The following is a 57,671-nucleotide window of genomic DNA, read 5'->3' as shown; positions in this document are numbered from 1 at the left end:
GAAGGAACAGAAGTAATCTTCGCATGCGGCGGTGCAGTTGGAAACTCTGTTATGAAAGCAGCAGAGACTTCTGGCGGCAAAGTGATCGGTGTAGACGTTGACCAGTCTTCCGAGTCTGATACAGTTATTACATCTGCTATGAAGAACCTTGGCGATTCTGTATACAATACTGTAAAATCTTGTTATGATGGAACCTTTGAAGGCGGAAAATCTGTAACTCTTACAGCTGCTGACAATGGTATCTTACTGCCGATGGAAACATCTAAATTTGAGAAATTTGACCAGGCTACATATGATAAACTTTTCCAGGGTCTTGTTGACGGAAGCATCAAAGTAGAAAATGATACAGTTGCAGCAAGCGCAACAGATGTTCCGGCAGACAATGTAAAAGTAGAACTGATCCAGTAATGGAATCAGCAGAACGGAGCAACTATTGATTCAATAACAAAAAGGCTGTCGCACAAGTAAGTGGGACAGCCTGTTTTCCTAAATGAGGTGAAAGATCATGAGTGACTACCTGTATAATGCCATATCTGTTCTGGGAGAAATAGAACATGAAAAATATGAGGAACTGAAAGCATATTTTGCCGGCGCTCCCAGGTGGCTCATTGATTCTTTCCAGATCATTAAGATGGAAAAGGACTATACATTTATCAGAGAAAACGAACCGGTCAAATATATTTATCTGATCATTAAAGGAATCATACGGGCAGCAGATTACAGGATCTATGGAATCGTATATGATTTTATGAGAGTAAATACACTGGAAGCAATGGGCGGTATGGAATTAGTCCTGGATCTTCCTGTATATAATGCAACCATAGAAACAGTGACGCCCTGTATTGCGATCAAGATTCCGAAACACAGTTATGAAAAATGGTTAAATACAGACATCAATGCATTGAAACGGGAAGCGAAAACCGTAGGACGTTATTTATTGGAAACAGATAGGAAAAGCAGAGCTTATTTATTTCTGCAGGGTGCCGACAGGCTGGCTCTTTACCTGGTGGACACCTATAAGAAAAATGAAAAAGACGGAAGATTCTTTGTGAATTCCTCCAGAGCGGAGCTTTCTGAGATGACAGGGCTTTGTGTCCGGACAGTCAACCGCGCGGTCAAAAAGTTCCATGAAAACGGATGGATCACAAAAGAAGGAAATAAATTCAGTATCAATAAAGAGCAGTACATGAAGATGAATGAAATGGTATCAGCATTAATAGAGAGGTGATGATATGGAAAATAGAATTTATGAAAAACTTATCACATGCACCAATGCAGTGAAAAGTCGTATTTCATTTAAACCGGAGGTGGCATTGATCCTGGGCTCTGGACTGGGAGATTATGCCAAAGAAATGGATGTTGTGGAAGTTCTGGAATATTCTGAGATTGAAGGATTTCCGGTATCTACAGTGACAGGGCATCAGGGAAGATTTTTGTTTGGTTATGTACAGGGAGTTCCGATTGTAGCCATGCAGGGACGTGTTCATTACTATGAAGGATATGAAATGTCAGACGTTGTGCTTCCTACCAGATTAATGGGATTGCTGGGGGCAAAAACGATTATCCTTACAAATGCAGCCGGAGGCGTTAATTATAATTTCTGCCCGGGAGATCTGATGATGATCACAGATCATATTACAACGGCTGTTCCAAGTCCTTTGATCGGACAAAATCTGGAGGAACTGGGACCAAGATTTCCTGATATGAGTGAAGTTTATAAAAAAGAACTGAGAGAAATCATCAAAAAGGCTGCCAGAAATATGCAGGTAAGCATCCAGCAGGGAGTATACATGCAGTTTACAGGTCCGAATTATGAAACACCGGCAGAAATCCGTATGTGCAGAGCTATGGGCGGAGATGCGGCAGGAATGAGCACTGCCTGTGAGGCAATGGCTGCCAATCACATGGGAATGGATGTATGCGGAATATCCTGTATCACAAATATGGCATCAGGAATGTCCGCACAGCCGCTGGATCATAAAGAGGTACAGGAGACAGCAGACCGTGCAGCGGCAGATTTTAAGAAGCTGGTGACAGAGACCATACGTCTGATCGGAGAAAGAAAGAATGGATGAAAAAGTTCTGGACAGTGGAAGCTTAAATGAAAAAAAACTGATTGAACTGGCTCATGAGGCCAGAAAACGGGCTTATACTCCTTATTCTCACTTCCAGGTAGGCGCGGCGCTTGTTACAAAACAGGGAAAAGTATATCTGGGATGCAATATAGAAAACGCATCCTATACTCCCAGCAACTGTGCAGAGAGAACCGCATTTTTTAAGGCGGTATCGGAAGGAGAGAGAGAATTTGCAGCCATAGCGGTTGTAGGCGACGCGGAAGGAACAGAGGGAAAAGAAACGTGTTCGCCATGTGGAGTATGCCGTCAGGTCATGCGTGAATTTTGTGCTCCGGAAGAATTCCGGATTCTTCTGGAGGATGGAAAAGGTGGAATTTTGAACTACAGTCTGGCAGAATTGCTGCCGCTGGGATTCGGACCGGAAAATCTGGCCCGCTAAAAGGAGGAAGATAAAATGCAGAATTATTCAGGTGAAGTGGGATTGCAGTATCATTTACAGATCCGGAAAGGTGATGTAGGACGTTATGTGATTCTTCCGGGAGATCCGAAACGCTGTGAAAAGATCGCCAGATTTTTTGATGATGCGAAGCTGGTGGCAGACAGTCGTGAGTATGTGACTTATACCGGCTATCTGGACGGCGAAAAAGTCAGTGTGACCTCAACTGGAATTGGAGGACCTTCTGCTTCAATCGCTATGGAAGAGCTTGTGCTTTGCGGAGCGGATACTTTTATCCGTGTGGGAACCTGTGGCGGTATTGAGATGGATGTAAAAGGCGGAGATATTGTTGTAGCAACCGGAGCGATCCGCATGGAGGGAACCAGCAGAGAATATGCTCCTATTGAGTTTCCGGCAGTTGCAGATCTGGACGTTACAAATGCTCTGGTATCAGCGGCAAAAGAGCTGGGTTACACTTATCATGCAGGCGTTGTTCAGTGTAAGGATGCTTTTTATGGACAGCATGAGCCGGAGAGAATGCCGGTCAGCTACGAACTTCTGAACAAGTGGGAAGCATGGAAACGTCTGGGCTGCAAAGCATCGGAAATGGAATCAGCTGCATTGTTTGTGGCGGCAAGTCATTTGAGAGTACGCTGCGGATCTGATTTTCTTGTAGTGGGAAATCAGGAGAGAAATGCAGCAGGATTGGACAATCCTATTGTTCATGATACAGAGTCAGCAATTAAGGTTGCTGTAGAAGCTATCCGCAAACTGATCCGGGCAGACAGAGAAAAATAAGCTATCACGATTCTTATATACATGATCAATAATAGGAAGGAAGGCATTTCATTGAGTAAATTTAAACGTGTTTTTACCATTGTTGTAGACTCTATGGGAATTGGTGCCCTGCCGGATGCTGCAGAATATGGAGATGCAGGAACCGATACGCTGGGGCACATTGCGGAAAGAACAGAAAACTTTCAGATTCCTAATTTTCAAAAGCTGGGGATTGCCAATCTTCATCCGCTGAAAGGCGTTCCGGCAGCAGAAAAGCCTCTTGGCTATTATATGGAAATGGCAGAAGCCAGTGTGGGAAAGGATACTATGACCGGCCATTGGGAAATGATGGGACTTCATATTACCACACCGTTTAAAACCTTTACGGAAACAGGATTTCCCAAAGAGCTTCTGGATGAACTGTCAGCAAGGACGGGGCGTGTGATTATTGGAAACAAAAGCGCCAGCGGAACTGAAATCCTGGACGAACTGGCAGAAGAAGAAATTGCAACCGGTCATATGATCGTGTACACGTCTGCAGATTCTGTTCTCCAGATCTGTGGAAATGAAGAAACCTTTGGGCTTCAGGAACTTTATCGCTGCTGCGAGATTGCCAGAGAGCTGACTATGAAGGATGAATGGAAGGTTGGAAGAGTCATTGCAAGACCTTATGTAGGAAAAAAGAAGGGGGAATTCAAGCGTACTGCCAACCGTCATGATTATGCACTGAAACCTTATGGGAAAACAGCGCTGGATGCCTTAAAGGAGGCAGGATATGAGGTGATCTCTGTTGGAAAGATTTTTGATATTTTTGACGGAGAAGGCCTGACGGAATCCAATAAATCCAAGAGCTCTGTTCATGGAATGGAACAGACCATTGAAATTGCGAGAAAAGATTTTGAAGGATTGTGCTTTACCAACCTGGTAGACTTCGACGCCTTGTGGGGACACCGCCGCAATGTAGAAGGTTATGCGCAGGAGCTGGAAAAATTTGACCAAAAACTGGGCGAACTTCTTCAGGTACTTCGTGAGGACGATCTTTTAATCATTACGGCAGATCACGGAAATGATCCAACCCATACAGGAACGGATCACACCAGAGAACATGTGCCTTTTGTAGCTTATTCTCCTTCTATGAAAGGAAATGGAAAACTGGAGGACACGGATACCTTTGCAGTGATTGGGGCAACTATTGCAGATAATTTCGGTGTAAAAATGCCGGAAGGAACCATTGGACATTCAATTTTAGATAAACTGAAATAAGTTATCAGAAAGGACAGTTATGGATAAAAAAGAAATCTTAAGCAAAGTAGACCATACCTTATTGACACAGACTGCAACATGGGAGGAAATCCGCCAGATTCTGGACGATTCTATTAAATATGGAGCAGCATCCGCATGCATTCCGGCTTCCTATGTAAAGCAAAGCGCTGATTATGTAGAGGGAAAGCTTCCCATTTGTACAGTGATCGGTTTTCCAAACGGATACAGCACTACGGCCACAAAAGTTTTTGAGACCAGGGACGCTATTGCCAACGGAGCTTCAGAGATAGACATGGTGATCAATATCGGCTTACTGAAAGATAAGAAATATCAGGAGCTGGAAGATGAGATCCGCAGCATTCACGAAGCTTGTGACGGAAAGATCCTTAAAGTAATCATTGAAACCTGTCTGCTTACAGATGAAGAAAAAATAAAAATGTGCGAAATCGTTACAAAGGCAGGAGCAGAGTTTATTAAAACCTCTACAGGATTTTCAAAATCCGGAGCAACCTTTGCAGATGTGGAGCTGATGAGGAAACATGTGGGACCGGAAGTGAAGGTAAAAGCAGCCGGCGGTATTTCTTCTCTGGAGGACGCAGAAGAATTTATCCGTCTTGGGGCTGATCGTCTGGGAACAAGTCGAATTGTCAAAATTATAAAGAATACCGATGATGGTACTGGATATTAAATAATAGATAAAAGAGCGGCTAATATTGTCTTTTAGCTTTATGGTCTTTTAAAATAAGAATCTCCTGTAGAAATCAGTGTTTTTATACCTGATTTGATACAGGAGATTTTTTTCTGCAATCTAAAGTTTCAGACAACAACATATTTATGAGATGAAAGTAGAATAGAAGATTGTTTATGCATGAAAATGACAAATAACATACAGGAAAATTGTGAAAAACATACAATTTACGAAACAAAATTACGTAAATATAATGTGAATTAAAGAAACAGAAACGCAAAAATAAAAAAAGAAAGGCGGTAAATTATGAGAGTAGGATATACAGGATGGACATGGATTCAGAATGAAAGAGATAATTGGAATCCAATTAATGACAGGCATAAGGAGAACTTTGAGCAGTTTTTAAGAGAAGTTTCCGATCTTGGATATGAAACTGTAGAAAATTTTAACTGGATTGCCGATTACTATGCAGATGACATTGAGGGATTTAAAAATGTGGTAAGCAAATATAACCTTAAATTTGAAAATCTTTATTTTTATTTTAGTAATAATCCAGAAAAAGATTATGAAGAAGCTGAAAAATATGTAAAGTTTATGAAAACAACAGATGTTCATTATATGAATATGCAAGGTGTAATGTGGTCTGATAAACCATATCAAAGACCAACAAATGAAGAAACAATTTTAAGCTATGCAGCATTAGCTAATAAAATTGGAAAACTTTGTAAAGAAAATGGAATTAAAGCTTGTATGCATCCTCATGCAAATACTGCAGTTTTCACAAAAGAACAGATTGATATGTTTATGGAAAATACAGATCCGGAATATGTATATTTGTGTGTGGATACAGCTCATACAACGCTTGCGGGTATGTATGCACCATCCTTGATCAAGGAATATGGAAAACGTATTGGTTATATGCATTTAAAGGATATTGATCCAGATGAATCTTTAAATCCAGAATGGCCGATGAAACGTTTTAGACCGCTGGGATATGGATGCATAGATTTTAAAGCAGTTGTAAAAGAACTGAGGAATGCAGGATATGATGATATCTTGTGTGTCGAGTTGGATTATCAGCCAGTATGTAATTATAGATCAGCACAGATTAGCAGAGAATATATTCACAATGTACTAGGATTATAAGGTAAAAAGGAGAAAGCAATGTCTGGACGATTAACCATGGAAGAAATAGCAAGACTAGCAGGTGTTTCTAAAGCTACGGTCTCCCGGGTTGTAAATGGAAAAGATGGGGTGGGAGAAAAGAAGCGTAGGCAAATTCAAAATCTTTTAGATGAGTTAAAATATGATACAGATTCTAATTTACCTACAATGGCTGCAAGAATGCGTCTAAAAACTATTGGGTTAATTATTCCAGACATTACGAATCCCTTTTTTGGGGAAATGGCTAGAGTGATTGGCACCAGACTAAATGAAAAAGGGTATTCTCTTATTTTAGGTGATAGTCTTTTCTCGGTTAGAACAGAAGGAAAATGGATACAGGATTTTGTTTCTAAAAAAGTGGATGGAATAATAATTGCACCTGTTGGGGATCATCCTTCAGAAGATTTTTCGTTAATGGAAAAATTTCATGTTCCATGCATATTTCTTGATAACTATTTAGAAGATGTACCAAATTGTGGAATTGTAACAACAGATAATGAGTTGGCTGTGTATATGGCGTGTGAATATTTTGTTAATAGTGGTGTTGATAAAATTGCTTTTATTGGTGGAAAAGGTAAAAGTAAGGTTGCAGCAGATAGATTAAAGGGCTATCATACAGCATTAACACAATTTGGAATTCCTTTTGAAAAAGAACTTGTTAGGTCAGGTGACTATACAGTGGATAGTGGATATAGAGCTATTTTAGAAATGGAAAGCGCAGGAATTCAGTATTCAGCAGTTATTTGTGCTAACGATTTAATGGCACTTGGTGTAATGAATGCCCTAAAAGAGTTGTCTTATAGAATCCCGGATGATGTACAAGTAATGGGGTACGATAATATATTTTTCTCTCAGTATATGGCTCCTGCATTAAGTACAATACAACATCCTATTATAGAAATGGGAAGAACGGCAGCTGATCTTATGCTGCAGGCTGTAGAAGAAAAAGCAGAAATATATCCGTTTGTAAAATTGAAAACAAGGCTACTACTTAGACAAACAACAAGATAAAGGAGAGTAAGATTGTGAGAAAGATTGGAATATTAAATTCAGAAATAGTGAAAGAAATTTCAGCAATTGGGCATACTCAGTTTCTTATTATTGGAGATGCTGGATTACCTATTCCTAAAGGTATAAAAGTAATTGATTTAGCTTTGAAATCAGGTATTCCATCATTTCTGGAGACCCTGGAAGCAGTATTAGATGAAATGGTGGTAGAAAACTATTATTTAGCAGATGAGATTAAGAGCAAAAATTTTGCTTTACATGACAAAGTAAAAAAAATAGCAGAAAATTTACCACATGCCTATATCTCTCATGAAGAATTAAAGAAAATGTCAGAACAGGCACAGGTGATTATTCGAACCGGAGAAACATCTCCTTATGCGAATATTGTCCTTGTTGCAGGTGTAAATTTTTAATATTGTGGTAGATAGGAGAATGAGTTATGGGGTTATCACAGACAAGTGCTGTACTAGTACTGTTATTCGTAACTTTTTTATGGGGATCATGGTTTCAGGCTGTTAAGCATACAGGAGACTATCCAATATATGTGTTTTTAAATTGGATGTATTTATTTTCCATTGTGATTGTATGGGGCGCAATCTTTATATTTGAAGATAAAATGATTCCTGATGGTGTTTTTCATGAGATTGGCTCTGATTTAGGTCGTGCAGCAATTGTGTTCATATGTGGAGCTGTCTATGCAATTGGAATGCAGGTTCAATTATCAGCAGTAAGTAGAGTTGGATTAATATTATCCAGTTCAATAACCTCCACTTGTTCTATATTAAGTGGTGTGATTGTATCAGCAGTTCTTGGCGGAGTTCCGGAGGGTGCATCAATTATCATGATCATGATGTCAGCTGTATTGTTAATTGGAGGAACGATTGTTTGCCAGGTATCTGGTACTATGAGAGACAGAGATATAAGTCAAGAAAAAAACATATCAGGCCAGGTGAAAGCTAAAAAGAAAGATATTGTATTATTAATATTCGCATCAGGTATTTTACAACCTTTCTTTTCTGTTGCTTCTTCAATTGGTCTTAGAACAGAATTGAGACCAAATGGTTTTTCTTCTTTTACATGTATGGGAATTCTTTGCATAGGAGCTTTTTTGGGGACTACTATTTTTTCAGGAATTATGATAACAAAGAATAAGATGTGGGACAAAGTGATTCACCCAAATGTAAAAATGTGGCTTATTGTGGCAATGGCTGTTATATCTGCGTTTTGTCATTTTGGAGGAAATCTTCTGAATGCTGTAGCTGCACCTGTTGTAAGCGTAGTAATTGCTACGGGAATTGGTTATTCATTTGGCATTTGGTCATATCTTTGGGGGATTGTATATGGCGAATTTGCTGGAGCAAAAAGAAAAACATTAGGTGTACTTGTATGTGGACTGGGATTTTTTATTGCCGGAATTGTTATATTAACTTTAAATATTACATAACAAAATTTTAAATAATATGGGAAGGAGGTTAAAACTGGGGGTATAGTGTAATGAAATTTTGTTTTATGTAACCGATAAACACGAGAAAATTAATTAAAGGAGAAGGTAAATATGAAGAAAAAAGTTTTAGGTATTTTGGGATTAGCAGCTTTAACAATTACATCAATGCTCGCACCAGTAAACAGTGTGTATGCAAAAGAATCGGAAGATCATTTAAAAGTAGGATTAAGCTTTGCAACATTAAATTTTCCATATTTTGTAAGGATGTATGATTCATTTATAGAAGAAGCTGAAAAAAATAATTGGGAAGTTTCTTTTGTAGATGGAAATCTTGATGCGGCAACTCAGTTAAATGGTATTCAGGACTTGATAAACGATGATGTAGACGTAATGGTAGTATCCACATGGTTTATGGATGCAATGGAAGATGTTCTTAGTCAGTGTAAAGAAAAGGATATTCCAGTATTTGTAATAGGAAATACGGATTACCCAGATAATATAAATGAGCTTATTACCTATGCCTGTGGTACAGAACATTATGATGCTGGTCATATAGGCGGAACATATATGTCCAAGTATATTAAAGATCAGGGAAAAGATTCTGTAAAAATGGCAACGATGGTTGGTTCTACAGAGCAAATGAAAGCCAGAGCGCAGGGATTTGTTGATGCAATGGAAGAACATGGAATTTCTGTTGAAGTTTTGAATGAATATGATGTAACAACAAGAGAAGAAGCAATGGCAAGTGGTGAAGATGCGCTTACAACTTATCCAGATATTGAATTAATTTATGGAGTGAGTGCTCAGGGAGCACTTGGTGCTTATGATGCAACAGTTGGTGCAAACAGAACAGAGGTTATGGTATTCGGCTATGATGGAGAAGATGAGGAACTGGAGGTTATTGATGGCGATAATAATTATGTAGGTACAGTAACCCAGGCTCCTGATGTAGAAGCAGTTACTACAGTAGAATATATTAATAAATACTTAGCAGGAGAAGAATTTGATAAAGTAGTTCCAATTTCTGCCGGAGTATATTGTGATGAAGGTCAGTTGTCGGCAGAAGAAGTAGAGGAGGCTGCAAAATAAAATCTGCATTTTGTGATGCAGAAAGGTGGGTTTTATGGGATCAACGACAAAAACTATATTAGAGTTAAAAAAGATAAATAAGGCATTTCCGGGTGTAAAAGCATTAACGGATGTGGATCTGATGTTAAATAAAGGTGAAGTATTGGCGCTTGTGGGGGAAAATGGTGCTGGAAAATCCACCTTAATGAAAATACTGTCTGGTGCATATAAAAAAGACAGCGGTTCTATTATTTTTGATGGAAATGAGGTGGAAATACAGTCTCCTATCCATTCGGAAGAACTGGGAATTGCTATCATATATCAGGAATTAAATCTTATTCAAAGAATAACTGTAGCAGAAAATATCTTTTTAGGAAGATATCCCAAACAAAATGGAGTTATACAGTGGAATCAAATGTATGAAGATTCCCAAAAGCTGATTAATGAATTGGGCATCCATATTGATGTACATAAGATGTTGAGAGAACTTAGCTTGGCAGAACAGCAGCTGATAGAAATTGTAAAAGCAGTTAGTATAAATGCAAAGGTTGTGATTATGGATGAACCGACATCCTCTTTATCTCAAAATGAAACCGAAATTCTTTTTGAAATAATCCGAAAATTAAAAGACAAAGGAACTGCTATCATTTTCATAACACATAGACTAGATGAAATATATGCTGTTTGTGATCGTATGACTATCTTACGAGATGGATGTTATATTGGATCAAAAGCAGTAAAAGATGTCACTAAAAATGAAATGATAGAAATGATGATTGGACGAAAGCTTACAAATCAGTACCCTGAAAGAGATACTCACATAGGGGAAACTGTACTAGAAGTAAAAAACCTTTCTGATGGAGGATTAAGAGTAAAGAATGTGTCCTTTCAGGCTCATGCTGGTGAAGTGTTAGGATTTGCCGGTTTGGTGGGAGCTGGACGAACAGAAACAATGAGAATGATTTTTGGTGCAGATAAGAGAGTTTCTGGTGAGATATTTATCCGGGGAAGAGAAGTGGATATTTGTAGTCCTAGAGATGCGATACGAAATGGAATTGGATTTGTAACAGAAAACAGGAAAGAAGAGGGATTGTTTCTACGGTCATCAATAAAAGTTAATACAGTAATGGTTGCATTGAAGAAAATATTGAAAGCAGGTTTGTATTTTGATTTTAAAAAAGAAAAAGCCTATGCAGAGGAATATGTAAAAAAACTTCATACAGCAACTTCTTCTGTAAATAAAAGAGTAATGTTTCTTAGTGGAGGAAATCAACAAAAAGTAGTTTTGGCAAAGTGGCTGCTTTCCGATGCAGATATTATTATTCTTGATGAACCGACTCGAGGAATTGATGTAGGAGCAAAAAGAGAAATTTATGAGATTATCAATGAACTTGTAGCAGAGCAAAAGGTTGTAATAGTGGTATCTTCAGACATGGAGGAAGTTATTGGAATCTGTGATCGGATTATTGTTATGCACGAGGGTGTAATCTCAGGAGAAGTTTCGAAAGAGAACTTTACACAAAGTACAATAGGACAACTTTCTGTAGGAGGCTGAGGATGAGTAAGACAAATAAAAATATCAAGGAAAAGCTTGGAACAATTGCTAATGGAATGGGAGCATGGCTAATCATCTTGGTTTTGATTGTAGTAATGTCTTTGATTAACGATAAGTTCCTGACTGTAAACAATTTTATAAACGTATTTAGACAGGTGTGTGTAGTTGGCATTTGTGCATTAGGCGTTTCGTTTGTTGTTTTAGGCGGCGAAATTGATCTTAGTAGTGGAATGAGTGCTACTTTTGCCGGATGTAATGCAGCATTGTTAATTACAAAATGTAATATGCCAGTATGGTTAGCCATTTTGATTGCAATTGCGATTGGATCACTGGTAGGAATGGCATCAGGATTTATTGTTACATATTGGAAAATTCCCTCTTTTATTGGAACATTAGGTATGCAGTACATTGTACAGGGATTTGTTCTGATTACAACAAATAGTATGCCTGTTACAGGTTTGCCAGATGAATTCCTTTATCTTGGCAGAGGCTATATTGCAAATGTAATCCCGGTTCCAGTTGTAATTATGCTTATTTTCTTTATCATTGGTGCATTTTTATTAAAATATACACCATTTGGAAGATCCGTAATTGCTGTTGGTGAAAATCCAGAGGCTGCAGCTCTCTCAGGATTGAAAGTAAAACTGACAAAGATGTTGATGTTTACATTGGGTGGCTTTTGTGCAGCATGTGCAGGAATTGTAATGACAGCTCGTTTGTCTTCTGGGCAGCCGAGTTCGGGAAGTGACCTTTCTCTTCAGGCTCTGGCAGCGGTATATATTGGTGGAACTTTCAATGGAAGTATGTTTAACACCTTAGCAGGAGCACTTGTATGGGGATTTATCAATAATAGTTTAAATCTTTTGGGAGTAAGTGCTTATTGGCAGAAGGTCGTACTTGGTGGAATTATTATTTTAGCAGTTTTATTAGATACAATTAGAGCTAAAGTATCTGTAAAAAAATAATGAAAAACAACAGGAGGTATTTTAAATGAAAGTAAATGGTGTTTACGTAAAAGACTATATGAAACTGGATGTTTTACAGCATGAAATTCCGGATGAACCAGGACCAAATGAAGTATTAGTAAAAACAATGTCATGTGGCGTATGCTGTTGGGACTCTTGGTTGTATAGAGGTGTTAATGCACCAGGACCATATCCATATGTTATTGGACATGAAGGTGCTGGTATTATTGAAAAAGTTGGATCTGAAGTAAAAAATTTGAAACCAGGAGATAAAGTATTTGCGGCATATGGTGGAAGCGATATGATGAGCGAGTATTTTATAAATCGTAAAGATGGAGTAATCAAGCTTCCTGATGATGTTACTGACTGGGCTTCTGTTATCTATGAACCGGCTTGCTGCGTAATCAACGTTGTGAATACTTTGGATATTCAATTAGGAGACCATGTGGTTTTGGTTGGAGCTGGTTATATGGGACTGCAGACTTTACAGGTTTTAACTAAGGGAAGTCAGGCAGGTAGAATCACTGTATTTGAATTAAGAGAAGATCGTCGAAAAATGGCACAAGAATTACATCCGACAGAAGTTTTAGATCCTGACAGTGAAGATGGAAAGAGAGTTATTAAAGAAATTCAAAATGCTGGTGGTGCAGATGTGGTAATTGATTTTGGTGCATCAGCTTCTGGATTTGAGCTGGCAGATTCTTTAACAAAACAGGCAGGAAAATTAGGAATTGCTACGTTCCATAGAGGTGATGTTACATTTAATGGAACAAAATGGCATCTCGGAGGATTAAAAGTGTATAATCTTTCTCCATTCTGTAATGCACATTATCCAGAACTTCTTCCTAAAGCGTATGAAATGATTGAAAAACGAGTATTGGCACCGGAAGAATATGTTACACACACTGCATACTATAAAGACCTTGATGCTATGGAAGAACTTTTCCAGAGAGCGTGTGATAAAAAAGATAATTACATGAAAGGTGTCGTTTTATTTACGAAAGGCTGAAGAATATGAGTGGGAAATTTCCAACAACAAAGATAGGTAATATTGAATTACCACGGCTAATCATAGGATGTAACTGGGTGTCTGGCTGGAGTCATAGAACTCCGGCGAAGGATAATATGATTTTGGATACACATAGCAATCCTAAAAGTGTATCACAAATTTTTAATACATTTCTTGAAAAAGACATTAATGCGGTTTTAGGGCTATTCGGAATTGACAATGATCTAATTGATGCGGTTCATATGTCGGAGGAGACAACAGGAAAGAAAATGACTGTCTTAGACACTGTTGTAATTAATGTTGATGATAATTCGGCAGCGCGTAAAGAAGCAGAACAGGTAATTAAGGAAAGTGCTAAAAGAGGCGCTAAAATTTGTTTACCAATTCATTCATGTGTAGAACAGCTTATTAACAAAAATAAAGGAACCATTGATCGTTTACCGGATTATTTGTATATGATTAGAGAAAATGGAATGATCCCAGGATTGTCGGCGCACATGCCAGAAGTTATTCAGTATGCGGATGAAAATGAATATGATGTAGAAACATATATACAAATTTTCAACTGTATGGGATTTCTGATGCAGGTGGAAATAGAAAGCGTCGCGAAGATTATACATAGTGCAAAAAAGCCAGTTCTTACAATAAAACCATGTGCAGCGGGTAGAACTACACCATATGTAGGACTTAACTTTACCTATAATACCATACGAGAACAGGATATGGTATGTATTGGATGTTTTACCCCAGAAGAAGCAGTTGAAGATATTGAATATGCAAGAGCAGCAATAGAAAGAAGACTGCCTCAAATTGGAGCAAGGCAAAGTCCTTTTAATACCAGTGTGGTAAAAGGTATAATGGATTAATAGGCAAAAAGAGGCGGTGGAATTTCAGATAAAAATTCTGCTGTCTCTTTATTATATTTCGCAAATGGAGGAGAAAGACGCATGAAAGTGTTAAATTTTGGATCTTTGAATGTAGATTACGTATATTCTGTAGATCACATTATTGTTGGTGGAGAAACACAATTATCTGAAAAAATGGAAGCTTTTTGTGGCGGAAAGGGTCTAAATCAATCGGTAGCATTAGCTAGAGCTGGCATAGAAGTATATCATGCAGGAATCACTGGGAATGATGGAGGTATGCTGATAGACGCTTGTAAAGAGAATAAAATTCATACACCTTATTTAAAAAACTTGCCGGTAAAAGGCGGACATACTATTATTCAAGTAGATAAACATGCACAGAATAGTATTATTCTTTATGGTGGAACAAATCAGATGCTGACAGTAGAATTCATTGACTCTGTGTTAAATGATTTTAAATCTGGTGATTATCTGGTTTTACAAAATGAAGTAAATCTTTTAGATTATATCATTGATGCAGCTTATGAAAAAAACATGAAGATAATTTTAAATCCAGCACCATACAATGATAATATTAATAAATGTAATCTGAAAAAAGTTGATATTCTTATATTGAATGAAATAGAGGGTTATCAATGTACTGGAGAAAAAGAACCGGAAAAAATTATAAATAGATTAAATCAAAAGTATCCTGATACAGAAATTATTTTGACACTAGGTGTAGAAGGCGCAATTTATTCAAATGGAAAAGAGCGTGTATTTCAAAGTGCATTTCAGACAGACGCACAGGATACAACAGCAGCTGGTGACACGTTTACTGGGTACTTTCTTGCTGCAATTATACGAGGATATTGTAAAGAGGATGCAATGCGTATTGCGGCAAAGGCTTCGTCCATAGCAGTTTCTCGAGCAGGAGCAATCCCTTCTATACCATATTTTGATGAAGTAATAAATTTATTATAAAAAGAAAAACAGGTGACTTATATAAAGGACCGCAGATGGCTTTTTGAATGAATATACATAATAATATTATTTCGATGCTTTGTGGAAAAGGAAATAAATTTAGGAGAGATCTTTATGGGAAAAACACTGTATTTAGAATGCTATTCGGGGATTAGTGGCGATATGACAGTTGCTGCATTAATTGATTTAGGTGTTGATATAAATCTGCTAAAAAAAACATTAGACAGTTTGAACATCGATGGATATGAGATAAAGGTTTCGCGTGTAAAAAAATCTGGATTGGATGTTTGTGATTTTTCTGTGATATTAGATAAAAAATATGAGAATCATGATCATAATATAGAATATCTTCACGCTCATAAAGCAATAGATATTAACTCCGATACGCATAGAAAAAAACATGAGATATATGGAGAGCATGAACATAGAGGGATAGTAGAAATTAGAAATATAATTCTTAGCTCATCTATGACAGATAATGCAAAAAAAATAGCTCTTCACATTTTTGAATTGCTGGCGGAAGCGGAGGCCTGTGCACATGGGATTGAAAAAGAAGAGGTTCATTTTCATGAGGTAGGCGCTGTTGATTCTATTATAGATATTGCGGCAACTGCTATATGTTTAGATCTTTTAGATATCACAGAGGTGATTATACCACAGTTATATGAGGGAACAGGAACTGTTTATTGTCAGCATGGAGAAATTCCAATACCTGTACCAGCAGTTGTTAGTCTTATTCAGAAGAAACAAATTAAATTAAAAATTACGGATATTAAGGGCGAATTAGTGACACCAACAGGAGCGGCAATTGTCGCTGCAATACAGACATCAAATATGCTTCCAGAAAAATTTACGATTGTAAAAACTGGAGTAGGAGCAGGAAAACGTGCATATGAATGTGTTGGAGTCTTAAGAGCAATGTGGATTGTTCCTGAAATTAAATTAAAAAATAATATATGGAAATTGGAGACAAATATAGATGATAGTACGGGGGAAGAACTTGGAAATATAATGAATCATCTTTTTAATGCAGGAGCAAAAGACGTATATTATACACCTGTATTTATGAAAAAGAATAGACCGGCATGGCTGCTTTCTATAATATGTAAAGAAGAAAAAATTCCAGAGATGGAAGAGATTATTTTCAGACAGACAACGACAATTGGCATTCGGAAAAATTATATGGAGAGTTCGATATTAAAAAGTGAAATACAAAATGTTGTATTGCAGGATAGATTACTGAAAGTTAAAATATGTACATTGCCGGATGGAAGTAAAAAATGTTATCCAGAATATGAAAGCGTTGTTTGTTTTGCCGAAGAAAATCATATGGGCTATAGGGAGGCATGGGAGAAAATAAAAATGAAATGGACTGAGAAATTTTTATTATGAAAAGAAAAGTAATATAGACCGAAAATTAGTCATATGGAATAGCATAACAGGCCTTTGAATTGATGGGAAACTATCGGTTTGAGGGCTTTTTTAGTGTATGATTTTAAAAATCAAAATGCAGCCTGGTTTTTGAAAAAGACGGTGAAATATTATAGGTTTTATATTAAAATAGACTTATATAATACACAGGAGGAAACGACTATGCCATGTACCACAATTTTAATTGGAAAAAACGCAACTTATGACGGCTCCACGATTGTTGCGAGAAATGAAGATTCTCCGTCAGGGGAGTTCTGTGCCAAAAGACTGGAGGTTATGAAGCCGGAAGATCAGCCGAGACTTTATAAATCTGTGCTTTCTCATGTGGAGATCCCTCTTCCTGAAACTCCGTTCCAGTATACATACCTTCCAAACAGTGATACTGTGGAGGGAATCTGGGGCGCTTACGGTGTCAACGAAAAAAATGTTTCCATGACAGCAACAGAAACTCTTACAACCAATGCCAGAGTGGCCGGCGGGGATCCACTGGTACGCTACAAGAAATCCGAGGGCAACGAGCCGGAAATCGTGGGAGGTATCGGAGAGGAGGATATGGTGACAATTACTCTTCCCTATATTTCTTCTGCAAGAGAGGGAGTAGAACGTCTGGGAATGCTTCTGGAAACCTATGGAACTTATGAGATGAACGGAATTGCATTTCAGGATGAAAATGAGATCTGGTGGCTGGAAACAATCGGAGGACATAACTGGATCGCAAAAAAAGTTCCTGATAATGAATATGTGGTTATGCCTAACCAGTTTGGAATTGACAGTTTTGATCTGGATGATGCTTACGGTAAAAAAGAAAACCATATGTGTTCCTTCAGCCTGAAAAAACTGATCCAGGAGAATCATCTGGACGTGCGTATGGATCCCGAGGAAGAGTTTAATCCCAGAACAGCCTTTGGTTCTCATGAGGATGCAGACCATGTTTATAATACTCCCCGTGCATGGGTGATGCTTCGGTATTTTAATCCCAGAACCTTTGACTGGGACGGACCGGATGCAGAATACAGACCGGAGGATGACGATCTTCCCTGGTCTCTTATTCCGGAAAAAAAGATCACACTGGAAGAGGTAAAATGGATACTTTCTAATTATTATCAGGGAACTCCTTATGATGTTTACGGAAAGGACACCGGAGCAGGCAGGTACAGACCTATCGGTATCAGCAGGAATAATGCTCTTGGACTTGTTCAGATCCGTCCTTATATGCCGGAGGACCTGAAGGTGCTGCAGTGGGTTGCACTGGGTTCCAATGTGTTTAATGCCATGATTCCTCTTTATCCTGGAGTGGATAAAATGCCGGAGTATCTTTCAAAGGCTTATGTGAAGCCGACAACAGAGAATTTTTACTGGGCAAACCGTATTATCGCGGCTCTGGCTGACCCGCATTTTTATGAGAATCAGTCAAATATTGAGCGTTATCAGCTTTCATCAGACCGTAAGGTATATGAAATGATCCGAAAATTTGATCAGGAATTTCTGGAAAAAGAGCCAGAGGATAAAAAGGCATTTTTTGAAGCGGCAAATCAGGAAATTTCTGATTTTATCCAGGAAAAAACAACAGAGCTTCTGGATAAGGTTCTGTTTACTTCAAGCTGTCTGATGAGAAACGGATTTTCCAGAAGTGATGCATAAGCAGAAAGGATATTTATCCTTCCCGACTGTCCAAGATCAGTTCACAGGAAATATCCGTGAATTCTCCGGAGAGAATCTGGTTCAGCCGATTGGTTGCTTCATGAAGTTGGCATACATTCAGGCTGTCAGAATTTATCCGAAAATAAATAGCAACCCATAGCTGTCTTCCTGTACGGGCAATATCGTAAAAAACAGGATGAAAGGAAAAATCTTTCAGGATACCGGAAGAAAGCTCCTTAATTCTGCCAACTGTTTTTTTGTCAGGTGAAAAAAGGAAAAGCTCTCGAAAAGTTTCCATAAGCATTTTGATGCTTTCCGGAATCATAAGTATCATAATAAAAATAGCGACTAACTGGTCAAAATATGGAGCCAAAAAATCAAAAGGAGTATTTTTTAACTGAGTTGCAATAAAAAAAGCACCCGACATACCAATACTGTATGCTACATCAATTTTCCAGCCCAGGATCTCTGCTTTTACGGTAGGAGAGGAAACATTGCGGCTCATGAATTTCATGATCAGAAAAATACCCAGACTGACAAGTCCGACCATGAACTGAAACAGGGAAACCTGTCCTTTGTTAATATTATTTCCGCCAGAAAGAAGGCTTTCAATAACATCAGCAAGAACACTGACTGTTACAGAAGTCAGCATTATATTTTTGACAAGGATAAAAAAGGATTCTACCTGAAAGAAACCATAGGGTCTTTTTTCAGAAACCGGTTTATGGAATAATGGTGTCAAAAACAGGATCAGTACAATAAAGATTAGTTCAGATGCATCATAAAGTGCATCCATAAGAGTAGACTGGGAATGACTGTATACAGCATAGACCAGTTCGGCGGCTACAAAGAACAGTCCACTGATAAATGACAGAAGCAGGATCCTTTTTTCAAGAATTTCTTTTGAGTTTTTGGCAGGTTCAGATGTCATGATTACTCCTTTCAGACAATTCGCATAAAAAATGTATGTGTATAATGAAAGGTATTATATAACAACCCTAAAATAAAGTAAACACCTGTCAGACTTTCAAAAATATATTTATATCCGGTCGAAAAGCTCTCGGATTTTTGGAATAATCAGGGAAAGGACTTGACAGATAGAAATTATAGACTTTATAATATAATCTGTATATATGATCACGCAAAAACGTTGATGGAGACAGTAAGCCGCAGACATTTTAGAGTGACTGAAAAGAAATCGAACGCTGCAGAGAGCCGGGGGCAGGTGGAAGCCCGGTGCAAGTAGGAACGGCCGAATATCACTCCGGAGTTTCTTTCCCGAAATTGGAAAAAAGTAGGGACAGACGGTGTTCCCGCCGTTAAGTGGGACAGATATCGGCAGGATTCTGCCCGTATTGTGTAACAGGTGGTGCGAAGAAGCGTAGATTCAGCTCTCGTCCTTTTACAGGACGAGGGCTCTTTTATTATAAGGAGGAAGCAATCGTGTATCAGAAAGTAGATACGAACCTGAACTTTGTGGACCGTGAAAAAAAGGTCGAGCAGTTCTGGAAAGAAAACAAAATTTTTGAAAAAAGTATGGACAGCCGTAAGGAAGGGGAAACCTATACATTTTATGATGGACCGCCAACCGCCAACGGCAAGCCTCACATTGGCCATGTGCTGACCCGTGTTATTAAGGATATGATTCCGAGATACCGTACAATGAAGGGCTGCATGGTTCCTCGTAAGGCAGGATGGGACACCCATGGCCTTCCGGTAGAGCTGGAGGTAGAGAAAAAGCTTGGTCTTGACGGCAAGGAGCAGATCGAGGCTTACGGTATGGAGCCGTTTATCCAGCAGTGTAAGGAAAGTGTCTGGAAATACAAGGGAATGTGGGAGGATTTCTCTTCAACCGTTGGTTTCTGGGCTGACATGGAGCATCCATATGTAACTTATGATGATAATTACATTGAGTCTGAGTGGTGGGCGCTGAAAGAAATCTGGAATAAAGATCTTCTTTATAAAGGATTTAAGATTGTTCCGTACTGCCCTCGCTGTGGAACTCCGCTTTCTGCACAGGAGGTTTCCCAGGGCTACAAAACTGTAAAAGAGCGTTCCGCTATCGTACGCTTTAAGGTGGTAGGCGAGGATGCCTATTTCCTTGCATGGACAACAACACCGTGGACACTGCCTTCCAACCTGGCGCTTTGCGTAAACCCGGATGAAACCTACTGTAAGGTAAAAGCAGCAGACGGTTATACCTATTATCTGGCTGAGGCTCTTATGGACAAGGTTCTCGGCAAGCTGGCAAAAGATGATGAAAAAGCATACGAGATTCTGGAAACTTACAAGGGTAAAGATCTGGAATATAAAGAGTATGAACCTCTCTGGGAATGCACAAAAGAGGCAGCTGCAAAACAGAAGAAAAAAGCGCATTTTGTAGTATGTGACAGCTATGTTACTATGAGCGACGGTACCGGTATCGTTCATATCGCTCCGGCATTTGGTGAGGATGATAACCGTGTTGGCCGCGATTACAACCTTCCGTTTGTACAGTTTGTAGACGGACAGGGAAATATGGCAAAAGAAACTCCATACGCAGGAGTATTTGTAAAGAAAGCCGATCCCCTTGTACTTGTTGACCTGGACAAAGAGGGCAAGCTTTTTGATGCGCCGAAATTTGAGCATGATTATCCACACTGCTGGAGATGCGACACACCGCTTATCTACTATGCGCGTGAGTCCTGGTTCATCAAAATGACAGCAGTGAAGGAAGACCTGATCCGCAACAACAATACCATCAACTGGATTCCGGAAAGCATTGGTAAAGGACGTTTCGGCGACTGGCTGGAAAACGTTCAGGACTGGGGTATTTCCAGAAACCGTTACTGGGGAACACCTTTAAATATCTGGCAGTGTGAATGTGGACATATGCACTCTATCGGAAGCCGTCAGGAGCTTTTTGAGATGAGTGGTGATGAAAAGGCAAAAACAGTAGAGCTTCACCGTCCGTACATTGATGAGATCACTCTGAAGTGTCCGGAGTGCGGCGGAACCATGCACCGTGTACCGGAGGTTATTGACTGCTGGTTTGATTCAGGAGCAATGCCTTTTGCGCAGCATCATTATCCATTTGAAAATCAGGATCTGTTTGAGCAGCAGTTCCCGGCAGATTTTATTTCCGAGGCAGTTGACCAGACAAGAGGATGGTTCTATTCTCTTCTGGCAGAGTCCACTTTGCTGTTTAACAAGGCTCCTTACAGAAACGTTATCGTTCTGGGACATGTTCAGGATGAGAACGGACAGAAAATGAGTAAGTCCAAGGGAAATGCAGTGGATCCTTTTGATGCTCTGGAAAAATACGGCGCAGACGCTATCCGCTGGTATTTCTACATCAACAGCGCTCCGTGGCTGCCGAACCGTTTCCATGGCAAAGCTGTTGTGGAAGGACAGCGTAAGTTCATGAGCACTCTGTGGAATACTTATGCGTTCTTTGTGCTTTATGCAAATATTGACGAGTTTGACCCGACAAAATACAACCTGGATTACGACAACCTTCCTGTTATGGACAAATGGCTTCTCAGCAAGCTGAACTCCGTAGTAAAGGCTGTTGACGAAAATCTTGCTTCCTACAAGATCCCGGAGAGCGCAAGAGCCCTTCAGGAATTTGTGGACGAGATGAGTAACTGGTATGTAAGAAGAAGCCGTGAACGTTTCTGGGCAAAGGGAATGGAGCAGGATAAGATCAACGCATACATGACCCTGTACACAGCTCTTGTGACAATCTCCAAAGCTGCTGCTCCTATGATTCCGTTTATGACAGAGGATATGTATCAGAACCTTGTAAGAAGCGTAGATCCGTCTGCTCCGGAAAGTATCCATCTCTGTGATTTCCCGGAGGTAAAAGAGGAATGGATCAACAAAGATCTTGAAGATGACATGGAGGCTCTTCTGAAGGTGGTTGTTCTTGGCCGTGCAGCAAGAAATACTGCAAATATCAAGAACCGTCAGCCTATCGGAACCATGTTTGTAAAAGCTGAGAAAGAAATGGATCAGTTCTATACAGATATTATTGCAGATGAGTTGAATGTAAAAGAAGTGAAATTTGCAAAGGATGTAGAATCCTTTATTTCCTACAGCTTCAAGCCGCAGCTTCGTACAGTGGGACCGAAATACGGAAAACTTCTGAACGGTATCCGTACAGCTCTTACAGAACTGAACGGAACAGAGGCTATGAAAGAACTGAAGGAAACAGGACTTCTTACTCTGGATATTAACGGCAATAAAGTTGAGCTGACAGAAGAGGATCTTCTGATCGAAACAGCTCAGACAGAAGGATATGTAACAGAAACAGACGGAGATACTTCGGTAGTTCTTGATACAAATCTGACTCCGGAACTGATCGAGGAAGGATTTGTACGCGAGATCATCAGTAAGATTCAGACCATGAGAAAAGAGGCTGGCTTTGAGGTTATGGATAAGATCCATGTTTATGCAAAAGACAATCAGTGCATTATGGATATTATGGAAAACCATAGGGATGAAATCATGTCTGAGGTTCTGGCAGAGGAAATCACTCTGAACGAAGCTGATGGTTATGTAAAAGAATGGAACATTAATAAAGAGAATGTAGTTCTTGGTGTAACCAGAAAGTAGGAGGAAAAAGAAATGATAGATAAGCAGTTCAAAAAAGAGGCTTTTAAAGAAAGCGTAAAAGAAAATGTAAAATTTCTGTACCGCAAAACTCTTGAAGAGGCAACTCAGGAGCAGATTTTTCAGGCAGTCAGCTATACAGTAAAAGACGTTATCATTGATAACTGGCTGGAAACACAGAATGCATATCAGAAACAGGATCCGAAGATCGTATACTATATGTCCATGGAGTTCCTTATGGGTCGTGCGCTGGGCAACAATCTTCTGAATCTGACCGCTTATGAGGAGGTAAAGGAAGCTCTTGAGGAACTGGGGCTTGATCTCAATGTCATCGAAGATCAGGAACCGGATCCGGCCCTTGGCAACGGCGGTCTGGGCCGTCTGGCAGCCTGCTTCCTGGATTCTCTTGCAACTCTGAATTACTGTGCCTATGGCTGTGGCATCCGTTACCGTTACGGTATGTTCAAGCAGGAGATCAGAGATGGTTTCCAGCTTGAGGTTCCGGATAACTGGCTGAAAAATGGCTATCCTTTTGAACTGCGCCGCCCGGAATACGCTAAGGAAGTCCACTTTGGCGGATATGTCCGTGTGGAATATGATCCGGCAACCGGATCAAACAGATTTATCCATGAGGGATATCAGGCAGTAAAGGCTGTGCCTTTTGATATGCCGATCCTGGGATATAACAATAAGATTGTAAATACTCTTCGTATCTGGGATGCAGAGCCGATTGTTGATTTTGGACTGGACTCCTTTGACAAGGGTGATTACAAGAAGGCTGTAGAGCAGGAAAACCTTGCCCGCAATATCGTGGAGGTGCTTTATCCTAACGATAACCATATGGCAGGTAAGGAACTGCGTCTGAAACAGCAGTATTTCTTCGTTTCCGCAAGTCTTCAGGCTGCAATCGAGAAGTATAAGAAAAATCACAGTGATATCCGTAAACTTTATGAAAAAGTTGTATTCCAGATGAATGATACTCATCCTACAGTAGCAGTAGCGGAACTGATGCGTATCCTTATAGATGAGGAAGGTCTTGGATGGGACGAGGCATGGGATATCACAACAAAATGTGTGGCATACACCAATCACACCATTATGTCAGAGGCGCTGGAAAAATGGCCGATCGAGCTGTTTTCCAGACTGCTTCCCCGTGTATATCAGATCATTGAGGAGATCAACCGCAGATTTATCATTGAGATCCAGGCAAAATATCCGGGTAACTACGAGAAGATCAAAAAAATGGCTATTATTTATGATGGTCAGGTAAAAATGGCTCATCTTGCCATTGTTGCAGGATTTTCCGTAAACGGTGTTGCCAGACTTCATACAGAGATCCTGAAAAATCAGGAGCTGAAAGATTTTTATGAGATGATGCCTGAGAAATTCAACAACAAAACAAACGGTATTACCCAGAGACGTTTCCTTCTTCACGGAAATCAGCTTCTTGCAAACTGGGTAACAGATCACATTGGTCCGGACTGGATCACAGATCTTTCCCAGATCAGCAAGCTGAAACTTTATGTGGATGATGAGAGAGCGCAGCAGGAGTTTATGAACATCAAATACCAGAACAAGGTTCGCCTTGCAAAATATATTCTGGAACATAATGGTGTTGAGGTAGATCCTCATTCCATCTTTGACGTTCAGGTTAAGAGACTTCATGAGTACAAACGTCAGCTTCTGAATATCCTGCATGTGATCTATCTTTATGATAAGATCAAAAGAAATCCGGGTATGGAATTTTATCCGAGAACCTTTATTTTCGGAGCAAAGGCTTCCGCAGGTTATGCCCGTGCAAAAAAAATCATCAAGCTGATCAACTCAGTTGCGGATGTTGTAAATAATGACAAGTCCATTGATAACAAGATCAAGGTTGTATTCATTGAAAATTACCGTGTATCCAACGCAGAGATGATCTTTGCAGCAGCAGACGTTTCCGAGCAGATCTCTACTGCAAGTAAAGAAGCTTCCGGTACAGGTAATATGAAGTTTATGCTGAACGGCGCTCCTACACTGGGAACCATGGACGGCGCCAATGTGGAGATCGTTGAGGAAGTAGGCGAAGAAAATGCCTTTATTTTCGGCCTCAGTTCTGATGAAGTTATCAACTATGAAAACAATGGCGGTTATGATCCGAATGTGATCTACAATACAGATGGTGAGATCCGTCAGGTTCTTATGGAACTGATCAATGGAACCTTCTCTAATGATACAGAGCTGTTCAGAGATCTGTATGATTCTCTGCTTCATGGAAACGGCTATGACAAAGCTGACCAGTACTTTATCCTGGCTGATTTCAGAGCTTATGCAGCAGCGCAGGAAAAAGTGGAAGAGGCTTACAGAGATGAAAAACGCTGGGCTCGAATGGCAATGATGAACACTGCCTGCAGCGGAAAATTTACTTCTGACCGCACTATTCAGGAGTATGTAGATGATATGTGGCATCTGGACAAAGTAATTATCAAATAATGAAATATATTTACAGGCAGCCTGCTTTTCAGAGCAGACTGCCTGTGTTGTTTACAGAATTATTCTGTGAACGGAACTGCTGAGGCGTCATTCCGGTGTGCTTTTCAAAACACGGGTCAGGTTTATTTCCACAGAAACAGTTTTGGGAGAGTCTGATTTCCGAGATATGATCTGTGGGAATAAAATGTTTTTTGTGTGTCATAAGATATGTGGAGAAAGTCCCGGAGGATAAAGGTATGACATATTTATGGGGCGGAATGATACTTATTGGCGTTTTGTACGGCGCTTTTGCAGGAAATCTTCAGGCTGTAACAGAAGCAGTTGTTTCCTCAGCAGGGGAGGCGGTGAGCCTTTGTATTACAATGGCAGGAATTACAGCCATGTGGACAGGTATCATGAAAATTGCGGAAAATGCCGGGCTGGTGTCGCAGCTTGCAGGAAGGATGAGGCCTGTTCTTAAATTTCTGTTTCCCGGTCTGGAACCGGATTCCCCGGCCTGTCATTATATTTCTCTGAATTTTTTATCAAATCTTTTTGGGATTTCCTGGGCAAGCACCAGCGCAGGACTAAAAGCAATGGAGGAACTGGACCGTCTGAATAAGGAGGAGTGCAGAAGATATGGAAAAACAGGAAGACGCAGTCCACGTACAGCAAGTTCTGCCATGTGTACCTTTATGATCATAAACGTTTCTTCTCTTCAGCTGATCCCGCTAAATATGATCGCATACAGAACAAAATACGGAAGCGCTGATCCGGCTGCTATTGTGGGCCCGGCTATACTGGCTACAGCAGTGAGCACAGCGGTGGCGGTGGTGTTCTGTAAGATCATGGACAGAAGCAGAAGGTGAGTGGCTGAAGCCTTTCTGTGTATTTTGCCCACAGAGAGTTAATACTTGACCGGTCTCCTGGGATGTGATATCATACCATTCAGATTAAATAAAAGAAACGATCCCTCTGCCACCGGGTAAGAGGATAAAGACGTCAGTTTTTTCGCCGTAGGTCTTAGAAAGCGAAAATACTGGCGTTTTTGTTTTGCCGGCCAGGTGTGTTGGAAACAGGGGGAAATATAAAAACAACAGGAGGGAATATGAAAAAAACATCATGTCTGGGAGAATTTATGCGATATACCAGCCTGAATGTTCTGGGAATGATCGGGCTGTCCTGTTATATTCTGGCAGATACCTTTTTTATTGCCAGAGGACTGGGCTCTGACGGTCTGGCTGCCCTGAATATTGCTATTCCCGTGTACAGCTTTGTACACGGCTGCGGTATGATGCTGGGAATGGGAGGCGCCACAAAATACTCTATTTTCCGGGGGCAGAAAATGGAACAGGAGGGCAACAGGATCTTTACGAATACCGCGTATCTGGTTGGAATCTTTGCCTTGATCTTTGTCCTTATGGGACTTGGCTTTTCCGGAAATATCACGTCTCTTCTTGGCGCTGACGGGGAAATTTTTGAAATGACAAAAACATACCTTATGGTAGTTCTTTTGTTTGCGCCTGCGTTTATGACAAATGATTTTCTTTTGTGTTTTGTCCGTAATGACGGGAATCCGGGACTTGCAATGACAGCGATGCTGACAGGAAGCTTTGCAAACATCATACTGGATTATGTGTTTATTTTTCCAATGAAAATGGGAATTTTCGGCGCTGTTTTTGCCACAGGACTGGCTCCTGTGATCAGTGTCGGCGTGCTGTCGAAACACTGGATAAGCAGAAAAAATAACTTCCATTTCAGTCCTGCAAAGCCGGATATCAGATTAACGGGAACCACCTTTTCACTGGGTATACCATCCTTTATTTCAGAGCTGGCCTCCGGTATTGTGATTATTGTATTTAACTTTATTATTCTGGGAATCCGTGGAAATCTGGGTGTGGCTGCCTATGGAGTGGTAACAAATATTTCTCTTGTGGTAACATCCATGTTTACCGGAATCGCCCAGGGAATGCAGCCTATTGCCAGCCGCTCTTACGGAAGCGGAGATGCGGAAAATACAGGAAAAATATTTCGTTATGCCGTTATAGCCCTTCTGGGAACAGCTGCGGTAATCTACGGAATCGTGTTCCTGTTCGCATCGCCGATCACATCTGTCTTTAACAGCGAAAACGATATGCAGCTTCAGAAGATTGCGGAAGAGGGGCTGAAGCTTTACTTCCTGGCTGTGCCATTTGTGGGCTTTAATATTGTTTCGGCCATGTTTTTTACCTCTACGGAACGGGCGCTTCCGGCTCAGATGATCTCTGTATTGAGGGGGCTGGTTGTGATCATTCCTGCTGCCTTTATTCTTTCAGCAGTGTTTGAAATGCAGGGCGTATGGCTGTCCTACCCTGTAACAGAGGGGATAGTGACAATATTTGCAGTATGTGTTCTGTTAAAGAGTGCAGGAAGGAAACCAGGTACAGAAAAAGCCTGAATATTTATACGGAAATGACCTGTCCCATGAAAACATGGGAAGGTAAAGAAGAGATTGATTTACTGTTTCTTTTCCAGATTCAGAAAAATACTACAGATAAAAAACTTCCCGGAAGCAGGTGATTTCCGGGAAGTTTTATTATGAGTTTAAACGACAGAACAGGGAAAGTCAGGAAGGGTCATCCGGAGAGAATTCAAGAATATCTCCCGGCTGGCAGTCAAGCTCCCTGCATATGGCATTCAGGGTGGAAAAGCGTATTGCACGAACCTTTCCGGTTTTCAGATTGGAAAGATTAACGTTGGAGATGCCGACCCGTTCTGCCAGCTCGTTCAGAGAAATTTTCCGGTCTGCCATCACCCGGTCAAGTCTTAAAATAATTGCCATTTTTCCATCTCCTTATATTGTCATATCAGCTTCATCCTGAAGATCAATACCATACCGGAAAATTTCTGAAAGGATCAGGGCAAGGATTCCCATTACCAAAATTTCACCGCTGATATCCGGAAAGCGGAAAAAGACAGAATCGAAGAGAAACTTTTCGATCAGGCTGTAATACAAAGTATTTTTAAACAGAGCCATGATGATCAGAATCCATGAAATGACCCGCAGATCTTTTTCCGTTTTTCGAGTAAATGGTGTGTGTTCCTTCAGGGTTCTGTCCAGGATCCGTTTTACAAAAAGAAGAACGATCATAACAGGAAGAAGGGTCAGGATACTTTCAAGAATACCATAAATCAGATAGCTATTCAGAGGATCTGCAATCTGGCCTGATAGATCAGAGGGCAGGGAGAATCCTGTACACCATGCATCTGACCAGGTAAAAAACTGGTGATAATTGTCTGTATACTCATAGTGGAAGGGAACCAGTCCTGCTTTTGCCAGAACAGGGAGCAGGATTAAATAAAACATAGCCAAAAGAAGAAACAGCAAAATCCCTTTCAGAAAAACAGCGGCATATTGACAGGTGGTTAAGGATTTGTTTTTCAGTGAGAGGGAAGTTTTTTCTGAAAAAATTATTTTATTCATAGAAGTCAGATCCTTTCTGTTAAATTGTTTCGTCAGATTCCTGCTGAAGCTGTGCGCCATACTGGAAAATAAACAGCAGAGTATACAGTATAAAAATGGGCAGGAGAAGATTGATGTTCACAGTCAGGGAAGGTCTGCCTTTCATAAGTAATACTGTGGCGAAGGTATCTGTAAAGATAGATATCAGAGCCCATGGAATCATGGCAATTTCCAGTTTTTTCATATTGCTGATTACTTCAGGATCAAAGGGGGAGCGGCAGGTACGGAACGCTTTGCACAGTTTTCCGCCGTAGCGCAGGATGACATAAAAGACTGCAAAGCATATCACGTACAAAAGCATGACCATTGCGGGATCATCCAGAGAGTAATTTTGCTGTTCGCCCCAGTAACGGCGGCCGTTTTCAGTTTCTTCAGAATGATCCAGAATAACGTTGTTCATCTTAATGTTGCGTAGATCCAGTGAATCAAGCTCCGGGCCTGTTTCAACCACTACCTTTTCAAAATAATTGAGTGTGATGTGCCCTTTGGGAATATAGCCCCAGGTAAAAAGTCCGATGAGAAATACGGCAAGTATAAAAACAGAAATTACCTTTATCACCCGGATGACGATTACTCCGATACGTCCCAGTTTGTTGATCTTTTGGATAGCAGAGTTTTCCATATACATTCCTCCTTTGCACGAAATATTATGAATATCATATAAGATTTAATGTTTATCGTTAATTTCAATATATCAAAGTGATTTGTGAATGTCAATAAAAATTTATCGTTTATCATTAAAAATCATGTGACGAAATCTTGTCGTACATAAAGAGAGGACATATTTCATAAGGTATCATAAACAGAAAAATGGAGATTTCATGAAGCTTATTTCCTATATTTCCGGGTTTATGATACCTTTTCTTTTGTTTTATGTGGTGGGACATGGACTTCTTTCTAAAAGAGATATATACAGTGACTTTCTGGAAGGGGCAAAAGAGGGGCTGAAAACAGTAAAAGGTCTGATTCCTGTACTGATCGGCCTTATGACTGCAGTGGGAGTTCTCAGAGCTTCTGGTTTTCTTGATTTTCTGGGAGAAATACTGGGAAAGGTAACTTCTGCGGCGGGTATTCCGCCGCAGATCGTTCCTCTTGGAATTGTAAGACTGTTTTCGTCCAGCGCAGCAACAGGGCTGCTTCTGGACATTTTTAAGGAATTTGGGACAGATTCTCCTGTGGGGCTGATGGCAGGTCTGATGCTCAGCTCCACAGAAAGTGTTTTTTACTGCATGAGCGTATATTTTGGCTCTGTAGGCATACAGAAAACAAGATATACACTGACCGGCGCGCTTGTTGCTACGTTGGCCGGGATGGCAGCTTCGGTGTGGATTGTTACTTGTGTGATGTAGTAACCGCAAAATACTCAGGATTATTTTTGCTGTCGGACTGAGAGTCCTCTTACAGACTGTATTAAAAACTGTTTTTATTAAAGAGTTACTTTTACAGTGCCGTCAAGGGGCAGTCCCAGTTCTTTGATCTGCCAGTCTTCCAGCTTGATTTTATCGTTATGTCCGTACCATGTGAAAGTATATTGATAATGGGAAAATTTCCCACATTTACTTATATTACAGTTTCTACACTCAAGAAGGTGATGAATTTCATATATATGGAGTAAGGTATAACCGCCCAGACAATGTTCTGAGTTAGGGTTGTCTAAATGGTCAAAATACCGGATATCAAAGTTGTCATTAATTCCTGTGCCATAGTAATATCCGCATCCGGTACAGAAATTTGCCGCAGAAACTTTAAACGCGTTTTGGGTAGGGCCAGTGTTTTCCTGTAGAGAACCACTCCAGTCCAACCTTACATCTGATCCCAGATCCTCCCAGACATGTTTTCGCGTAGCAGGAATGGATTTTGTGTAGCTGTGACCGCAGGAGCATTTATAGGTACGGACACCTTCTTTACTGCAGGTTGGCTGTCTGGTAATGGAAGAAGTATAGCTGTGTTTATGCGGCGTGGGTTTTGAAGGTACGTTCACCGATACGCCTTTTGGATCATAGCCGCCGTAGGTATTTGAAAAAACAACATAAGCGCGGACTGTGTAAATGTTTTTCTGTCCCTTTATTGGGTTTTTATCCACATAGCTGTTGAACCTATAGTCTGTCAATCCAATCTGTTTCCAGCCGGTGGAAGGAGTTTTGCGGTATATGTAGTAGAAGCCGTTTCCCGGGAGTCCATTCCATGAAACAGTTACAGATTTCTGGTCTTTGGAAAGCACAGCGTTTTTCAGTTTTACTGTATCAAGTTTCGTGCTTATAGTCAGTCCTTTGCTGTTATATGGGCCGTTTGTATTATATTTGCTGTTATAACCTTTAACCGTGTAAGTATATTTCTGTCCTGGTATAATAGGCGTTTTGTTGGAATTGGTATGGGTGTAGCTGGTGGTATTTCCGCTTACTGTAGCCAGTCCTATCCACTGACTGCTGGCAGATTTCTTATAGTAGATCTTGTAGTGGGTGGCATTGGAAGCAGGCTTCCATTGAATGTTGATCTTATTATAAGCCGGAGCGGAAATTTTGGATAAGGTTACTGTGCCCGGTGTAAGTCTTTGGGAACCGGTGCTGCCGGATGAGGGCACGTTTACTGAAATTCCGCTGGGATTATAATTGCCGTACATTCTGGTGGGGCTGTAATAACTGCGTACCGTGTAAATATTTCTTTGTCCTTTGACCGGATTTCTGTCAATATAGGAGGTCTGAGGGCTTCGGAGGTTTGCAAGGCGTTTCCATCCTGTGGAAGGAGTTTTGCGGAAAACACAGTAATAATTACAGCCGGAAGCCCGGTTCCATGAAACCGTAACAGACTGTTTGTTGGAAGCAAGGGTGGCTCGGGAAAGCTGAACCGTAGAGGGTTTTGTCTGTACGGTCAGTCCCCTGGCATTATAATGTCCGTTTGTATTATATTTGCTGTTGTAGCCCTTGACTGTGTAGGTATATTTCTGTCCTACCACAATGGGCCTGGTTTTGGATGAAGTATGGGTATAGCTTGTGGTATTGCCGCTTACAGTGGCAAGTCCTGTCCATTGGCTTGAACCGGTTTTTTTATAATAGATTTTGTAGTGGGTGGCATTGGAAGTACGATTCCACCGGATATTGATCTTGTTGTATGTTGGGGCGGAGATTCCGGTGAGAGTAACCGTTCCGGGAGTTGCCTTTTGGTCTGCGGCAAAGGCTGTGGATGGAGTTAAGCCAAGGATCAGCATGACTGCCATAAGTACAGCCAGAAGACTGTTTGATTTTATTCTCATCTTTATAAAATCCTCCTTGTTAATATTTGGAAAAATCAATATACTCGATATCTTCTTTGTCTATCTGTCCGGTGGATACCATTGGGCAGATGGAATAGAGTTTTCCATCAGGGCCTCTCACACAGTCATGATCTGGGTTGGAGACATCGTAGGATACGATTTCTACAGGATAACCAATGATTTGGCCAATGTCATACATCAGGTTCGGAGAGGTAAAGGAATTCAGTTGGTGGTTTTGCCAGAATGCTCCCTGTTCTTTCAGCATGGTAGCATAGCCCTCTTCTCCGCGGATCGTGGTAGGGTATCTGTATCGGGAACCGTTAACAAATTCGCCGTAAATTACCGCCTCAAACTGTTCCTTTGGGGTCATGCCTGGTTTTGTATATTTTTTGATCAGTCCATTGATCCAGTTGACGCCAGATTTCTTGTAATCTTTGAGTGTGACGCGAACAGATGCAGTGGTTTCATAGCAGCAATTAAGACTGGAATCAGCATACAATGGATTATCCAGGAATTGCGGTTTTATTTCCCGAACCTGTACGTTATAGGTTCCGGTCTTTTGGGGATAGCGCCGGGTGATATAGCCGCCCTGTACTTTTATCATATTGCTGTTGGGTGCACGTGTGCCTTTTACATCCCGATACTGTCCGGGTTGTATAGACTCTTCCACGATAGATCCGGCATTAGGAGACCAGTGCAGTCGGATACTGTCAGCTCTGGGATTATTTGTTTTGATATAGAAAAATGGCGCCGTCTCCAGTATATTATAAAATTCATTGTAGGTATTTATGATTTTTATATCATAGGTATATCTTGGTTTTGGCTCCTGTCTTGGAACAGAAACAGAGCAACCGGCTGTATTGTATCCGCCCAGAGTTTTGGTTGGGGAGTAATAGGCACGTACAGTATAGGTATTTGTGTTGTTGCTGACCGGTCTTTGATCAGTATAGCTGGTAACATTACTTTTCAGGGTTGCAATCCGTGCCCATCCGGTGGAAGGAGTTTTGCGGTATACGAAATACTGATTGCAGCCGGGAACCGGATTCCAGGACACTTTGACGGATCTTTTATCCCCGGAAAGAGAAGCACCTCTCAGCTTTACGGTGGAGAGTTTGGTGCTTGCAGTCAGTCCCTTGCTGTTATATCTGCCGTTTGTGTTGTATCTGTTGTTGTACGCTTTTACAGTGTAGGTGTACTTCTGACCAACGATAATAGGTTTGGTACTGGAAGAAGTATGGGTGTAGCTGGAAGTATTTCCGCTTACGGTAGCAAGGTTTGTCCATGAAGCGGCTCCGTATTTTTTATAGTAGATCTTGTAGTGGGTGGCATTTGAGGCTTTTTTCCACTGGATATTGATTTTATTGTATGCCGGAGCTGAAATCTTGCTGAGAGTTACAGGGCCGGGAGTGATCTTTTGCGGTTTGTCAGGAGTCCCGGTTTTCGGAACATTTACAGAAAGTCCTCTGGTATTATAATTTCCATAGGTTTTTGTGGGGCTGTAGTAGCCTCTGACTGTATAAATATTTGTCTGTCCTTTGACGGGATTGCGGTCTGTGTAGACGGTATAGGGATCCCGGACATTTGCCAGCCGTTTCCATCCGGTGGAAGGAGTTTTGCGGAAAACACAGTAATAATTACATCCGGCAGCTCGGTTCCAGGAAACGGTCACAGATTTTTTGTCAGCACCAAGGGAAGCGCGGTTCAGCTTTACTGTGGCGGGTTTTGTATATGTGGTCAGTCCTCTGCTGTCATAGCTTCCGTAGGTTTTGTATCTGCTGTTATAACCTCTGACTGTGTAGGTGTATTTCTGTCCCGGGGTAACAGGTCTGCTTTTGGAAGATGTGTGTGTATAGCTGGTGGCGCTGCCGCTTACTGTGGCAAGAGATGTCCACTGGCCTGCGCCGGCCTTTTTGTAATAAATTTTGTAATGGGTGGCATTTGAAGTGCGGTTCCATTTAATATTGATTTTGTTGTAAGCCGGAGAGGAGATCTGTGTGAGAGTGACCTTTCCGGGAGTTGGCTTTCTGCCTGCGGCAGATGCTGTGGCAGGAGTCGCGCTGAAGATCAGCATGACTGCCAGAAGCATTGCCAGAATGTTTTTTAATTTCCTTTTCATGAAAGTTCTCCTTTTCATAATTTTTCCAAACGGGATATATCAATAGCAGAAAGTATTCTGCCTGATATCTACTATTTTAATTTCATAAGCTCCTGTGCAATAGGATCCTCAGCATCAAGAACCACTACACGTCTGTTTTTTCTGCCTTCGGATTCTACGAAGTTTCCGTTGGCATCCCGATCCTGACCTCTTTCAAAGGGATCCAGCTCATAGCCAAGTCCAATGGTTTCCAACTGGGCTTCCGGTACGCCGTAAGTATCTACAAGAAGATTTTTTACAGCTTCACAGCGGCGGTTGGCCAGATCCACACAGGATTCCTGGGTTCCGTCAGTGGCGGTAGTTCCTGCCAGAAGGATGGAGTGATCCGGATGTGCAAGGATTGCGTCAGCTACCGGTTTCAGAGCTTCTTTTGCTTTTTCTTCATCAATAAAGGTGGCTTCGTTGATTACAAACTGTACCTGGGTTTCATTGATCTCAAAGGGAACCTCAAAGACCAGGGAGCCCTTTGGGTCTTCCTTTACAGGTGCCTGAATATCAAGGATGTAGTCAATGGGATTAGCGTCATATGTAATAAGCTTTAAATAATAGGTAGTATTTGGATTCAGTTCATTAGTAACCATGGTGGAGGGAACGCCATCCGAACAGGCCTCTAGGGCGGTAAAACCATTGAAAGTTATAAGAGAACCATATTCATCATAAAGAGAATAGCGTATTGAATCGGCTCCGGGAGTGGTATTTATGCAGGAAATTGTATATTCTGTTCCTGTAGTCTCACCGGTTTTAAAGCCGAACCAGGAACAGGTGGACTCTTCTGCAGTTCCGGATACTTTTGAACCAATGGGTAGCAACAGAGCATTGTCCGGGCTGGTTCCGGCAGTAACCGGACCTTCAGTTATTTCTTCTGCTCCTTTGGCCTCGATGACATTTCCGGCAGTTTTGTATGCACTGTTGTTGTTATTCATATTTTTTACAATTAAAGAATAGTCAATGGGATCAGCGCCATATGTAATAAGCTTTAAATAATAGGTAGTATTTGAATCCAGTTCATTAGTAACCATGGTGGAGGGAACGCCATCGGAACAGGCTTCTAGGGCGGTAAAACCATTGGAAGTTATAAGAGAGCCATATTCATCATAAAGAGAATAGCGTATTGAATCGGCTCCGGGAGTATTATTTATTGCGGTAATCCGGAACTCATCTCCAGAGGAGTCTCCTGTATTAAATGAAAACCAGGAGTACGAATCTTTTTCTGCGGTTCCAAATACTTTGGTGTTCAGAGGCAGCAAAAGAGCATTATACTGACTGGTTCCGGCAATAACTTCTCCATCCGGGGGCAGGGTATTCTGCGAATCCGGAACAGAGGTGGGAGCAGGAGTATTGGGATCTGTTACATTGAGGATGTAATCAACGGGATCAGCGTCATATGTAATAAGCTGTAAATAATAGGTGGTATTTGGATCCAGTTCATTAGTAGCCATGGTGGAGGGAACACCATCGGAACAGGCCTCTAGGGCGGTAAAACCATTGAAAGTTATAAGAGAGCCATATTCATCATAAAGAGAATAGCGTATTGAATCGGCTCCGGGAGTGGTATTAACACAGGTGATTTTATATTCTGTTCCTGCAGCAGGTCCGGTGGTAAAGGCATACCAGTTATAGACGCCTTCTGTGGCTGTGCCGGAAATTTTGGTGTTAAAGGGAATAACACCTGCATCATACATGTTAGTTCCGGGAACAACCTGTCCGTCTGAGGATGTTTCGCCGGATTTCTGAGCGGCTGTACCGGAAGCTTCCGTGTTTTCTGTCTGGACGGAAACGGTATTTGTATCGTCTGTATTCTCAGTGGAAGGTGTTTCGGTTTCTGTCTGTTCGTTTTCTGCTTCTGGCTGGTTCTCTGCTTCTGTCTGGGAAGAGCCGTCGATGAGGCTCTGTACAGATACTTCTGAGGCGTAGGCTGTGGATGAAAGCCCCAGTACGCCGGTCAGAGCAAGGCAGGTTAGTAAAGTCGTTTTTTTCATTTTTTTCCTCCTTTTTCGTTTTTGTATACATTACTTTCAGTATACATGATGTAACATCTAGTTTCAATGGGAGGCAAAGCGCTTTTGCCGTAATTTTTGCTTCCCATTATACAGACAGAGAAAAAAGAGAAAAAGTTTTAAAAAATGGAAATTTATTTTAATTCGTTTTCCTGTGTCATTGACGCACTTATATAGATGTTATAAAATCTATATAAAAAGAGGATGAAATCTGTTTACTGGTTTTTGGTAAAAAATATAAAATATTTTTAAAAATGTAAAACCTTTTTGCTGATTGGCCTGTCAGTATAGTAAACAGATAAATGAAGGAGGACTAAAATGGGATTTTTGGACAAAATGAAAAGTTCTGTATCAGGGGTAAGTGCGCAGCAGAGATATGCATCTAATATAAGAAAAATTAATGCACAGATACAGAGCAATGAAAAGGAAATTGAAAGACTGACAATGCAGGTTGGCATCCAGTGTGTGAATCTTCATCTGGAGGAGCCGGGTACAGAGTATGAAAATCTTTTTGCTGTGATTCGCCAGTATCAGTCAGAAAACAGAGCGGCAGAGGAAAAAATCCAACATTTAAGAGAGCAGCAGGAGGAAGAAGAATTTGCCCGTCAGCAGGCTCTTCAGGAAAAAGAAGAAGCAGACAGGCTTGCCCGTCAGCAGGCACAGGAAGCGAGAGAGGCAACCCGCCAGCAGGCTCAGGCAGAGAAGGAAGCTGCGCGGATGCAGGTTCAGGCGGAAATGGAAGCCCGGGAAGCAGCCCATCAGAGGGAACTGGAATTTGCCCGTCAACAGGAATTAAAAAGACAGCAGGAAATGCAGGTCCAGGCAGATGCTGAATCTAAAGTATGCCCGGGCTGCGGCGGCAGAAATGATCTGGATTCCATGTTTTGTGTTCATTGTGGGAATCCATTATCAAAGGAGCCTGAAATGGCGCAGCCAGATCAGAAGCAGGATGATTGAGCAGGATAAAATAAAAATAAAAAAATTTATAAAAATATAAAACCTTTTTGAGTGTTGGTCTGTCAGTATAGTGAAAGGTCAGAACAGGGAGGTGAGAAAAATGTTTCTGCCATATGAGAGACAGATTACAGAGCTTTTACAGGAACTTATGCATTTTCGGGCCGTAGCGGTTCGCAGTCAGCAGGAAAAGGCCAGGTATGCAGAAGAATTAAACGAGACCTGTCAGGAGATTGAACAGGCATTGTATGAGATGGGCAAACGACAAACTATTGTACTCAGGCAATGGGAAACCATCAGTGATGGGGATCGGAGCAGAATTTTAAGTCCGGTCTCAGAGGGAGTGGAGAAAATGACAGTTCTTGCACAGAAAAAAGGCTGCAAAGCCATGGGAGAGTATCTGGAGGCTTCTGTTATGGAAGAAGTTCTTATGATGCTGGACCTTCCCAAAAAGTAAAACGGCGCGAAGAAAAAGAAAAAATATATATAATCAAAAAGAGAAAGGGAGAAAAAAGATGATGAAAAAAACTATGAAAAAGATGGCGGCACTGACAATGGCAGGTATGATGGCAATGTCCATAAGTACAGGAACAGTATCCGTACTGGCAGCAGAGACAGATGAGGTTGAGGGATGGGAGGTGGTAGGAACTACCAGTTCCTGTATTCCTGTCAGCGAGTATGAGGGAGAGTTGGATGAATATGCGCCGGAGGACGGTTATGTTCTGGATGTACAGTTTGTGAATTCCGATGTGAAAGACTACTATGTGTTTCCCATGTTTATCTGTGATCTGACGGGAGACGCATATCCGGGTGAGCATGTAGCTGCGGTGCTTTTGAATACAGAGGCGGTATACTCTCCGGATGCAGTTGTAGGATCTCCGACTCTGTTGTGTCAGGATGCTGTCCGGGTGGAAGCCGGCACTCCGAAAAATGTCCGTTATTATATTGATTTTAATGCAGAGGATTACATTGCTGTCTGCAATACAGAATATGCAATCGATGATCAGACCGCAGGGAACAATGCCTGTAGATTTGAACCAGAGCAGGGCTACTATCTGGGAGCCGCTTCTATGCAGATCAAGGTATATGATGCAGACGCTCTTGACGCACAGATAGCGGCAGCCCAGCAGCAGGGAGAAACAGAATATCAGGCAGCTCAGCAGCAGGAAGATTCTCAGTATCAGCAGCAATATCAGGAGCCTCAGTATCAGGAAAGTGGATACACAGAGGAACAGGAGCAGCAGTTTAATGAGTTTGGAAGCAGAGTGTGGGAAGATGCAAAAGAAAGTATAAGTGAATCGTTTTCGGAAGGGCTTGATGGCTTTTTGTCTCCGGAGACAATTGTGCAGGGACTTGAACTGGGTAAAAATCTTCTGTTGGAATAAGTAGGATTTTTGAAATATCTATATAGGGAGGAAAATGTAATGTTTTGTAAAAACTGCGGGAATCAGATACCGGACGGAGTTCGGTTCTGCCCCAAATGCGGAAAAGTAACAGGAGCAGTTCTGTCGAATCAGAGTGCAATAAATCAGAATGCAGCAAACAAGAATCTTATGGGACATACAGCTACAGGAAAAAGTACCATGGATTCTGACACGATAAGAAGTGAAAAAACCACACAGTCCGGCTGGTCCGGGGAGATTTCGGAAGCATCAGCCATTAAGAAATCGAAAACAAAAAAACAAAGGTATCTGAGAGCCTATAATCTTGGACATTTTGGAGTACTGATCGGCTGTGTAATGGAGATTGTGGCAGTATTTCTTCCAAACTATACCAATGGTTTCCTTATAGGATTTTTAAATAAATTCACGGATTTTATGGGTGATACCCCTTCTATTATGAAGTTCATGACGACTTTTGTATTTGGAGAGAATGCGCGGAAACTTACCGGATATCTGGACACAGAATTAAGAAATGTTGAGATTTATCAGAGCTTCAGAGACTATACAAGTACTGCAGCGATTATGCTTGTAGTTATGGGGATTTTGGTGCTGGTATCCTTTATCTGTGTTCTGTTAAAACGTGCCCCTGTGATTTCTTCTGTATTCAATCTGGCAGCTATTGGGGTTCTGCTGTATGTGTGCAGCAAACTGACCTCCGTTTTTCAGGGGCAGGGGTATCTGCTGCTTCTGGCAGGCGGTGTGGTGATTTTTGTATCATCTGTGATTTCGTCTATGATGACAAGCAATATGCTTATGAGACAGAGAGTTCAGCTGACAAAATACTGATAAATAAAAATATATAAAAAATCAGTATTGATTATCTGGATTCTTCATCCGGAATAAAAATCAGTATATCAGATATCGGACAGTCAATAACACTGCAGAGAGTGTTAAGAGTTTTTGTGGTAATGGTCTTGCCGCTTCGCAGACGCTGGATTGTATCAGGCAGAATCCCGTATTCGTAGATCAGCTGATATGTGGATATATTTTTCCGGCGGATGGTCTGCCAGAAGGGTTCGTATGAAATCATGTAGTTACCTCCTGTTTAACAGCATGGTAGCATACATGAGTTTTTATACATGCATGTTATATCATGTATGTTGCCTGTACAGCGACAGGTGCGTGTGCAAAATAAGAGAGATAAAATGCAGATCCGGGAGGAAAAACAATGTTTTGCAAAAAATGTGGTGCAAAGATAAAAGAAGGAACAAAGTTCTGTTCCAAATGTGGCGCTCCGGTAAGTCAGACTGCTTCAAAGGAGACGAAGAACAGCCGGAAGGATGTATTGAGGCATAAAATACAGGATTTCGGCAAAACGCCGGAAGGAGAGGCTTCAGGAGATAAGAAAATCCATCCAAAATGGGCGTATGGGGCGGCTGCTGTTGCTGTGGCAGTAGTTCTGGCTGTGGGAATAGGAAGTATTGGAGGAACAGATAAGACAGAAACAAAGGTTTCTGAGAAAAGTGAAGCTATACAGGCTGCCGAAAAAGTAGAAGCCCCGGAAACAGAAACGAAGAAAACGGAAGCCGAAACAGCTTCTGAGACAACAGAAACCGAAATCATGCAGGTTTCTTCTGAGGTTTCCGAGATCGTGGAAGCTCCGGCTGAAATAGAGAACGGAAATCCGGAAGAGGAAAAGAAAACAGAAGAAGCAGAAAACAGTTCCGGTAATAACATGGTGGAAATGACAGATCCTGATATTCAGAGAGAAGCCGCAGAGGGCAGAGAAAGTAACGATTCTCTGGAAATGCAGGAGAATGCAGAGGCGACAGAGGATGACCAGCTTTACGGCAACTATGATTATTACGGGGAAACTCCTTTATCTGACAATGCCGGAATAAATGTACAAAGTATATCGACTCTGGAAGCCTATGGAGGAACGTTGGGAGAGAATGCGCCGGAATCCGGTTATGTGATCGAGGTGACTGCCTACAACCGGAATAATATTCCCTGTCAGATTTATCCAATGTTCAGTGTGGGACTGGTATCTCCCAAATATGACTATGGATCAAAGGAAATGATCCTTTTGGATACGGATGCGATCTATGCAGAGGGAGGAGAGAATATTTCTCTGGAAGATCCTACCTACATAAAGCCTGTAACTGTTGCCCCCAATGAGGAGAGAAACTTTCTGTATTATCTGGATCTCAGCGGAGAGGCTCTGGTGGAAATGATCGATGAACGTCTATTTGGAGGATTTGGAGAAAAGCTTCCGCTGGAAGATCTTAAAAAGCATAAGGAGCAGGTTACTCTGGATTCCGAAAACTATCTGAGAAATATAGAGATTAGAAAAAGTGTGGTAAAAGCAGCGCAAAGCGCCTCTTCCCTGAAAGATAAGGTAATGATCTCCGATCTTTCTATGAAGCAGGTAGATGCGGAAATGTACCAGATTGATATGAACATATCCAATGAAAATGATTTTTCCTGTGATGTGTTCCCTATGCTGGGATGCACTGCAACTATGGTAGTGGATGACTGGGGAAGAGAGGAAACAGTAGAAACGTATATAAACGGCAGTGATACGGTTTACGGCAGGAGCGTTTCCCTGAAGATAGACGCAGAGAAATTTGAACCACTGGAATCTGTGGGGCTGGCTCCTCATGAAACGAAAAAAGTGATCTATACCATAGCTAAAGAAGATGTAACAGATATTACTTCTCTTAACGGCAATCCGGATACCATCTACGGCGATGTAAAGGAACTGAAAGATATTAAGCTGCTTGATTTTGCTGTTCAGGAAGCAGAAGTTACTTACATTCCTGTAAAAGCACTGGACGGAATTGAAATAAAGAAAGACGTAGAGGGAAATGTGGTTTATAATGTAATTACTTTTGTGAATGACACAGAGGACAGATGGCGTGAAATCTGTCTGAATTATGTATGGATGGACGGAGAGGGAACGCTGGTATCCTTTGATTCAACGAATGCCGAACTGGTAGATCTGGGGGAGACTGCGGAGCTTAAATATACTGCGGCTTCCGAAAACGACAAGACAACCCTGGTTCCGGCGCTTCTTTATTACAGCCCGGACAACAGTTATATGGAGTAAACCAGAAAGGCTGAAAATATGGACAGCAGTTTGGTTATGAAATGGTTTGTATGGCTGCTTCGCAGAGAACGCTCAGAAACAGAGCTGAGCAGGACACAGAAAAAGAAGATCAGCCGGACAGTGAGAAAGGACAGAAGAGAAAATGGACTATAAGAAAGCCGTTGAAGCGGCGCTTAAAGGAAATGAAAGCGCATTTTCCGCACTTTATGAATCAACACAGCGGGATATGTATTATATTGCGCTGAAATATATGAAAAATGAAGAAGATGCCATGGACGTGCTGCAGGATTCCTACATAAAGGCATGGCAGTCGCTGGCAACTTTGAAAGACCCTGCAAGTTTTCGGGCATGGTTTGGACGCATTGTGGCAAACACTGCCAAAAATGCGCTGGCAAAAAAACGTCCCATGCTGTTTTCCCAGCTTGAGGGAGAAAATGATGAGGGAGAGCAGTTTGCTCTTGATATCGAGGACGAGAAATCAGAATTTCAGCCTGAGCGGAGCTATACACAGAAAGAAACTCAGGAGCTGGTGCATGAGCTGATCGACAGTCTTTCTGATGAGCAGAGACTTTGTATTCTGATGTACCATCTGGATGATCAGAGCATTAAGGATATTGCGGAAACCTTTGGAATTTCAGAAAATACTGTAAAATCAAGATTATTATATGGAAGAAAAGCTATAAAGGCAAAGGCCGAGGAGCTTCAGAAAAAAGGATATCAGCTCTACACAGTTGCACCTGTTGTATTCTTCCTGTATCTGCTTGACAGCGAAAAAGCGTCTACTGTATTTGCTGCCACAGCCAATGCAGTTATGCAGGCACAGAAGACGGGAATCCTGGAGAGCGCCAAAGCATCTGGAAACGGAGCAGGAGCGGCAGAAAGCAGTGCGGCAGACCACGGCACAGAGACGGTTTCACATTCTGGAAGCAGTGGATCTGCTTCACGTTCTGGTAGAAGCACCAGCTCTTCCGGCAATACAGGCAGGACAGCTGTATACGCAGGCCGCAAAGTGGGACAGACAGCTGCAAAGCAGGCGTTTATCCACACCGCAGCAGGCAAGGCCGCAGCGGTAGCAGTAGCAGTGGCAGTGATCGGAGGCGGCGGAGCCGCAGCTTATCATTTTGTTGGACAGAATCAGGCAGGGGAAGAACAGCAGACAACTGTGGAGGCAAATCAGTCTGAAGCAACAGAGGAAGTTTCGACAGAGGAGGCTGTAACCCCAGCGCCCACAGCAGTACCGGAGCCTACGGAAGCGCCAATGCCCACTGCGACACCAATTCCAACGGCAACTCCCACACCGGAGCCTACCCCAACTCCGGCTGCGGCAGATCCGGCATCTGTATATACCAGTGTAGTAAATTCAGCAGCCGCAGGGGAAGAGGGATATAATTTCTCAGAATATGGAAATGGGGATTACGGACAGCTTACCGGAGAGAGGGAATATACTCTGTATGATATGGATCAGGATGGAAACGAAGAACTGATTCTGACAGAAGGGCTTGCAAACGGACCGTTTATTTATTATGCATACCGGGTGTATACTGCGGAAAATACAGGTTCCGGTTATCAGCCGAGAGCTGTAGAAGGAAGTGGAGTTTCCTTGGATCTGGCAATCCCGCCGGAAGGGCCTGGTTTGTATTCATTACAGGATTTCAGCCGGGGAATGGGATATGAAGAGTATTATCGTGTGACGATCCAAAATGGAGCGCTGGCGGAAGAGGGAGATCCGGCGCTGCAGGCAGTTATGGGAGACGAGGCTCACGTAACTAATATTGAGCAGGCACCGGATTTTCACTGGTTCCCGGTAACAGACTTAAACGGTCTTAACTAAAAAGCTCCCGGGTTTTCTGCATCCATTCAATGACAGGTACGGAGAAGGGGCATCTTTCCTCACAGCCGCCGCATTCCAGGCAGTCAGAGGCATTGGCCTCCAGAGCCTCGTAGTGGGCGCGTACTGTGGGAGGAACCTCCTTCTGCATCCTTGCCAGGTCAGCAAGCTTGTTTACCATGGCAATGTCGATTCCGGCAGGGCAGGGAGCGCAGTGACCGCAGTAGGTGCACTGTCCTGCAGCATAGGCATGCTGAGGTGCGTTGGCAAGTACGCTTGCATAATCTTTTTCTGCATCTGTGGCTGTTTCATAGGCAACAGCCTGATATACATGCTCCGGTGAATCGAAACCAGCCATAACGCTTGCCACAGCCGGGCGGGTCAGAGCATAGTGGAGACACTGGACAGGCGTAAGCGCAACGCCGAAAGGAGAGGTTTTTGCATCAAAAAGTCTTCCCCCTGCATAGCCTTTCATAACAGTGATGCCTACATTTTCCTGTTCGCAGATACGGTAAAGTTCTTCCCTTTCCGGATCAATACGGTTCAGGCCGTCCGCGTATTTTTCCACAAAATAATCGTCCAGATTTTCACTTGGAGGCAGAAGGTCAAAGGCCGGGTTGATGCTGAACAGGATCATTTCAATTTCGCCATGAAGAGCGGCCATTTTTGCAACTGTGGGGTTGTGGGTGCTCATTCCGATGTGGCGGATAGTTCCGTTTTCTTTCAGGCTCCGGACATAGGCAATAAATTCGCCGGACATGATTTCTTTAAATTCCTCAGGGCTGTCAACAAAGTGGATCATGCCCAGATCAATGTAATCTGTCTGCATTCTTGTAAGAAGATCACGGAAAGCTTCATCCACCTTGTCCAGCTCTCTGGTACGTTCATACTGACCGTTCTGCCAGGTGGAACCAATGTGTCCCTGAATGATCCATTTGTCCCTGCAGTCTTTGATGGCATTTCCGATATTGGAGCGGACATTTGGTTCGGACATCCAGCAGTCCAGGATGTTGATGCCCTCTTTCTGACAAACATCAATGATCTCTTTTACCTCTTCTGTGTTGTGGCGTTCCAGCCATTCGCCTCCAAGACCGATCTCGCTGACCTTGAGACCTGTTTTTCCAAGTGTACGGTATTTCATAACATTTTCCTCCCTTTAAAAATAATGCGGTTCCGGAAGAAATCAGCTTTTCAGAAGATTTTGTCCGGACCGCATGTAATGAACAGCTTATACAAGATCTTTATTTTTCTTAATTGTTTCCAGAATAATATTCTGTGTGTATTCTCCAAGATGTCTCTGGTCATTTTTGTCCAGCTCTTTTACATAAATGGGCTTACAGTATTCCACGATCACATGACAGGGTCTGATCTTTGGAAAATGGGCTTCAAAAATTTCCGCCGTATTGTTCATGGCAATGGGGATAATGGGACAGCCTGATTTGGAGGCGATCTTAAAGCTTCCCTCATGGAAGGGAAGAAGCTCTGTTTCGTCCTCTGCCTTATTTCTGGTGCCTTCCGGGAAAATACAGATGGAAATTCCTGACTTTACTTTTTCAATGGCAGTGAGGATGGTTTTCAGCCCCTGCTTGATATCTTTACGGTCAAGAAACAGACAATGCAGATATTTCATCCAGTTTGACAGAAGGGGAATCTTTTCCATTTCTTTTTTTGCCACATAGCCGGTGCGGATAGGACAGCGGCTGTAGGTGAGAAGAATGTCAAAATAGCTTCTGTGATTGCCGATGTAAAGCACAGGAGTATCCTTTGGGACATTTTCTTCCCCGATCACAGTGATCTTTGTTCCGGCAACCCACAGAATAAATTTAAAAGCGCCCTGGATCAGCCGGAGAGAGCTGATTTCTTTTGTCATGGGAGAGAATTTACCAATGATCCATTCTACAATAAGAACAGGAATGGAAAGAATCAGAAATCCGATCACTATGACAGCAACAAGTAAAAAGCGAATCATAATCGTACCTCTTTCGTATACGGCAGCCCATATCATGTGCGGCTGCCTTAATAGTAACATTATACAAATTAAATGAAATTGTTGCAATAAATCTTTTGGCAATTACATACAATACTTATCAAGGAACGGATTGGGGTGGCATTATGAAAAAGATAGTCCTTCTGGTCTGTTATCTGATTCTGATTCTGTCTCTGGGAGGCTGCCGGCTGGTGCGCATCGAGGAAGAAAAAAGAATGCCTCTTGAGTATGAGGTGGTGGAACCGGAACAGCTTCCTGAGGAAGCGGCTGCACTTGTGGAAGAAAAAAAGGCTTCAGAGTTCAGGGTCACATATCAGAGCGGAAAAGAGCTTTATCTGATCAGAGGCTACGGAAAACAGATGAGCGGCGGATACAGCATTCAGGTAAAAGAGCTTTCAGCTTCTTCCACGGCTGTATTTTTTGAGACAAAGCTGATGGGTCCCTCTGCAGAAGAACAGAGCGGAGCGCCGTCCTATCCGTATATAGCAGTAAAAATACAGTACCGGAAGGAACCGGTACAGTTTCAATAATGACAGGAGGAAAAGAAAAGTGGAATTAAAAAAAGAAGATATTCAGATGCTGCGGGTAAAAAGCCGGGCAACCAGTCAGGTAACCTTTGATGCTGATTACAATGTTCCGGATGTGAAGCCGGATATCGGACGAATGATCCAGAATAAAGGAGAGGTGGAGGTGGAGGAGGTCCGTTTAAATGACGGGCACGCTTTTGTCCGCGGAAGCCTCAATGTAGATCTTCTTTATGTGGGGGAAGAGGAAGGAAGAGTGTACAGTCTTTCTGCGAAGCTTCCTGTGGAAGAGACACTGAATCTGGAGGGAATTGTAAGCGGAGATAAAATGTGCCTGAAATGGGAGATCGAGGATCTGAGTCTTCATCTGATCCATTCCAGAAAGCTGAACATAAAGGCAGTAGTGACATTTTATGCAGTTGTGGATGAGCTGGCAGGAATCCGTCTGCCTGTGGCTGTGGACGATGAAACTGTTTCCGTAAAAAAGAAGCCCATGAAGCTTTTAAGTCTTGCCGTACATAAAAAGGACACTCTGCGCAAAAAGGAGGAGATTGTTTTATCCTCCAATAAGCCCAATGTAGCAGAGCTTTTGTGGCACACTGCAGAAGTCCGGAGCCTTGATCTTCGGCCTGAAGAGGACAGAGTAAAGGCAAAGGGAGAGCTGTATGTATTTGTTCTTTATACCGGAGACGATGAGGGAAGGACGCACCAGTGGCTGGAATATTCGGTTCCGTTTTCCGGGGAGGTGGAGTGTCCGGGATGTACGGCAGATATGATCCCCAATATGGAGGCTGCCGTGATCAGCCAGTCAGTGGAGGTGAAGCCGGATTCTGACGGGGAGGAACGGCTTCTGATCGCAGATATGGTACTGGAAGTGGATATGAAGCTTTACCGGGAGGAAGAGCATGAGGTGATCCTGGATGTATATACGCCTTTGCGCCAGTGTATTCCAAAAGGAAAAACAGAGGCTCTGGAAAGTCTGCTGATCCGGAATTTTTCCAAGTGCAGGCTGTCTGACAGGATCGAAATGAAGGAAACCAGAGGGAAGATCCTTCAGATCTGTCACAGCCAGGGACAGGTGAAGGTGGATAAAACAAGGATTGTAGAGGGCGGCGTGCAGGTAGACGGTATTGTTCAGCTTAAAATCCTTTATATTGTGGGAAATGACGATATGCCGTTTTATTCCATGGAGACCATGATTCCCTTTACTCAGACGGTGGAAGCAGGCGGAATCACAGAGCAGAGTGTGTATTATCTTCATGCAGATCTGGAACAGCTTGCCACTTCCATGGTGGACAGTGATGAAATAGAGATCAGGGCAACTGTGAGCCTGAATCTTCTTGTTATGAGCTGCCAGGAAACAATGGTCATAGATAAGGTGGAGGAGCAGCCTCTGGATGAGGAAAAGGTGCGGGCAATGCCGGGAATTACTGTTTATGTGGTAAAACCGGAAGACTCTCTCTGGGATATCGCAAAGAAATTTTATACTACAGTGGAGGAGATCAGTACAGTCAATGAACTGAAGGACGGAGAGATCTCTGTGGGGCAGCCTCTGCTCCTTATAAAAAAAGTGGAACAATGACTATTGAAATTCCTGTAAAAATCATATAAAATATTTGCAAAGAATTGTATACAAAGTACAGAAAAAAACGCTACTGTCCACAGATTTTACGGCAGTGCATAATAAAAAGTATAAAAGATAAAGTACGAAAGGACAGAGGAATGGCTTATGCGTCTTAGGGCAATGGCAAAAATCAATCTTGGACTTGATGTGATCCGCAAAAGGGAGGACGGATATCATGAGGTGCGCATGATCATGCAGACTGTGCGTATGTATGATACTCTGGAGATCAGGAAAAAACAGGCACCGGGAATTTCCCTGCGCTCCAACCTGCCCTATGTTCCGTCAGACGAGAGAAATCTTGTCTATAAGGCTGCAAAGATTCTTATGGATGAATTTCATGTGGAAGAGGGGATTTCCATGAAGCTTACCAAATCCATTCCCGTAGCAGCAGGAATGGCAGGAGGAAGTTCGGATGCAGCCGCAGCCTTTGTGGGAGTGAACCGTCTGTTCCGTCTGGGTCTCAGCCAGGAGGAGCTTATGAAAAGGGCTGTTCAGGTAGGGGCAGACGTACCTTACTGTGTGATGAGAGGCACTGCCCTGGCAGAGGGGATCGGTGAAAAATTAACGCCTCTGCCGCCAATGCCGGAGTGCTATGTGCTGATCGGAAAACCGGGCATCAATGTTTCCACAAAAACAGCATATGAAAATCTGAGGCTGGACGCCATTCAGAGACGGCCGGATATTGACGGAATGATCGCGGCTATCCGAAACCAGGATCTGCGCTCCATAACAGAAAAAATGGAGAATGTATTTGAGCCGGGAATTATGGAAAAATATCCGGTGATCAGCGAGATTGAGAAATTTATGGAAGAAAGAGGAGCGCTGAAGGCAATGATGAGCGGAAGCGGCCCTACTGTATTTGGTATTTTTGAGGACAGAGAAAAAATGTTTGCCGCATCAGAGGCTCTGAAAAAGAGCGGTCTGGCAAAAACAGTTTTTGCTTCACGGATCTATAACCGTTCTGAGTAAGCGCGCAATTCAGATATTCCGGAGACATCAGTGATAAGGAGGAAATACAAAGGATGAATGATTTTTCTGTTGATATGAATGAGTATCTGCCGTTGAGAGACGTTGTATTTAATACTTTGCGCAAGGCAATTCTCAAGGGAGAGCTGAAGCCGGGAGAAAGACTGATGGAGATCGCTCTGGCAGACCGTCTGGGAGTCAGCAGAACTCCGGTCCGTGAAGCCATGCGGAAGCTGGAACTGGAAGGCCTTGTGGTGATGATCCCCAGAAGAGGCGCTCAGGTTGCAAATATTACAGAAAAGGATCTCAATGATGTTCTGGAGGTTCGCATTGCCCTTGAAAATCTTTCCATAGAAAAAGCCTGCGCCCGTATGACGGAAGAGCAGTTAGCCCAGCTGTGGGATGCCGCGGAGGAGTTTGAAAAAACAATGGCTGAGGGAAATCTGGTAAAGCTTGCAGAGGCAGACGTGGCCTTTCATGAGGTGATCTACCAGTCTTCAGACAACCGCCGTCTGAACCAGGTGCTGAACAATCTCCGGGAGCAGATTTACAGATATCGTGTAGAGTATCTGAAGGATGAAGAGACAAGGAATCTTCTGGTTAAGGAACACAAGGAGCTTTATGAGGCGATACGGGCAAGAGATGTAAAAAAAGCCCAGGAGATCTCTTTCCGCCATATAGAAAATCAGAGAGAGGCCATTGTATGCTCTATCCGGGAGGAGACGGAAATCAGGGAAAAGGCATCCGATCGTAAATAAAACTGAAAAATGTGGTTATTCTAAGAGAGATACAAATGGTATCTCTCTTTTTATTTACCATGATTTAGAGAGTTGGAAGAGGAAGTGTCCTCTTTTTTGCAGACGATGTAGCAGGAGTTGTATATGGGAAAAACAAAAATTTCTTCCAGGCTGAAGGACAATGAAGCATATATAAGAGAGCGCTGTAAAAACTGCGCGGATATTTTGATCCGTCCCATGCGTATTGGAACTCTGGGAAAAACAGACTGTCTTATGGTATATATTGAGGTGGCGGTTTCCAATATCATGCTGGACGATTCTGCTCTTGGGAAAATGATCAATCATTTCTGGGAAAGTTCACCGGAACAGATCCAGGAGTTTATGAGAAACAACAGTCTGGGAATCGCAGATGTAAAAAAATTTGAGTACATGGAAGACGCCGTGGCGGCTATGCTTGCAGGAAACGCCATTTTTTTTATGGACGGCTATGACAGGGCAATGAAAATTTCCAGCAAGGGCTATCCTAATATGGGAGTGTCGGGAGCGGAAACAGAAAAGGTTCTCCGGGGTTCCAGAGAAGGATTTTCCGATTCGGTAAAAACAAATTCTGCTCTTGTGCGGAAACGGCTTCGTGATACAAGGATGAAGGTTGAAGAAATGAGCATCGGGGTTCGTTCCAATACAATGATCCAGCTTCTTTATATAGAAGATCTTGTCCACCAGGAACTTCTGCAGACAATTAAAGACCGTCTGGAGGAATTTGAGATTGACGGAATCCTGGACAGCGGAATGTTGGAGCAGCTTACAGAGGAGGAGTGGTACTCTCCATTTCCTCAGTATCAGACAACGGAACGTCCGGACCGGGCGGCTCAGGAGCTTCTCAATGGAAAAATCGTTCTGATCTGTGACAATACGCCTTATGTCCTGATCCTTCCCAGCTCCTTTAACGGATTTATGGAAAGCAGCGAGGATTGGTATCATCACTTTGAAATGGCATCATTTTTAAGAGTTTTGCGCTATCTGGCTCTGATGACGGCAGTCCTTCTTCCCGGACTTTATCTGGCAGTAATACGGTTCCATACCCAGATCCTCCCCACAAATCTTCTGCTGTCTTTTGCGGAAGCCAGAGAGGGAGTACCCTTTTCCAGTGTTGTGGAACTTGTATTTTTGGAACTTTCTTTTGAGCTTATACGGGAGGCAGGTGTCCGTGTTCCCGGTTCTCTGGGAAATGCCATTGGGATTGTAGGAGGCCTTATCATTGGACAGGCGGCTGTCAGCGCAAATCTGGTAAGTCCGATCGTTGTGATGATCGTAGCCCTTACGGCTCTGGGTGGAATGGCAATTCCAAATGAGGAGTTTGCATCTGCTTTCCGGCTTCTGAAATATGCGTTTCTGTTTCTGGGAGGATATCTGGGGATTTTTGGTATTGTGCTGGGAATCTATCTGACAGCAGCTCATCTGTCAGGTCTGTTAAGCTTTGGCGTTCCCTATCTTCTGCCTTTTGTAAAAAAATCCCCCATAAAGGATGTAGGGGACGGAATCCTCAGACTTCCCTTCCGTAAGCGCCGGATCCGCCCTCTTTACGCCAGACAGGAACAGAGCCTGCGGCTGAAAAGGAGGGAAAAATCATGAAATTTGCAGAAAATAACAGAATTTCTCACAGACAGCTGTACAGGCAGATGGTTTTGACGTTTTTGGCTCCTTTTCTTCTGTGCCTTCCCGGAGAAAATAGGCTCACAGGAATATCAGGGATTGTGGGGGTGGCAGCTGCATTGGTGATTCTGGCGATTTACAGTTTTTTTCTGAGAAGATTGACGCCCTGGTACACGGATCCGATTAAAACCTTTGGAGCGGCAGGCGGCAGGATCATAGGAGTGTTTTTTCTGAGTTATGTGATACTGACAGGCGCGTATCTTCTGGATTTAATGGAGGAGCTGGTTCCTGCTGTTCTGGTCACCGGTATTCCGGGAATCGTGATTTCTTTGCTGGCAGCAGCGGTCTGCAGCTTCGGCGCCCATAAAGGAATGCAGAGGAGAGGAAGAATGGCAGAAGTGTCAGGGGGCATTCTTCCGGGCGGTGTGGTTCTGATGATGATTCTTTGTTTGTGGCAGATCACGCCGGAATATTTTACAGAAATGACACAGGCATCTGCGCTGCAGGGCAAAGAAGTTTTAAAAAGCTGCTATGAGGTTCTTGTGGCTTTTTCAGGGCTTGGACTTCTGCCCTTTCTTCTGAAGGATGTAGAAAAAAGAGGGGCAGCAGGAAAAACGGTGGTTTTTGGAATTTTCACTCTGGGAGGGATTCTGATAGGAATGCTTGTGCTGATTCCGTCAGTGCTTGGATGGCAGAGATTCCGAAATGAAGCATATCCGGTTCTCCCTCTTCTGGCAGGAGCAGATCTTCCGGGGAATGTGCTGGCAAGATTTGATGTACTGTGGATGGGATTCCTTTTGTACAGCCTTCTGTTTGCTCTGGGCAGCCTGTTTCATTACGGACACAGGATCCTGGATCGGACCCGTATGGGAAACGGGAAACTGTGGCTGCCGGCCGTAATATTCGGGCTGTCTTTTATAAAATTTCAGGAAACAGGGATCAGAGAAATTTTTGGTTTTTATCTAAGCCGGATTTTTGTTCCCGGTCTGCTTCTTATCCAGATGTTTATGGCTCTGAAAGGAAACCGTAAGCGCCAGAAAAAAGCAGCGCTGTCAGCCTGTCTTTGTTTTATGTTGTTTTTCAGCGGCTGCGCAGCTATAGAGCCGGAAAAAAGAATGTATCCTCTTGCTCTGGGGGTGAACAGTGAAGATTCAGGATTTTCCCTTATTTATGGAATGCCGGATCTTCCTCAGGCTACCGGACAGGACAAGCAGGAAGAGTCAGGAAATGAGACTGTACTTTCTTTAACCGGAAGTGATTTTTATGAAATAGAAAGAATTTATGACCGTTCTCAGGAAAAATATCTGGACATGAGCCATCTTCAGGTGATTATTATGGGAGACAGACTTCTGGAAGGGGACGGCTGGAAAATATTCATGGAATATCTGAAGGAAGAGCCTTTTGTCGGTGAAAATGTTTATATTTTCCGGACAGAAGATCCGGAGGCGGTGCTTACACGGGAAAGCGGAGGAACCTCTGCCGGAGAATATCTTACCGGGCTTCTGGAAAACCGCCTGCCGTCTCAGCAGAAAAACGGAGTGACATTAAGGCAGGTTTATCATCAGTGGTATGAAAGCGGCTCTTTTCCTGAAATTCCCCGTATCATTATGAAAGACGGAGAGTTGCAGGTGTATCTGGAAAAGAGCTGAGAAATCTAAAAAATAAGAGCCTTACCGGAATAGAAAGCCGGGAATTGTCTATACTCTGAATAGTGAATCAGGGGTAAGTGTTCACAGGAAATAATATTATGTACAGAACGGACAGTAACAATTTTGGAGGAATAGACAAATGGAATGGTTAAGAGACAGAAAAAACCGCCTTACGGTTTCGATACTTGCTGCAATGGCTGCTGCGATCCTGGTGGCAGGAGGATTCAGTCTGCCGGAGTATCCGGCTGCATCTGCATGGTGGGGAACCATGTATCCGGAATTTTGTTTTTCAGAGGGAAAGGGGGACAGCCCCCGAAAGATTTCCTTCTGGCTTGCGGAAGTGCTGGAATGGTGATATGATATAAAAACCAGAGACTGCGGAAAAGCTCCGCAGTCCTACCAGTCAGTGCAGAAACGGAGACTTATATTTATGAAGCCAGACAGAGACGCACCCATAGGTGTATTTGATTCCGGAGTGGGCGGGCTGACAGTTGCCCGTGAGATCATGCGGAATCTGCCGTCAGAAAAAATCGTATATTTTGGAGATACAGCCAGAGTACCCTATGGAGGGAAGTCCAGAGAAAATATCATCCGGTATTCCAGACAGATCATTCATTTTCTTATGGAGCAGCAGGTTAAGGCGATCGTGATCGCCTGCAATACGGCAAGCGCTTTTGCTCTGGAGGCAGTGAGGGATGAATTTGACGTTCCCATCCTGGGAGTGATAGAGCCCGGAGCCAGAGTGGCGGCAGCGGAAACGAAGAACAGAAGAGTGGGTGTGATCGGCACAGTAGGAACTGTTGACAGCGGTATTCACGCATCCTATCTGAAGAAGCTGGATCCGGACATCACAGTGATCAGCAAAGCCTGCCCTCTGTTTGTTCCTCTGGTGGAGGAAGGCTGGCTTCACGATCCGGTTACTGCAGAGGTTACAGCCAGATATCTTCAGGAATTTAAAGACAAAGATGTGGATACACTGATTCTGGGCTGTACTCACTATCCGCTTATCCGGTCTGTGATCCGGGAATTTATGGGGGAAGAAGTACGGCTGGTCAATCCGGCTTATGAGACAGCACTGGAGCTTCGTTCTCTTCTTGAAAACAAGAAACTCCTGAATACAGGCGGAAAAAATGAAGAATTTCCATATCGTTTTTATGTCAGTGACCTTGCGGAAAAGTTCCGGGCATTTGCCGGATCCATTCTTCCCTATGATGTGGAAATGACAAAAAAGATCGACATTGAAAAATATTAGGAGGCATTTATGGACAAAAATGTACTCATACATGTACGGGGACTTCAAATGATGGAAGTTGGAGAAGAACAGGAGCCAATAGAGCTTGTTGTGCCCGGTCAGTATTATTTTCGCAACGGAAGCCATTATCTCAGATATGAGGAAATTCTGGATGAAGGCTCAGAGCCTACGATAAATTACATAAAAATGTCCCCCCAGGGCATGGAAGTCAGGAAACAGGGGCTGGTTAATGTACATATGGTATTTGAGCGGGGAAAAAAGAATATGACCTTTTATACCACTCCGTTCGGAACGCTTCAGATGGGAATTGTTGCTACCGGAATGGAACTGAATGAAAGTGACAATAACATTAACATGAAGGTTGATTATGCCCTTGACATGAATGAAGAGCATGTGGCGGACTGCTATCTTTCTGTGCAGGCGCAGCCTGCCGATTCAAAGGATTTTGTACTGTAAATAAAATACGAGACAGCTGCAGGAAAATTCTTACAGCTGTCTCGTGTTTTTTAGTCTTTTTTGCTGAACATTCTTTTAAAGAAGCCCTTTTTCTTGGCCGGCGGCGCATCCAGATGACCGCGGATACCGCGTACACCTACAATGTACAGACCGCTGATGTCAGCCTTTACTTCTTTCTTTACAGGAATCTGTTCGTAAATTTTCTCATCTGCTATCAGAATAGAAATCTTCGGACCGATCTTGGCCTTAACAATAGGCAGTTTGGTACGACGCATCATCTTCGGTGTCTGATCGATCACCATCTGCGGGAGACCAGATTCTTTTATGCGAAGTCGTTTTTTGTCAATTACCAACATGGAAACAGTCTGTTTTGCAGCTTCAATCTGTGCCTGCTGTTCTTCCTGTTTTTTCTGAGCCTTTTTTCCAAAAAAATAAAGGGCAATCAGTACGCCAACGAGAACAACAAGGATGACAAGCAGGACGATGGTAAGTGTATTCATAGATACCCTCCTCAATATGTATATTTTTCCCTCTTATAATCAGATACAGGCGGACATACATGTCCTTCAGAGAGAATTCCTGTCATGCGAAGTATATTTTATCATTAATCCGGTTAAAAGGCAAACAGTTTCGGGCAAAATCACAGTAAAATCCCAGAGAAATCATTTAGACAAAGATTACAGAAAATTATTTTATATTAGGGGAAAACAGTGGAAATTATACAGATAAAAAGTTATAATAAACAAAGTGACACAATTCGACAAATTTGGGCAGATGTTCATAGGTAATATTCCATAAGATGTGTTGCTAAAAAACGAAAAATACCATGATCGAATGTAAATTGCAAGGTACTTTGACCAGGCTTCCGGGAAGGGAGTGAACAGTAAAATTCCCTGACTGTTGTGACGCCGGAATAAAGGATTTTGTATTGGGTATATTAAAAATTACAGAAAAATAATGGACAGGAGTTACTATGGAAGAGCGAGGCAGGGGAAAGAGAAATATGCACAGTGAGAAAAATAAGGATGAGAGGGACAGGCAGCTGGAGGCCATGACCGAAGAGGAACGTGACGAATATTTCCGTGAGATGCGAAGGGAGAGAAGGCTGCGCAGGCAAAAAAGGGAGCGCCGGAAGAAGCTGGCGGTTCTGGGCGCCACAGCAGTGATTTCCCTTGTTGTAGTAGTTGGCGCAGTCAGCGGGATCACACGTTTTGTCATTACAAAAAGCAGCGGTTCCGGCATAGTTTCCAATAAAGATGAAAACAAAAAAGGCGGGGGAGAAGCAGCAGAGGCTTCTGCGCAGACAGACCTTCTGGCAGAGGCGGATCTGAAGGCAGCCCAGTATGATTATGACGGGGCTGTACAGCTTCTCAAAAGCGACAGCAGCTATGACAAGAATGCGGATTTTCAGGCTGCAGTAAAAAAATACGAGGAGACAAAGGCCACCTGCGTTTCCTGGCCGCTGGAAGAAGTGACGCATGTTTTTTATCATACGCTGATCAAGGATCCGGCGAAGTCATTTGACGGTGATTATAAAGAAGGCGACTACAATCAGGTAATGACCACCATAGATGAGTTTAATAAGATCACTCAGACCATGTATGACAAGGGTTATGTTATGGTCAGCATCAAGGACATGGCCATTGCTGACGAAAACGGAAATATGACTCCGGGAGAAATCCTTCTTCCGCCGGGGAAAATTCCGTTTGTGCTGTCTCAGGATGACGTGTGCTATTATCACTATATGGATGGAGACGGCTATGCCACAAAGCTTGTACTGGATGCCGAAGGCAAGGTCCGCAATGAATATGTGGAGGATGACGGAACAGTTTCGGTAGGCGACTATGACATGGTGCCGCTGATTGACCGGTTTGTGGAGCAGCATCCTGATTTTTCCTACAGGGGAGCAAAGGGCATCGTAGCTCTCACGGGGTATAATGGAATCCTTGGATACAGAACAGACATCAGCTACGAGACACGGCCGGATGATCTGGACGCCAACAAGGTGGAGTGGCTGGACGCACATCCGGATTTCAGTCTGGAAAAAGAGCGGGAAGAGGCAAAGAAGGTGGCAGATGCCATGAAAGCCAATGGATGGCTGTTTGCAAGCCATACCTGGGGACATCAGAATGTAGGACAGATAGACCTGGCTCATCTGCAGGCAGATACCGAGAAATTTAAAGAAAATGTAGATCCGCTGATCGGCGGAACAGATATCATTATTTTTGCTTTCGGAACAGATCTGACTGCTCAGGAAGATTATTCAGGAGATAAGTTTGAATACCTGAAAAGCGTAGGATACAATTATTTCTGCAATGTGGATTCAAGTAAATATTTTGTGCAGATCAGAGATCGGTATTTCCGTCAGGGAAGAAGAAATCTGGACGGATACAGAATGTACTATAATCCGGAACTTCTGGAAGATCTTTTTGACGCAAAAGCAGTATTTGACCCAAGCAGACCAACTCCTGTACCGCCTATGGGATAAAGATAAAAATATATCATCCGCCGGATGAGGGGATCCGGCGGATTTATATACCGGTGGGGAGCAGCCGGAAGGGGAAACAGAAGAAAGGGGAAAATTAAAAAATGAAAAAAGCAGTTCTGGCAGTGACGCTTGCGGCAGCAGTTGCGGCAGGCAGTGGAAATATGCCGGTTTGGAATGGGAACACACAGAAAATCACATCTAAGACATATATGCCGGTGTCTGCATCAAAGGATAAAAAGAAAACAGAAGAGAAAGAAGCAAAAAACAGTGCGCAGTCGGTTCTGGAGCAGGCAAAGATCATGTATGCCCAGTACAATTATGACGAGGCTATCAAGCTTCTGAAAAGTCAGAAGGACTTTGAAAAAAACAAAGATTATATGGATATAGCCGCAAAGTGCCAGGTGGCAAAGGCGTCCCTGGTGGAATATCCCATTGAAAAGATCACCCATGTGTTTTTTCATACGCTGGTAAAAGATACCTCCAAAGCTTTTGACGGGGATTCTGATTCAGGCGGCTATAACCAGGTTATGACCACCATAGATGAGTTCAATAAGATCATTCAGACCATGTACGACAAAGGGTATGTCTTGGTAAGTCTTCACGATATGGCAACAGTGAATAAGGACGGAACTATGAGCAGAGGGAAGATCATGCTTCCCAAGGGAAAAATTCCGTTTGTTCTGTCCCAGGATGATGTGAGCTATTATCATTATATGGATGGAGACGGCTATGCTTCCCGCCTTGTTCTGGATGAGAACGGG

At 42.5% G+C, this 57,671-nt stretch carries 53 protein-coding genes (2 of these 53 cut by a window edge); 42 read left to right on the top strand and 11 right to left on the bottom strand.

What is annotated here, in order from left to right; all coding sequences use genetic code 11:
- From LU279_RS05305 to LU279_RS05215, 19 genes are all read left to right on the top strand, one after another.
- Nucleotides 1–408: the final stretch of a BMP family lipoprotein gene (locus LU279_RS05305; protein WP_022067225.1), read on the top strand. Its footprint begins 657 nt before the window's first position; 408 of the gene's 1,065 nt are visible here — the last part of the coding sequence; its start codon lies beyond the left edge, outside the window; it ends in the stop codon at nt 406–408.
- 97 nt (nt 409–505) lie between these two features.
- Nucleotides 506–1,228: a Crp/Fnr family transcriptional regulator gene (locus tag LU279_RS05300; protein ID WP_022067224.1), complete on the top strand. Its 723-nt coding sequence runs from the start codon at nt 506–508 to the stop codon at nt 1,226–1,228.
- 4 nt (nt 1,229–1,232) lie between these two features.
- Entirely contained in the window at nt 1,233–2,075 is an 843-nt protein-coding gene (locus LU279_RS05295) for a purine-nucleoside phosphorylase (RefSeq protein ID WP_022067223.1), read from the top strand.
- Complete coding sequence (gene cdd / locus LU279_RS05290) at nt 2,068–2,514, top strand: cytidine deaminase (RefSeq protein WP_022067222.1); 447 nt, start codon at nt 2,068–2,070, stop codon at nt 2,512–2,514. The genes LU279_RS05295 and cdd overlap by 8 nt, the downstream gene beginning before the upstream one ends.
- A gap of 15 nt (nt 2,515–2,529) precedes the next feature.
- Complete coding sequence (udp, locus tag LU279_RS05285) at nt 2,530–3,309, top strand: uridine phosphorylase (RefSeq protein ID WP_022067221.1); 780 nt, start codon at nt 2,530–2,532, stop codon at nt 3,307–3,309.
- A 51-nt stretch (nt 3,310–3,360) separates the two neighbouring features.
- Nucleotides 3,361–4,551 carry a phosphopentomutase gene (locus LU279_RS05280; protein ID WP_022067220.1) on the top strand — a complete coding sequence of 397 codons (1,191 nt, stop codon included), beginning with the start codon at nt 3,361–3,363 and terminating at the stop codon, nt 4,549–4,551.
- Nucleotides 4,552–4,570: 19 nt separating this feature from the next.
- Nucleotides 4,571–5,239: a deoxyribose-phosphate aldolase gene (deoC, locus tag LU279_RS05275; RefSeq protein ID WP_022067219.1), complete on the top strand. Its 669-nt coding sequence runs from the start codon at nt 4,571–4,573 to the stop codon at nt 5,237–5,239.
- A 306-nt stretch (nt 5,240–5,545) separates the two neighbouring features.
- Nucleotides 5,546–6,385: a sugar phosphate isomerase/epimerase family protein gene (locus tag LU279_RS05270; protein ID WP_274421499.1), complete on the top strand. Its 840-nt coding sequence runs from the start codon at nt 5,546–5,548 to the stop codon at nt 6,383–6,385.
- 18 nt (nt 6,386–6,403) lie between these two features.
- Nucleotides 6,404–7,414: a LacI family DNA-binding transcriptional regulator gene (locus LU279_RS05265; protein WP_274421498.1), complete on the top strand. Its 1,011-nt coding sequence runs from the start codon at nt 6,404–6,406 to the stop codon at nt 7,412–7,414.
- 14 nt (nt 7,415–7,428) lie between these two features.
- On the top strand, nt 7,429–7,824 hold the full coding sequence (rbsD, locus tag LU279_RS05260) for a D-ribose pyranase (protein WP_274421497.1): 396 nt from the start codon (nt 7,429–7,431) through the stop codon (nt 7,822–7,824).
- A gap of 26 nt (nt 7,825–7,850) precedes the next feature.
- Complete coding sequence (locus LU279_RS05255) at nt 7,851–8,855, top strand: hypothetical protein (RefSeq protein ID WP_274421496.1); 1,005 nt, start codon at nt 7,851–7,853, stop codon at nt 8,853–8,855.
- Nucleotides 8,856–8,966: 111 nt separating this feature from the next.
- Nucleotides 8,967–9,944 (top strand): substrate-binding domain-containing protein, encoded by a 978-nt coding sequence (locus tag LU279_RS05250; protein ID WP_274421495.1) that lies wholly within the window; start codon nt 8,967–8,969, stop codon nt 9,942–9,944.
- A 34-nt stretch (nt 9,945–9,978) separates the two neighbouring features.
- A complete protein-coding gene (locus LU279_RS05245; protein WP_274421494.1) occupies nt 9,979–11,478 on the top strand; it encodes a sugar ABC transporter ATP-binding protein in 1,500 nt (499 codons plus the stop codon).
- 2 nt (nt 11,479–11,480) lie between these two features.
- Nucleotides 11,481–12,443 (top strand): ABC transporter permease, encoded by a 963-nt coding sequence (locus LU279_RS05240; RefSeq protein ID WP_274421493.1) that lies wholly within the window; start codon nt 11,481–11,483, stop codon nt 12,441–12,443.
- Nucleotides 12,444–12,468: 25 nt separating this feature from the next.
- Complete coding sequence (locus tag LU279_RS05235; protein WP_274421492.1) at nt 12,469–13,452, top strand: zinc-dependent alcohol dehydrogenase; 984 nt, start codon at nt 12,469–12,471, stop codon at nt 13,450–13,452.
- Nucleotides 13,453–13,457: 5 nt separating this feature from the next.
- Nucleotides 13,458–14,318, top strand: a complete 861-nt coding sequence (locus tag LU279_RS05230) for a hypothetical protein (protein WP_274421491.1) — start codon at nt 13,458–13,460, stop codon at nt 14,316–14,318.
- 81 nt (nt 14,319–14,399) lie between these two features.
- Nucleotides 14,400–15,281, top strand: coding sequence for a ribokinase (locus LU279_RS05225; RefSeq protein WP_274421490.1), 882 nt, complete (start codon nt 14,400–14,402; stop codon nt 15,279–15,281).
- Nucleotides 15,282–15,395: 114 nt separating this feature from the next.
- Nucleotides 15,396–16,673, top strand: coding sequence for a nickel pincer cofactor biosynthesis protein LarC (larC, locus tag LU279_RS05220; protein WP_274421489.1), 1,278 nt, complete (start codon nt 15,396–15,398; stop codon nt 16,671–16,673).
- Nucleotides 16,674–16,874: 201 nt separating this feature from the next.
- Nucleotides 16,875–18,353 carry a C69 family dipeptidase gene (locus LU279_RS05215; protein WP_274421487.1) on the top strand — a complete coding sequence of 493 codons (1,479 nt, stop codon included), beginning with the start codon at nt 16,875–16,877 and terminating at the stop codon, nt 18,351–18,353.
- Between the two features lie 13 nt (nt 18,354–18,366).
- On the opposite strand, the gene LU279_RS05210 is transcribed toward LU279_RS05215, so the two are convergent.
- Complete coding sequence (locus LU279_RS05210; protein WP_022067217.1) at nt 18,367–19,284, bottom strand: cation transporter; 918 nt, start codon at nt 19,282–19,284, stop codon at nt 18,367–18,369.
- Nucleotides 19,285–19,796: 512 nt separating this feature from the next.
- Here LU279_RS05210 and ileS point away from each other — a divergent pair.
- From ileS to LU279_RS05190, 4 genes are all read left to right on the top strand, one after another.
- The gene (ileS, locus tag LU279_RS05205; protein ID WP_274421486.1) at nt 19,797–22,949 is read left to right on the top strand and encodes an isoleucine--tRNA ligase; all 3,153 of its coding nucleotides are present in this window, start codon (nt 19,797–19,799) and stop codon (nt 22,947–22,949) included.
- A 12-nt stretch (nt 22,950–22,961) separates the two neighbouring features.
- Complete coding sequence (locus tag LU279_RS05200; RefSeq protein ID WP_274421485.1) at nt 22,962–25,418, top strand: glycogen/starch/alpha-glucan phosphorylase; 2,457 nt, start codon at nt 22,962–22,964, stop codon at nt 25,416–25,418.
- A gap of 236 nt (nt 25,419–25,654) precedes the next feature.
- A complete protein-coding gene (locus LU279_RS05195) occupies nt 25,655–26,266 on the top strand; it encodes a nucleoside recognition protein (RefSeq protein ID WP_138270406.1) in 612 nt (203 codons plus the stop codon).
- Between the two features lie 239 nt (nt 26,267–26,505).
- Nucleotides 26,506–27,834 carry an MATE family efflux transporter gene (locus LU279_RS05190; RefSeq protein ID WP_138270407.1) on the top strand — a complete coding sequence of 443 codons (1,329 nt, stop codon included), beginning with the start codon at nt 26,506–26,508 and terminating at the stop codon, nt 27,832–27,834.
- Nucleotides 27,835–28,002: 168 nt separating this feature from the next.
- On the opposite strand, the gene LU279_RS05185 is transcribed toward LU279_RS05190, so the two are convergent.
- Genes LU279_RS05185 through LU279_RS05175 form a run of 3 tightly spaced genes read right to left on the bottom strand, consistent with a single transcriptional unit; the run spans nt 28,003 to nt 29,521 of the window.
- Nucleotides 28,003–28,218, bottom strand: a complete 216-nt coding sequence (locus tag LU279_RS05185) for a helix-turn-helix domain-containing protein (protein WP_022067135.1) — start codon at nt 28,216–28,218, stop codon at nt 28,003–28,005.
- 12 nt (nt 28,219–28,230) lie between these two features.
- A complete protein-coding gene (locus LU279_RS05180) occupies nt 28,231–28,860 on the bottom strand; it encodes a DUF2975 domain-containing protein (protein ID WP_274421484.1) in 630 nt (209 codons plus the stop codon).
- A 19-nt stretch (nt 28,861–28,879) separates the two neighbouring features.
- On the bottom strand, nt 28,880–29,521 hold the full coding sequence (locus LU279_RS05175; protein WP_274421483.1) for a hypothetical protein: 642 nt from the start codon (nt 29,519–29,521) through the stop codon (nt 28,880–28,882).
- A 199-nt stretch (nt 29,522–29,720) separates the two neighbouring features.
- Here LU279_RS05175 and LU279_RS05170 point away from each other — a divergent pair, with 199 nt between their 5' ends.
- On the top strand, nt 29,721–30,248 hold the full coding sequence (locus tag LU279_RS05170; protein WP_274421482.1) for a spore maturation protein: 528 nt from the start codon (nt 29,721–29,723) through the stop codon (nt 30,246–30,248).
- Between the two features lie 77 nt (nt 30,249–30,325).
- Here the strand turns inward: LU279_RS05170 and LU279_RS05165 are convergent, their stop codons facing one another.
- The 3 genes from LU279_RS05165 to LU279_RS05155 form a co-directional block, all read right to left on the bottom strand.
- Nucleotides 30,326–32,149 (bottom strand): fibronectin type III domain-containing protein, encoded by a 1,824-nt coding sequence (locus LU279_RS05165; protein ID WP_022067570.1) that lies wholly within the window; start codon nt 32,147–32,149, stop codon nt 30,326–30,328.
- Between the two features lie 19 nt (nt 32,150–32,168).
- Complete coding sequence (locus tag LU279_RS05160) at nt 32,169–34,265, bottom strand: fibronectin type III domain-containing protein (RefSeq protein WP_173752500.1); 2,097 nt, start codon at nt 34,263–34,265, stop codon at nt 32,169–32,171.
- Between the two features lie 71 nt (nt 34,266–34,336).
- Complete coding sequence (locus LU279_RS05155) at nt 34,337–36,283, bottom strand: OmpA family protein (RefSeq protein WP_274421481.1); 1,947 nt, start codon at nt 36,281–36,283, stop codon at nt 34,337–34,339.
- A gap of 336 nt (nt 36,284–36,619) precedes the next feature.
- On the opposite strand from LU279_RS05155, the gene LU279_RS05150 reads away from it, so the two are divergent.
- The 4 genes from LU279_RS05150 to LU279_RS05135 all read left to right on the top strand — a co-directional run bounded on the left by LU279_RS05150 (nt 36,620) and on the right by LU279_RS05135 (nt 39,483).
- Nucleotides 36,620–37,258, top strand: a complete 639-nt coding sequence (locus LU279_RS05150) for a hypothetical protein (RefSeq protein WP_022067567.1) — start codon at nt 36,620–36,622, stop codon at nt 37,256–37,258.
- A 100-nt stretch (nt 37,259–37,358) separates the two neighbouring features.
- Nucleotides 37,359–37,712: a hypothetical protein gene (locus LU279_RS05145; RefSeq protein ID WP_022067566.1), complete on the top strand. Its 354-nt coding sequence runs from the start codon at nt 37,359–37,361 to the stop codon at nt 37,710–37,712.
- Between the two features lie 58 nt (nt 37,713–37,770).
- Complete coding sequence (locus LU279_RS05140; RefSeq protein WP_274421480.1) at nt 37,771–38,640, top strand: hypothetical protein; 870 nt, start codon at nt 37,771–37,773, stop codon at nt 38,638–38,640.
- 39 nt (nt 38,641–38,679) lie between these two features.
- Complete coding sequence (locus LU279_RS05135) at nt 38,680–39,483, top strand: zinc ribbon domain-containing protein (RefSeq protein ID WP_022067096.1); 804 nt, start codon at nt 38,680–38,682, stop codon at nt 39,481–39,483.
- Nucleotides 39,484–39,514: 31 nt separating this feature from the next.
- On the opposite strand, the gene LU279_RS05130 is transcribed toward LU279_RS05135, so the two are convergent.
- A complete protein-coding gene (locus LU279_RS05130) occupies nt 39,515–39,727 on the bottom strand; it encodes a helix-turn-helix domain-containing protein (protein ID WP_022067095.1) in 213 nt (70 codons plus the stop codon).
- A gap of 138 nt (nt 39,728–39,865) precedes the next feature.
- Between LU279_RS05130 and LU279_RS05125 the strand changes: the two genes are divergently transcribed.
- The 3 genes from LU279_RS05125 to LU279_RS05115 are packed head-to-tail and all read left to right on the top strand — an operon-like array spanning nt 39,866 to nt 43,577.
- Nucleotides 39,866–41,746 (top strand): zinc ribbon domain-containing protein, encoded by a 1,881-nt coding sequence (locus tag LU279_RS05125; protein WP_022067094.1) that lies wholly within the window; start codon nt 39,866–39,868, stop codon nt 41,744–41,746.
- Between the two features lie 18 nt (nt 41,747–41,764).
- A complete protein-coding gene (locus LU279_RS05120) occupies nt 41,765–41,899 on the top strand; it encodes a hypothetical protein (RefSeq protein ID WP_274421479.1) in 135 nt (44 codons plus the stop codon).
- Nucleotides 41,889–43,577 (top strand): RNA polymerase sigma factor, encoded by a 1,689-nt coding sequence (locus LU279_RS05115; RefSeq protein WP_274421478.1) that lies wholly within the window; start codon nt 41,889–41,891, stop codon nt 43,575–43,577. The genes LU279_RS05120 and LU279_RS05115 overlap by 11 nt, the downstream gene beginning before the upstream one ends.
- Here LU279_RS05115 and LU279_RS05110 read toward each other — a convergent pair.
- Nucleotides 43,570–44,715, bottom strand: coding sequence for an aldo/keto reductase (locus LU279_RS05110; protein ID WP_147599374.1), 1,146 nt, complete (start codon nt 44,713–44,715; stop codon nt 43,570–43,572). The two genes, LU279_RS05115 and LU279_RS05110, sit on opposite strands and share 8 nt — an antisense overlap.
- Before the next feature lie 87 nt (nt 44,716–44,802).
- Nucleotides 44,803–45,543 carry a lysophospholipid acyltransferase family protein gene (locus LU279_RS05105; RefSeq protein WP_022067311.1) on the bottom strand — a complete coding sequence of 247 codons (741 nt, stop codon included), beginning with the start codon at nt 45,541–45,543 and terminating at the stop codon, nt 44,803–44,805.
- Nucleotides 45,544–45,686: 143 nt separating this feature from the next.
- Between LU279_RS05105 and LU279_RS05100 the strand changes: the two genes are divergently transcribed.
- The 9 genes from LU279_RS05100 (at nt 45,687) to LU279_RS05060 (ending at nt 54,422) form a co-directional block, all read left to right on the top strand.
- Nucleotides 45,687–46,091: a protease complex subunit PrcB family protein gene (locus LU279_RS05100; RefSeq protein WP_022067310.1), complete on the top strand. Its 405-nt coding sequence runs from the start codon at nt 45,687–45,689 to the stop codon at nt 46,089–46,091.
- 19 nt (nt 46,092–46,110) lie between these two features.
- A complete protein-coding gene (locus tag LU279_RS05095) occupies nt 46,111–47,667 on the top strand; it encodes a DUF3794 and LysM peptidoglycan-binding domain-containing protein (RefSeq protein WP_147599378.1) in 1,557 nt (518 codons plus the stop codon).
- A gap of 147 nt (nt 47,668–47,814) precedes the next feature.
- Nucleotides 47,815–48,678 (top strand): 4-(cytidine 5'-diphospho)-2-C-methyl-D-erythritol kinase, encoded by an 864-nt coding sequence (gene ispE / locus LU279_RS05090; protein WP_274421476.1) that lies wholly within the window; start codon nt 47,815–47,817, stop codon nt 48,676–48,678.
- Nucleotides 48,679–48,731: 53 nt separating this feature from the next.
- On the top strand, nt 48,732–49,433 hold the full coding sequence (locus LU279_RS05085) for a GntR family transcriptional regulator (protein ID WP_147599381.1): 702 nt from the start codon (nt 48,732–48,734) through the stop codon (nt 49,431–49,433).
- Nucleotides 49,434–49,556: 123 nt separating this feature from the next.
- Nucleotides 49,557–51,044, top strand: coding sequence for a spore germination protein (locus LU279_RS05080; protein ID WP_274421475.1), 1,488 nt, complete (start codon nt 49,557–49,559; stop codon nt 51,042–51,044).
- Nucleotides 51,041–52,714, top strand: coding sequence for a GerAB/ArcD/ProY family transporter (locus tag LU279_RS05075; protein ID WP_274421474.1), 1,674 nt, complete (start codon nt 51,041–51,043; stop codon nt 52,712–52,714). The genes LU279_RS05080 and LU279_RS05075 overlap by 4 nt, the downstream gene beginning before the upstream one ends.
- A gap of 139 nt (nt 52,715–52,853) precedes the next feature.
- Complete coding sequence (locus LU279_RS05070) at nt 52,854–53,069, top strand: hypothetical protein (protein WP_274421473.1); 216 nt, start codon at nt 52,854–52,856, stop codon at nt 53,067–53,069.
- 75 nt (nt 53,070–53,144) lie between these two features.
- The gene (gene murI, locus LU279_RS05065) at nt 53,145–53,966 is read left to right on the top strand and encodes a glutamate racemase (RefSeq protein ID WP_274421472.1); all 822 of its coding nucleotides are present in this window, start codon (nt 53,145–53,147) and stop codon (nt 53,964–53,966) included.
- A gap of 9 nt (nt 53,967–53,975) precedes the next feature.
- Nucleotides 53,976–54,422, top strand: a complete 447-nt coding sequence (locus LU279_RS05060; RefSeq protein WP_022066652.1) for a DUF1934 domain-containing protein — start codon at nt 53,976–53,978, stop codon at nt 54,420–54,422.
- Nucleotides 54,423–54,472: 50 nt separating this feature from the next.
- Here LU279_RS05060 and LU279_RS05055 read toward each other — a convergent pair whose 3' ends face one another.
- Nucleotides 54,473–54,922, bottom strand: coding sequence for a hypothetical protein (locus LU279_RS05055; RefSeq protein WP_022066653.1), 450 nt, complete (start codon nt 54,920–54,922; stop codon nt 54,473–54,475).
- A 473-nt stretch (nt 54,923–55,395) separates the two neighbouring features.
- Here LU279_RS05055 and LU279_RS05050 point away from each other — a divergent pair, with 473 nt between their 5' ends.
- Together LU279_RS05050 and LU279_RS05045 are read left to right on the top strand one after the other, a co-directional pair.
- Nucleotides 55,396–56,910, top strand: coding sequence for a hypothetical protein (locus LU279_RS05050; RefSeq protein ID WP_330684567.1), 1,515 nt, complete (start codon nt 55,396–55,398; stop codon nt 56,908–56,910).
- A gap of 101 nt (nt 56,911–57,011) precedes the next feature.
- On the top strand, nt 57,012–57,671 hold the start of the coding sequence (locus LU279_RS05045) for a polysaccharide deacetylase family protein (protein ID WP_274421471.1). The gene runs 696 nt beyond the window's last position; only the first 660 of its 1,356 coding nucleotides appear in the window; its start codon is at nt 57,012–57,014; its stop codon lies off the right edge, out of view.

This window comes from Blautia sp. XA-2221 (assembly GCF_028767025.1).
Taxonomy (GTDB): domain Bacteria; phylum Bacillota; class Clostridia; order Lachnospirales; family Lachnospiraceae; genus Blautia_A.
Note: the sequence above shows the minus strand (reverse complement) of the source record. Positions and strands in the feature narration are given on the sequence as shown.

Coding starts and splice junctions, on each gene's coding strand:
- LU279_RS05300 (WP_022067224.1), top strand. CDS start 506: ATGAGTGACTACCTGTATAATGCCATATCTGTTCTGGGAGAAATAGAA.
- LU279_RS05295 (WP_022067223.1), top strand. CDS start 1,233: ATGGAAAATAGAATTTATGAAAAACTTATCACATGCACCAATGCAGTG.
- cdd (WP_022067222.1), top strand. CDS start 2,068: ATGGATGAAAAAGTTCTGGACAGTGGAAGCTTAAATGAAAAAAAACTG.
- udp (WP_022067221.1), top strand. CDS start 2,530: ATGCAGAATTATTCAGGTGAAGTGGGATTGCAGTATCATTTACAGATC.
- deoC (WP_022067219.1), top strand. CDS start 4,571: ATGGATAAAAAAGAAATCTTAAGCAAAGTAGACCATACCTTATTGACA.
- LU279_RS05270 (WP_274421499.1), top strand. CDS start 5,546: ATGAGAGTAGGATATACAGGATGGACATGGATTCAGAATGAAAGAGAT.
- LU279_RS05265 (WP_274421498.1), top strand. CDS start 6,404: ATGTCTGGACGATTAACCATGGAAGAAATAGCAAGACTAGCAGGTGTT.
- LU279_RS05255 (WP_274421496.1), top strand. CDS start 7,851: ATGGGGTTATCACAGACAAGTGCTGTACTAGTACTGTTATTCGTAACT.
- LU279_RS05250 (WP_274421495.1), top strand. CDS start 8,967: ATGAAGAAAAAAGTTTTAGGTATTTTGGGATTAGCAGCTTTAACAATT.
- LU279_RS05245 (WP_274421494.1), top strand. CDS start 9,979: ATGGGATCAACGACAAAAACTATATTAGAGTTAAAAAAGATAAATAAG.
- LU279_RS05240 (WP_274421493.1), top strand. CDS start 11,481: ATGAGTAAGACAAATAAAAATATCAAGGAAAAGCTTGGAACAATTGCT.
- LU279_RS05235 (WP_274421492.1), top strand. CDS start 12,469: ATGAAAGTAAATGGTGTTTACGTAAAAGACTATATGAAACTGGATGTT.
- LU279_RS05230 (WP_274421491.1), top strand. CDS start 13,458: ATGAGTGGGAAATTTCCAACAACAAAGATAGGTAATATTGAATTACCA.
- LU279_RS05225 (WP_274421490.1), top strand. CDS start 14,400: ATGAAAGTGTTAAATTTTGGATCTTTGAATGTAGATTACGTATATTCT.
- larC (WP_274421489.1), top strand. CDS start 15,396: ATGGGAAAAACACTGTATTTAGAATGCTATTCGGGGATTAGTGGCGAT.
- LU279_RS05215 (WP_274421487.1), top strand. CDS start 16,875: ATGCCATGTACCACAATTTTAATTGGAAAAAACGCAACTTATGACGGC.
- LU279_RS05210 (WP_022067217.1), bottom strand. CDS start 19,284: ATGACATCTGAACCTGCCAAAAACTCAAAAGAAATTCTTGAAAAAAGG.
- LU279_RS05200 (WP_274421485.1), top strand. CDS start 22,962: ATGATAGATAAGCAGTTCAAAAAAGAGGCTTTTAAAGAAAGCGTAAAA.
- LU279_RS05195 (WP_138270406.1), top strand. CDS start 25,655: ATGACATATTTATGGGGCGGAATGATACTTATTGGCGTTTTGTACGGC.
- LU279_RS05190 (WP_138270407.1), top strand. CDS start 26,506: ATGAAAAAAACATCATGTCTGGGAGAATTTATGCGATATACCAGCCTG.
- LU279_RS05185 (WP_022067135.1), bottom strand. CDS start 28,218: ATGGCAATTATTTTAAGACTTGACCGGGTGATGGCAGACCGGAAAATT.
- LU279_RS05180 (WP_274421484.1), bottom strand. CDS start 28,860: ATGAATAAAATAATTTTTTCAGAAAAAACTTCCCTCTCACTGAAAAAC.
- LU279_RS05175 (WP_274421483.1), bottom strand. CDS start 29,521: ATGGAAAACTCTGCTATCCAAAAGATCAACAAACTGGGACGTATCGGA.
- LU279_RS05170 (WP_274421482.1), top strand. CDS start 29,721: ATGAAGCTTATTTCCTATATTTCCGGGTTTATGATACCTTTTCTTTTG.
- LU279_RS05165 (WP_022067570.1), bottom strand. CDS start 32,149: ATGAGAATAAAATCAAACAGTCTTCTGGCTGTACTTATGGCAGTCATG.
- LU279_RS05160 (WP_173752500.1), bottom strand. CDS start 34,265: ATGAAAAGGAAATTAAAAAACATTCTGGCAATGCTTCTGGCAGTCATG.
- LU279_RS05155 (WP_274421481.1), bottom strand. CDS start 36,283: ATGAAAAAAACGACTTTACTAACCTGCCTTGCTCTGACCGGCGTACTG.
- LU279_RS05150 (WP_022067567.1), top strand. CDS start 36,620: ATGGGATTTTTGGACAAAATGAAAAGTTCTGTATCAGGGGTAAGTGCG.
- LU279_RS05145 (WP_022067566.1), top strand. CDS start 37,359: ATGTTTCTGCCATATGAGAGACAGATTACAGAGCTTTTACAGGAACTT.
- LU279_RS05140 (WP_274421480.1), top strand. CDS start 37,771: ATGATGAAAAAAACTATGAAAAAGATGGCGGCACTGACAATGGCAGGT.
- LU279_RS05135 (WP_022067096.1), top strand. CDS start 38,680: ATGTTTTGTAAAAACTGCGGGAATCAGATACCGGACGGAGTTCGGTTC.
- LU279_RS05130 (WP_022067095.1), bottom strand. CDS start 39,727: ATGATTTCATACGAACCCTTCTGGCAGACCATCCGCCGGAAAAATATA.
- LU279_RS05125 (WP_022067094.1), top strand. CDS start 39,866: ATGTTTTGCAAAAAATGTGGTGCAAAGATAAAAGAAGGAACAAAGTTC.
- LU279_RS05120 (WP_274421479.1), top strand. CDS start 41,765: ATGGACAGCAGTTTGGTTATGAAATGGTTTGTATGGCTGCTTCGCAGA.
- LU279_RS05115 (WP_274421478.1), top strand. CDS start 41,889: ATGGACTATAAGAAAGCCGTTGAAGCGGCGCTTAAAGGAAATGAAAGC.
- LU279_RS05110 (WP_147599374.1), bottom strand. CDS start 44,715: ATGAAATACCGTACACTTGGAAAAACAGGTCTCAAGGTCAGCGAGATC.
- LU279_RS05105 (WP_022067311.1), bottom strand. CDS start 45,543: ATGATTCGCTTTTTACTTGTTGCTGTCATAGTGATCGGATTTCTGATT.
- LU279_RS05100 (WP_022067310.1), top strand. CDS start 45,687: ATGAAAAAGATAGTCCTTCTGGTCTGTTATCTGATTCTGATTCTGTCT.
- ispE (WP_274421476.1), top strand. CDS start 47,815: ATGCGTCTTAGGGCAATGGCAAAAATCAATCTTGGACTTGATGTGATC.
- LU279_RS05085 (WP_147599381.1), top strand. CDS start 48,732: ATGAATGATTTTTCTGTTGATATGAATGAGTATCTGCCGTTGAGAGAC.
- LU279_RS05080 (WP_274421475.1), top strand. CDS start 49,557: ATGGGAAAAACAAAAATTTCTTCCAGGCTGAAGGACAATGAAGCATAT.
- LU279_RS05075 (WP_274421474.1), top strand. CDS start 51,041: ATGAAATTTGCAGAAAATAACAGAATTTCTCACAGACAGCTGTACAGG.
- LU279_RS05070 (WP_274421473.1), top strand. CDS start 52,854: ATGGAATGGTTAAGAGACAGAAAAAACCGCCTTACGGTTTCGATACTT.
- murI (WP_274421472.1), top strand. CDS start 53,145: ATGAAGCCAGACAGAGACGCACCCATAGGTGTATTTGATTCCGGAGTG.
- LU279_RS05060 (WP_022066652.1), top strand. CDS start 53,976: ATGGACAAAAATGTACTCATACATGTACGGGGACTTCAAATGATGGAA.
- LU279_RS05055 (WP_022066653.1), bottom strand. CDS start 54,922: ATGAATACACTTACCATCGTCCTGCTTGTCATCCTTGTTGTTCTCGTT.
- LU279_RS05050 (WP_330684567.1), top strand. CDS start 55,396: ATGGAAGAGCGAGGCAGGGGAAAGAGAAATATGCACAGTGAGAAAAAT.